Here is a 57671-nt window from a genome sequence, read left to right on the forward strand (position 1 = left end):
TCGGATCAGGGCTGGGACGGAACCTTTAACGGCAAGGCTATGCCTGCTACGGATTACTGGTTTATGGTAGAGTATATACAGGAGAGTGTGGATGGAAAACTCCTGCCTAGGAAAGTAGAGTATAAAGGACACTTCTCATTAAAAAGATAATTAAGTTATGAAGTTGATAAAAAAAGGTTGTATAGCATTGATATGTTTGACATCCCAAATGGGGATGTCTCAGGAAGGTTTGTCTGTGTATTCTGAATATCTGACAGACAACTATTACCTTCTTCACCCGGCTATGGCCGGGTTGAAGAACAGCACTCAGGTCCGGATCACAGCTCGTCAGCAGTGGAGTGACGTGGACGACGCTCCTCAGCTTCAGACTTTCAGCGGAAATGTTCGTTTAGGGGAGCAGTCCGGCATAGGTATAATCGCCTATAACGACAAAAACGGCTACCACTCTCAGGCAGGGGCCAAGCTTACTTATGCTCATCACATTACTTTTAGTGAATCCCGCTATGAGCTTAATCTGTTATCCTTTGGTATGAGTGCCGGTTTTTCTCGTACGGTTTTAGACGAGACAAAATTCGGGGGCTACGATCCTATTGTTCACGGAGGCATGGAGATGAAAGACACCTATTTTGGAGTTGATTTCGGAGCAGCCTATCACCGGGGAAATCTCTTTACCATGTTTACGGTTAAGAATGCTGTAACCAGCAAAAGAGATTTGTACAGTGATGTGGAGAGCAATAACCTTCGCAAGTACCTCTTGGGCGGTGGATATGCCTTTGGCGATAACCAATACGGCGGAGGCTGGGTGTATGAGCCTTCTGTGCTGCTTCAGTACACGGAAGAGACCCAGGAGAAGATTGTGGATGTGAATATGAAGGTTTACAAATACATGGATTTTGGCAAGGTTTGGGCAGGTGTGTCCTACCGTCGCAGTCTGGATGGCGTATCCTATATCAAAGGCGGCAAGAGCAAATCGCAGTACATGCAGTATTTCAGTCCTTTTATCGGAGTTAATTACAAAAGCGTAATGATCAGTTATACGTATTCGCACGTGATGGGAGACATCGTTTTTGAGAAAGGCGGCTACCATCAGTTTGGGATAGGGTTTAATCTCTTTGGCAAAAAATCTCCACTGGATTGTAATTGTCCGACGGTGAAGGATTAAATTCTAAATTAATAACAAAAACAGACCGGATTTACTACAGTAAATCCGGTCTGTTTTTGTTATGTGAGTATTGTGACTTAAAAAATCAGAAAGAAATTTGTCTTCTTTGTCCTAAAATAAATATTTTTTACTGTTAAGTATATATCTGTAGATAAAATATATATAGTGGATTTTCTATAAATACTTTAATTTTTTTAACTTTAGTGATGAACATAACAAATCCTACAAAGAAAAGAATTAAAAAATTGTTTCATATTCTATAATTACTACTGCTTTTTAAATCTAAAAATTAATTTGTATTATAAATGCTCCGGATAAAATAAGCTTATATTGAGCGATTCAATAGTTATTCCCCGGCAAGCAATAAATCATGAAATACTTATCTGGGGGAAAATAATTCTAACCAAAAAACTATTTATTGATCTGCACCCATCCAGTGTGAATTTTTCCATGTGCGTGAATGACGTAATAATACGTGCCATCCGGCAATTGTTTACCGCTTTTGCTTTGTCCATGCCATTGGGTAGTGTAACCTTCTCCATACGTGTAAACCTCCGTTCCCCAGCGGTTGTAAATCTTGATACTCTCTACTCCGTGTGGAGTTAAATCAAACGAATCGTTCAGATTGTCTCCGTTTGGTGATATTCCTCTTGAAATAGGGCAATCCTCATAATCGATAGTGAAGCTACTTTCATCTATACACAATTTATCTTTTGAACTTGCATAAACATAAACCGTCTGTCCCATAGAAAGCTGTATCCCCACAGATAACTTCTCTTCCTTCTCCATTTGGTTCGGTATAATAGCTATTGAACTCTGATAGCGGCTGAAGTGTATACAGCTCGCATTTCAAAGTAGTATCTTCGAATACATCTGCTGCAACAGAACATAATGTATTATTAAAGATCATTAATGTATTCATCCAAATCTTCATTTCTCGATAATCGAAATTTTTTCCTCATTTTATAACGGGCCGTTATCAGGCTTGTTTGATTTATATTGAGGAGTTCTGATATTTCGGTGTTTGACATCCACATTTTAATAAAAGCACATATTCTTATTTCCGTTTTAGATAAATCAGGAAACTTATCTCTTAATGTTTTAAAAAAGTTGGGATGTATTTTTTGAAATATTTCTTCAAATATCTGCCAATCCTGTTTTGAGTTTCTATTTTGTCGGATAATTTTTAAAATTTGGTTAAATGTTATTTTAGGATTATTTGTTGCGTTTACTATTTGTTTTTCTATTTCATTAAATAATTTGTTTTTTGATAATAACTGCATACTTAGTAAATTGAGTTCTCTGTTTTTAGATTCTATATCTAATAAATATTGTTTTTTTTGTAACAGTTCAAATTCATTTTTTGAATTCATTTCAAGCTCATGTTGCTTGTTTTTTAATAGCTCTAATTCCATGTTTGCTTTTAGTTTTTCTAAAAGCCTCATATTTTCAAGCTTACTTATTTGAAGTGATTTGTTTTTGTTTTTATATAATATCCATATAATTATGACAGATGATAATACAGAAAGTATTATAATAATATATGTTTTATTTAAATTTTTCTGTTTTTGGACGTCAATCTTAAAGTCATATTCTTGCTTCTCTAATAAGGTGTTCCATTCTATTGCCTCTACATTTTGTCTAATATTAGGCCCGTTAATTCGGTCTTTTTCTTCGTAATACTTATTCATGAATAATAAAGCATCTTCAAATCTTTCTTTCTTCTTTAATATGTCTGATAATCTCTTTAAAGCATCTAATGCTTCAATAGGAAAAAAATCTTGATTAGATATATCTTCATATGTTCTTTCATAACACTCTATGGCTTTATCTAAATTTCCTTCAAGTTCATACGCATACCCATAATTAAAAGCAATAGAACTGTTAAACAGCTTATTATTAATAGAGTGATTTAGAACTTGGGTCTTATCTAAAATCTCTTTAGATTCTCTTATATTCCCTTCACTAGTTGCTATTTTGCTTATTAACAGTAGGATTCTAATAGAACTAACAGTATCTTTTAAATTTTCAAAAGTTTTTAAGGAAGAATAAAGATTTACTTTTGCTTCTTTATAGTCTTTTAAGGCTACTCTTACCAATCCAAAATTGGCTTTTATTACAGCTTTCCCTCTAGTATTCTTATTCTTATTAAAAAGGTCATAAGCACTTTGATAATAATTCTCAGATTTATCCATTTCATTAAGACCATAATAAAGTCCTCCAAGTCCATTATAAACTTCTCCTAATTCATTATAATAATTAGTTTGTTCGAAATAAGATTTAGATTTTAAAAAAAACTCTAAACAATTAGGATAATTATCTCTATATAAAAAATACAGTCCTTTGATATAATTAATTTTTGCTTTAGTGTATTCACTTTCTGATTCATTAGCATAAATAGTCGCTTTTTCTGCATAAAATAGTATACTATCATGAGTGTTTTTTCTGATACTTGATAAAATTTTATAGTAATAAAGATATGCTTTATCAGTAGGTTTGTTAATTTTGTTTATAGAACTATATGAGTTATTAATTATTCTATCTGCATTTTTAAAATCATAATCGACTAAAGAATCCATCTTTTTATATTTAAGATAAACATCATCAAGCACATCCTTATTATAATTGATTTTATTAGTATATATTTTATAAATACCTGTCGTAATTCCTGTTAGTAGAATAAAAATTAGTATATATTTACTTTTGTTTTTAATCATTATACTTATTTATTTGGAATTACGTTTATCTATGGTAAGATAAGAAATAATTGCAGTTTGTAATATAAGAAGATATTTTGATTTTTAAAAGATGGGTTATTTGACTAATAGATATAAATCTATTAATAAAGTGCTATTTTATGCTTTATGAAAGAAAAATTAACTTGATATCTATCTTACTACATCAATTAAGAGTTGTTTCTACTTTATCTAGTCTAAAATCTCCATAAATTCCAAAGCTTGTTTTATTGATTTTACACGATCAAAGCTAAGCAATAGTCTTAATCCATTCTTTGTCTCTTTTTCTTTTATTTTACACAAGTTGGCGTGTTGCTGTACAAAGACGAGAATTTTTCTGAATTTAGAAGACTGATAGAAATCTGAGTTTTGATCTCCGACAAAATAGCAAATCATTTTTCCTTGTTTTAAAACAATTTTTTCGATTCCCATATTGGAAGCATGCCATTTGATTCTCAAACTGTTTAAGAGTGCTATAGCTTGTTTTGGAAGTGTTCCAAAACGATCTGTTAAGCGTTGTTCATATTCTTTGAGTTTGTCTTCGGATGAAATGGCACTCAATTCATTGTAAAGATTTAGTCTTTCTGTTATATTATTAACATATTCATCTGGAAATAGGATTTCAAAATCAGTATCAATCTGTGTGTCTTTCACAAATATTTTTTCACTGTTTGTATCTTTCTCTTCATAAAGGCTCTTAAACTCATTTTCTTTTAATTCCTCAATGGCTTCTTGCATAATTTTTTGATAGGTTTCAAAGCCGATTTCATTGATAAAACCACTTTGCTCGCCACCTAAGATATCTCCTGCGCCCCGAATTTCTAAATCTTTCATTGCAATATTAAAGCCACTTCCTAAATCACTAAATTGCTCTAAAGCCTGAATGCGTTTTCGAGCTTCTTCAGTCATAGCAGAATAAGGCGGACAGATAAAATAGCAGAAGGCCTTTTTGTTGCTTCTGCCTACGCGCCCTCTCATTTGATGGAGATCAGATAATCCAAAATTATTAGCGTTATTAATTAAAATTGTATTAGCATTCGGCACATCTAATCCGCTTTCTACAATAGTAGTAGCTACTAAAACGTCAAATTCTCCATTCATAAAAGCCAGCATTAGTTCTTCCAATTTTTTGCCATCCATTTGCCCGTGACCGATACCTACCTTTGCATCGGGAACAAGACGCTGGATCATACCTGCTACTTCGCGAATGTTTTCGATTCTGTTATTGATAAAATAAACTTGTCCACCGCGTTCTATTTCATAAGAAATAGCATCTCGTATGATTTCTTCATTAAAACCAATAACATTGCTTTCGATGGGATACCTGTTTGGCGGAGGAGTATTAATTACAGATAAATCTCTGGCTGCCATCAGCGAAAATTGAAGCGTTCTCGGAATAGGAGTTGCTGTTAAAGTAAGTGTATCAACGTTTTCAGAAATCGTTTTGAGTTTATCTTTTACCGAAACACCAAATTTTTGTTCTTCGTCAATAATCAAAAGACCTAAATCTTTAAAAACTACATTCTTATTGACTAACTGATGTGTCCCAATAATAATGTCAATTTTTCCTTCTGATAGTTCTTTTAAAATTTCCTGTTTTTGTTTTGCTGTTCTAAATCGGTTGATATAACTGATTTTGACAGGCATGTCTTTTAATCGTTCACTAAAAGTTTTGAAATGTTGAAAGGCTAAAATAGTTGTCGGAACCAGTATAGCTACTTGTTTTCCATTATCAACCATTTTAAAAGCAGCGCGGATAGCAACTTCTGTTTTTCCAAAGCCTACGTCTCCACAAACCAAACGATCCATCGGACGATCGCTTTCCATATCGGCTTTTACATCCTGTGTAGCCGTTAACTGGTCAGGAGTATCTTCATAAATAAAAGAACTTTCCAATTCGTGTTGAAGATAGCTGTCCGGAGCGCATTTAAATCCTTTTTGTGTTCTGCGTTTAGCGTAAAGCTGGATCAGATTAAAAGCAATGTGCTTAACTCTCGCTTTGGTTTTGTTTTTCAGATTTTTCCAAGCGCTAGAGCCAAGTTTGTATATTTTTGGAGGGGTTCCGTCTTTACCGTTATATTTTGAGATCTTGTGCAGAGAGTGAATGCTTACATAAACAATATCATTGTCTGCATATACCAATTTAATGGCTTCTTGCGTTTTTCCTTCAACCTGAATTTTTTGTAATCCGCCAAATTTTCCTATTCCGTGATCAATATGCGTTACATAATCACCTACAGAAAGTGAACTCAGTTCTTTGAGGGTGATGGTTTGTTTTTTTGAATACCCATTTTTGAGAGAGAATTTGTGGTATCGCTCAAAGATTTGATGGTCAGTATAGCAAGCGATCTGTTGCTCTTCATCAATAAAACCTTGAAAAAGTGGAAACACAATCGTCTTAAAGGATTTTACGGTAATTTGTTCATTATTTCTTAAAGATTCAAAAATTTCCTTAAACCTTCGGGCTTGGTTTTCATTGGCACAAAAGAGGTAGTTTTCAATACCGTTTTCTGTGTTTTCATTTAGGTTTTGAACCAGTAAATTAAATTGTTTGTTGAAAGATGGTTGGGGTTTTGTATAAAAGTCAAAAACAGTCTGTGCGTCAATCAATTTAGAATCGTTCATCTCTGCCAGTGTAAATGGATCGAGTGATTTTAGAAACTCGCTTCCATTCATAAACATATCTGCAGGAGATTTGTATTTTATTTCTTTATTTAGTGACAGAAAAACATCATTTGCTTTTTCAAAGAGTCGATTGAGTTGATCTGTAACAAATGCAGCGTTTTGTATAAACAATATTGTTTTTTCCGGAATATAGTTCAAAAAACTTTCACGCATTTCTTGTGAAAATTTGTTTTCTACGTTTGGAATGATTGTTATTTTTTTTTGTCTGTCAACAGAAAGTTGTGTTTCTACATCAAAGGTGCGGATGCTGTCTATTTCATCACCAAAAAATTCAATTCGGTATGGATTGTCGTTAGAAAATGAAAATACATCAATGATTCCTCCTCTTACAGAAAATTCTCCGGGTTCTGCAACAAAATCAACTCTTTTGAAATTGTATTCAAAAAGAATTTCGTTGACAAAATCAATGGATATTTTATCGCCAATGCTAACTTTTAGAGTGTTTTTTTCGAGTACTTTTTTGGTGACTACTTTTTCAAAAATAGCTTCGGCATAGGCGACAATAATGCAGGCTTTTTTGCGAGAACTGATCCGGTTAAGTACTTCCGCTCGCAGCAAAACGTTTGCATTATCAGTTTCTTCAATTTGGTAAGGGCGGCGATAGGAGCCGGGATAGAACAAAACGTCTTGTTTATTGATCAGATTTTCAAGATCGTTTAAATAATAAGCAGCTTCCTCCTTATCGTTGAAAATTAATAAGAAAGGGGATTCAGTTTGCGTAAAGATACTTTCGATAAGGAAAGATACGGAGGAACCAACTAATCCGTTGAAACGGGTTTTTTTGCCTCGTTGTCCGAGTTCTTTTAAAATTTGCTGTGTTTTTATAGATTGTTGAAAACGCTGTTTTATTTCCATTTTGTGATTATTCTTCGGGGTTTGCTCTTCGGGTTTCATCCATTGCTTCAAGCATTTCTTGTTCTCCTATTTCTTTTGGAATTTTAGTTTTAGCGAGATTTTCTTCCATCTGCATAATTAAAACCTTAAGATTGGTTTGAACTTCTTTCAGATAAATATCCACTTTGTCCATCGGAATAGGATCGAGTTTAATAAACATTTCCAAATTATTGAGAGAAGTTAGCAAAACGGTAACTCTTGCTTTGATATCAGGTTGATTTAACTTATTAGGATACGACTGAAAAGTTAAGGATAAAACACTGGAGCTTAATTTTTCTGCTTTTTTCTGGAATGCCCCTAGGGTAGATACCGGTTTTAGCTCTATTTCCTGTTTAAACTCCTGCCACATTTTCCAGTTTTCCAGTTCTTGAGCGAGTTCGGGAGAGGTACGGGGAATTTTAAAATTCCAATTTTTTTGAACAAAAGCGAATATGCTGTCGTTGTATTCTTTTATCTTGATTTGCCTTTCCTGTTCAACTTTAGAATTGTCTTTGCACGAGTAGGTTGTGATAGACAGTGCGATGAGGCTGAGTATAAAAAACAGATAATTCTTCATGGTGTTGAATTAAACTCCAAATTTACAAATGTTATCGGATATTGCTTGGATAATTCTGTTAGTTTGTTGCATTTCGTTGATTAATTGTTGAAGTTAATCTATATTTGTATCACTTAAATAGACAAATAATGGGAACCAAAATTCTTATAATAGGAGCCTGTGGACAAATTGGCTCAGAGTTGACGTTAAAGCTCAGAGAAATTTATGGAAATAATAATGTAATTGCTTCTGATATTCGGGAAGGAAATGAAAATCTGATGAAATCAGGTTCTTTTGAGATTTTAAATGCAATGGATGCAGAGGCAATTGCAAAAATTGTTGAAAAAGAGCAAATTAATGAAGTGTATTTAATGGCAGCAATGTTGTCTGCCACTGCAGAAAAGAACCCTTCTCTTGCTTGGGATTTGAATATGAATTCTCTTTTTCACGTTTTAAATCTGGCAAAAGAAGGAAAAATACAAAAGATTTTTTGGCCATCGTCTATTGCTGTTTTTGGTCCGACAACTCCTCGAGAAAACACGCCGCAATTTACTGTGATGGAACCTGCTACCGTTTATGGGATTTCAAAACAGACAGGAGAGCGTTGGTGTGAATACTATTTCAATAAATATGGAGTAGATGTTCGTAGTATCAGATATCCGGGATTAATTTCTTGGACTACGCTACCTGGTGGAGGAACAACAGATTATGCTGTTGATATTTTTTATAAAGCAATTGAAAATAAACATTATGACTGTTTTTTGTCTGAAAAGTCTGCCCTGCCAATGATGTATATGGAAGATGCACTTAATGCTACAATATCCATTATGCAGTCTCCAAAGGAAAATATAAAGATAAGATCTTCATATAACCTGGGAGGCATTTCTTTTACTCCGGAAGAAATAGCTGCAGAAATAAAAAAGCATATTCCTGATTTTTCAATTGAATACAATCCTGATTTCAGACAGGCAATTGCAGACAGCTGGCCGGCGAGTATTGACGATAGCAGAGCTCAGGCAGATTGGGGATGGAATCACAAATATGACTTGGCTTCAATGACAAAAGTTATGCTTGAAAATTTAAGTAAGGTTTTGATAGTTAAGTAAATGTATAAAGTAAATATCTTAAAATTCAGTTTATCTAATAAACTGAATTTTAAGATATTCATTTAAAAGTAAAAGTTAGTAATATTGACATCTCAAGTTAAAAATGTATAACTTTTATAAAGACGTTTTATTTTTCTTTTATATATAGATAAGTAAAGCAGTCGTAACACTGGTCTGAAATAATCAGCGTGTCTCCTTTTTGTTCAATAGACTGTTTGCTAATACCGTTGTTTACAATAATATCTTTTAGCTCGTCGCTTTGGATTGTACTTCCTTTAATGGTTTTAAAATCTTCTTCAGAGAGAAGTTGTTCGTCTTCGTAACGGCTTATTTTCTTATTTGCAATAATCAATTTTATCTCTTTATTAGGTACGATGGTCTTACCGGCAAAACCACCACTTTGGTACTTTAAAATCCATGTTCCTTCATACGGGGTTAAAGATTGCTTCATTGAAGCGCAACCTACAATTCCTAAAACTATTAAAAGAGATAATATTATATTTTTCATTGTTTGATGTTTTTCAGTTATAATCTAGTAAAAGCGGAGACAGTAATTCTCCTAAAATAAAAATCATACTGATCTAAAGAATAGAATGTGCGGTGTTTTATTTCCGTTTTTTAAAAACCATTCGGGATAAGGGAATAACAACAATGATAAGCGATATAACTATCAAAATATTGCTGAGTGTTTCAGATATTATATTTTGCATTCTCAAAATAAAAGAAAGTAAAAATATCACTAACCCTAAAAATAATAATTTTAGATTTTTGTCCATAAAGCATTTTTTGTGAGTGAATTACTAGAGTATTAATTCGATTTGTTGAATACATAAATGACTATCGGAGCAATAATCATTACTAGCGCTATTCCTATTATAAAATAAGCGGTTTGAGCATTAAATATTTCTATATAATACAACCAAAAAGACAAGGCAAACAACAAAATACCGAGCAGTAATATAACTGTGTTTTTTTTCATGATTTTGTCAAATTAGTTACTAAGGTATATGTTTATGGATTATTGACCAAATTTTTGTAGAATATCAACAAGAATGTTTTAATTTTAGTAGGCAAAATAAATATGATATGAAAGTAGATGTAAGACAAACCTTAGAAAATGCAAATCAAGCATTTAAAAACTGGAAAAAAACTTCGGTTGATTTAAGAATAACTTATTTAGAAAAAGTCAGAGAAAAACTCTTGTCTAATAAAGAGGATTATGCAAAACGAATGACAGAAGACATGCATAAACCGATTAAACAGGCAGTAGCGGAGGTTGAAAAATGTAGTAAATTATTGACTTATTATATTGAAAACGGGAAAAATATATTAGAAGGAAGAACAATAAAGACGGATTGGTCTGAAACTTACACTGTTCATGATCCACTGGGAGTGATTTTAGGAGTTATGCCATGGAATTTTCCTTTTTGGCAGGTTTTTCGGTTTGCCGTTCCTACTATTTTAGCAGGTAATACAATTGTATTAAAACATGCCAGTAATGTTCCTAAATCAGCAACAGCTTTGGAAGAGTGTTTTGCAATAGAAGGGTATAAGCAGGTTTATTATAAAATAGAAATACCAGGAAAAGATGTGGAAAAAGTAATCGAAAGCCCTATTATCAAGGGGGTTTCTCTTACAGGGAGTGAGCCTGCGGGGAGCGCAGTTGCCAAAAAGGCAGGAGAATTAATCAAGCCAGTTGTGCTTGAACTGGGAGGAAACAATGCTTTTATAATATTAGAAGATGCGGATTTAGAGAAAATTATTCCAGTGGCTGTTAATGCGCGTTTCCAAAATACAGGGCAAAGTTGTATTGCCGCAAAACGATTTTTGGTTCACAATACAATTAAAGATACTTTTGTGGAAAAATTCGTTACAGAAGTTACAAAGCTGAAAAAGGGAGATTTGTTGGATTATGACACTGAGATAGGCTTAATGGCAAGAGAAGATTTGGCAATTGAACTTGAAAAAATGATGAAGGAGTCAATCAAAATGGGTGCTAAAATAGTATGTGGAGGAGAAAGAGAAGGAAGTTTTTTTGAACCTACTGTTTTAACGAATGTAAATACAGCTATGTCTGTATTTAAAGAAGAAACATTTGGTCCGTTGGCAGCAGTAGTGGGATTTGATTCTTTTGAAGAAGCAGTTGAGTTAAGTAATAATTCGCATTTTGGACTGGGCGTAGCTATTTTTGGTAAAAATACTGAATATATAAAGTCTAAAGTGCATGAGTTTGATGAAGGTGCGGTTTATATTAATGAAATGGTTATTTCTGATCCACGCGTGCCTTTTGGAGGAAATAAATTTTCAGGTATAGGTCGGGAGATGGCAGAGGAGGGATTGTTGTCTTTTGTTAATAAAAAATCTGTAGTAGTTAAATAAGTAATTCTAATACTTGTTTTTGAATATAAAAATGATAAATGTATTTATAGCTTTTTGGAAGTCGATTACTTTTGTTGATATTATTGAATTTCTTGGCACTTTTGCTTTTGCTGTGTCGGGTATTCGCATGGCTTCTGCCAAAAGTTTAGATTGGTTTGGAGCAGTAGTTGTCGGTTTTGTTACTGCTACAGGAGGTGGAACATTACGCGATCTTTTATTAGGACTAACTCCTTTTTGGATGCTCTCAAGCGTATATATATGGTGCACTATTTTTGCTTTATTTTTTGTTATACTATTTCGTAAAATATTAGTTCGGTTAAATAATACATTTTTGTGGTTTGATAGTATTGGTCTAGGACTTTTTGTTGTGGTGGGAACAGAAAAAGCACTGCATTTAGATTATCCTTTTTGGGTTGTTGTTTTTATGGCAACGATTACGGGAGTTGTAGGGGGAATTATAAGAGATACATTGATTAATGAAATCCCTGCTATATTTAAGCAAGAATTGTATGCGCTGGCGTGTATTTTTGGGGTTATTATTTACTATTTTCTGCTTCAATTAAACGTAGGTATAGTATTAGTGCAAATAGTAACAGCTGTATCTGTTTTTGTAATTCGCCTGATAGCAACGCATTATAAATTAGGACTGCCGACTCTGAAGAATGAAGATTAAAAAAAATACTTTTTTAATCAATAATTTTGGCAAAATGAAAAATCATAATATATTTGCACCGCAATAAAGGTAACATATCTTCCTCCTTAGCTCAGTTGGTTAGAGCATCTGACTGTTAATCAGAGGGTCCTTGGTTCGAGCCCAAGAGGGGGAGCAAAATCAGAGCACTTACAGCAATGTAGGTGCTTTTTTCGTTATTTAAAAACGGATTTATTGGGCGTGTCGACTTTTATTTCAAAAATAAATATGGTGTTTTTGAGGTAAAAGGTGGAGAATTCGGGGGACATTTTTAAAATTTAGGTGTCCCATTTTGAACTTAATGATGTTTGTAAATCAGAATGTTATGTCAATTTTTTAACACTTTAAAAATATTGACTATGAACGTTAATCAAGTAAAAATCTTATTTGTTGTAAGAAGAGCTAAGACAAATAAAAACGGGTTAAGTCCTTTGGTTTGTAGGATAACCTTCAATAACAAGAGAAAAGAGTTCCCGACAGGCTTCTATATTCCAGAGAAAGAATGGAATGCAAAATTTCAAATTATTACCTCGAAAACAGCATATGCAAAGAATATTAATACACATCTAGACAAGATATATCGAGGAATATTGAATACTTATTCTGAAATGATTGATTCTGTCAAATCTACAAGATGATTAAAGCTAATTATCCAAAAATAATTTTAAAGCATCCTTAAGTACAAACGTTTTAATAAAAAACAAGGATATAGCTAATAGGAAAATACGAAAACTGGGAGCTTATATTGCTCCAATAGATACTTTTTTCCTTTCTGTTTTTCCGCAGGGCTTAGAGCCTTTTCGAAAGGACACTTTTAGGTATTTTTGTCTAAACTAACATCAGCATAAATCTAGTTAAGCTTGCTGTTTTCGTCTTTAAGCTCTTGTATGTGTTTCAATTATTGTTTTTTTAACTCTTAGCTCTAAAGATATTTCATTTGCGGATCTTTCTTATTTATCTTCTTCACCAATAATGATTATTTGGTTTTTTACTAATATTAATTGTCGGATTAATGATTTTCTGATTTAGGAGGAGATCTACAATTGTTTTGAAATACTCATTTTATTGGAAACGAGATTTATTAAATAACGGCATTTAGGTTTTTACTATATAACCAAGAATCTTGAATAAGTGTTTAATTGATTCTTTAGGAATATCGATTGGTTCATGAATTAATTTTCCATCTGCATATTGTTCAGGATTCGAACTATATGCAGTAATGAAGTTTTTATTATTAGATTTTTGTAATTTTTTTATGAGCCTATATTCAGCTGTTTCAACGCAATAATTTTGCCCCCAAACAATAAGATCTTTATCTCCAATTTCTTTAAGTGTTAAGATACAGCCTGGAGGGAATTCTAGCATATCACTTCCATGATATCGTATTGTGGCTGTGGCTTCTGGAAACCATTTATCAGTATCTGTTTCTTCAGGAGAGTAAAGCTCTAAGTTGTCGTTTATTGCCGATTGGGTATTATCAAGACAGGGAGGCAGATGTGTAGCTCTTGTAGTCTTCTCCTGGTATTTGTAAGGAGAGCTTTCTTTTTTATAATCTTTAAGCATCAAGCCATTACCTGTAAGTAACCATTCGGGATTTAAATCCTTATATTGTGATAAAATTTTAGCAATAGCTTCTCCGCCAACCTCGCTATATAGCCCTTTTCCTCTAAAGTTAGATGCTGAAATATCTAAGTTTTCAAAAAATTTCATTTTCTCAAATCCTTTGTTTTGAATGTATAATAATATTCTTTCTTTAATAGGTGCTAAAATTTTTTTCATAATTTTTGAAAAAGATAAAATTTTATCACTATGTTTGTTCTATAGATAGGAACAACAAAAGCAATGAACAAACCTACAAAAAAGCGAATGAACTACAATACAGTAGTGGTAAATAGATTAACAGAAAAATATGGGGTCACTCGTAGGTTCGTAATTATGAGCTTGTCGGGAGACAGAGAATCGGAGGTGTCTGATGCTATTGCAAAAGATTACCGATTGATGAGTAAAACAATTGATAATCTTTTGAAAACTATGTGAATGAAATCAAAAAAATAATTATACATTATGAACAAAAAATTAAACACTTTTACGTTGTGGATTTCTTGTTTACTCTTATTGAGTGAATCATCGCTACTTTATAGTGCTGAATTTTCAGTATGGCGACAAAGAAGTTATGTGTCTGGATTGTATTTTGTATTATACAATGAAGTATTTCAGAACAATCCATGTGAAGGGCTGTCTGTGCCTTTTTTAGAAACTTTCAATACAGACTCTCCTACAAGAGGATGTTGGCAAACTGTGGATGTAGATAATAGCGGAACTACTTGGTCACTGAATACATCTACTCCGTATGAAGGAACACATGCTATGCGGTATTTTGAAAATAAAAATTTGGGAGGAGGGGGGTTAAATCCTAGCCCTATAGACATAGGTTCTATACTTCCGGGATTACTTAAGACCGGTGTCAGCACAAGTAAAGTAGGTATAGGAATAGGTGATGATGTTGGTGGTGGTAATACAGGTGGCGGTAATAATGGTAATGCGGCAAGGAGTGATTTTCTGATTTCTCCAAAGCTTCAGGTAGATTCTACAAAGATATATGAACTCAGATATTTTTATAAGACAAATGCTTCTTATAATAATGAATTTGAGGTGTTATTATCAGAAAATGGAGATTCAATAAGTAGCTTTACAGAGACAGTAGTTCCAAGAAAAACCTATTACAATGGAACTTACAAAGAGGAAATAGCATATATTTCAGGAGTACATAATACGATTCATCTTGCATGGAATGTAGTAAGTACTGATGCCATTACGTATGTGTTTATCGATAAGGTCTCTTTAAAAGAGGTGGATTGTCCTTTGCCTTTGGAATTGGAAGTTAAAGATATTCAAGACAATGAAGTAACCATTCGTTGGGACGGAAAATATAGTACAGAATGGGAATATAGGCTTCAAGAAGATCAAGGAGGAGGGACTCCACTTTCTTCCGGTGGTGTTTTGACAAGTTCAAATGAAGTGAAACTATCTAAAGATTTTTCTGGAGATGCTTTGAAAGCAGATACTGAATATGAGCTTTATGTGCGTTCTAAGTGTGCAAGTGGGAAGTTTAGTGATTGGGTGCTTCTAACAATTAAGACAAGTTGTAAATCAGTAGGTTTACCGTTTACAGAGAGTTTTGAAACCAACTCTCTTTCGAAAGATTGTTGGGTGATTCTGGATATAAATGACGATTCTGCAAATACTACGGCAACCACAAATCAATGGCATTTTATAAGTGGAACTGCTAATGCTTATGAAGGCAGTTACAGTATGCGTTTTTACGGAGCGGGTACTGAAAAAATCCATGACGATTGGTTGATTTCTCCTTCATTCGAAGTAGATAGTACTAAAATTTATCAAGTATCTTACTACTATAAAACGCATTGGACATCAGGTAGTAATGAGTTCGAAGTGTTGCTGTCTAATAAAGGTGTTAACCCGGATAGTTTCACCACTGTTTTATTGCCCGAGCAAACTTATTCAGGATTGGGTGAGTATCGCAAACAATCTTTGTATATTCAAAATACTCACGGAAAAGTAAATGTGGCTTGGCATGTAATTGCAAAAGGGGCTGCTTATGTGTTTATAGATATGGTTGCTATTAAAGAGGTGGACTGTATAGGACCTGAAGAAGAGGTTGAGATAAGTGGACTAGGCACAAAAGAGGCTACTTTTAGTTGGGAGGATAATCTGAATTCACAGTGGGAATATTTTGTACAAGAGGCAATAGGCGGAGGAGCTCCGGTGGGGAGCGGTGTACTAGCTAATGGAAAAAGTGCGAAAGTAACTCGGACAAGTGGAGCCGGAGGTGTAAATTTGGAGCCAGATACTGACTATGTGTTTTATGTGCGTTCGAATTGTGGTCCTGGAAAGAATAGTAGCTGGGTCGGTCCAATCTACTTTAGAACACTTTGTGATAGTCAACCATTGCCTTTTTGGGAAGGGTTTAATACAGGTTCACAAACAACAGATTGTTGGATGATTATTGACAATAACAAAGATTCTACAAATCCTAGTGGTAATGATATTTGGAATCTTAAGACAACTCGTTATGAAGGTACTCATGCGATGGCTTTTGTAAGTACACATACAGATGAGTCAAAGTTTCCTCATGATGATTGGTTAATTTCTCCTTCGTTTAAGTTTGATGCAACTAAATATTATAAAGTGACCTATCGCTATAGAACTAATACTAATTATCCTACTGACTTTAGAGTGGTTCTCTCCGATAAAGGTTTGGGTGTAAATAGCTTTGACAAGGTTTTGGATGTCAAGAAAAAGATAGCCAGTAACGATTGGGAGGAAGCAACGTTAATTATTGGAAAGACAGGAGGAGAAATATACATAGCCTGGCATGTCGACGCTTCTGCAAGAGCTTATCTGTATTTAGATGACATATCCATAGAAGAATTAGACACTTGCCCTCAGCCGGTGTTTTTGGGGATCAAAGAGGAAAAAGAAGATCGTGTGACTATTTTTTGGACCGATGATTATAGTACTGATTGGGAATATGTAGTTCAGGAACCAAGAGGAGGGATGCCTACGGGCTCGGGTACGATTTCAACTACTAAGGAAATAGTGATATCTCAGGACAAAGAAGGAAGTGCTTTAGAACCAAATACGGAATATGAGTTTTATGTACGAACGGATTGTGCGAATGGAAAATATAGTGATTGGTCAGGTCCCTTTGTTTTTAGAACGGCTTGTCAAGTGTTTACTACGCCATTTTGGGAAGGATTTAATGCGAATTCAAACAATATTGAATGCTGGACAATTATAGATAATAATGAAGACACTTCCGCATCAACAAACGCTTGGAAGCAGCTTACAACACAAATTTATGAAGGTACGCACGCAATGGCTTTTCAAGGAACACAATCAAATGCCTCTAAATTGCCTCATGATGATTGGTTGGTGTCTCCTAAGGTTAAATTTGAAGCTGGTAAGGTATATCGCTTAAAATATCATTATAGGACACATACGGGTACTACAGACTTGTACAAATATGAATTCGAAGTTTTAGCTTCTAATTCAGGTACAGATGTAAAGAATTTTACCAAGGTAGTAGTACCCAAGCAAGAATATAGTGCGGGTGCAGCATGGAAAGAAGAATATGTATTTATTTCGGGGATAAGCGGAGAGGTGAACATAGCGTGGCATGTCACAGGAGATTTACGCTATTCATATTTATTTATAGATAATATTTTTATTGAGGAAGTGAATAATTGTCCGGAGCCCTTAAATTTAGATGCTAAGGATTTGGAAACGAATAAAGCAACACTGGCTTGGACAGACAATATGGGAGGAACTAATTATGAATACTATGTGCAAAAAGAAGGATTGGGATTGCCTTTTGGAAAAGGGATGACAGCTTCTGTTAAAGAGATAATTGTAACGCAGGATGCAAACGGAAATTCTTTAGATCATAATACAGACTATGAGTTTTATGTGCGTACGGATTGTGGAGATGGAACCTATAGTATATGGAATGGACCTTACTATTTTACTACTTTGTGTGATGAATTTAAAACTCCTTTCTGGGAAGGATTTAATTCGGATTCAAAAACAGCGAGATGTTGGACTATATTGGATGAGGATGAAGATGACCGCTCATGGAGCGTAACAATTAGGAATGGGCAGTTTTATGAAGGAGATGGAGGAGCTATGATAACCACAGCAGGAGCTACAGGAGGAGGATTAATAGGTACTCCGATAGATATAATAGGTGGAGGTGGAGGTAGTGATGTTGCTGCTTCATCAGACGATTGGTTGATCTCTCCGAACCTACAAGTAGATAGTGCAATGTATGTGTTGAAATTTCATTATCGAACTGTTTCAAGTAATGAAGAGAACAAAGTACTCTTTAGTTTAAAAGCCTCTCAGAAAGGTGTAGATATAGCTGATTTTGATCGAACACTGATAGGAAAAAAGGAGTATGACAACTCGCTTTGGAAAGAAGAAATAGTGTATTTTAACGCTTCAAAAGGAATAATAAACATAGCATGGCATTGTGAAAGTGATGTTAAGGGACAAAGTGCTAGTTTGTATATAGATAATTTCTCATTAAAGAAGATGGGAGCTTGTGCAGAGCCTTATTCTGTCATCGTGGTCGATCAGACAGATACTACTTTAGATATAGAATGGGAGGAAGACGGAGACAATACAGAGTGGGAAGTGATTGTAGTAGAGTATGAGGAGGATGAAACAGCTACTCCTATTCAGACCATAATTGTTACAGGAAATCCGGAAGTTAAGATTACTGGTTTGGATTCTGGAAAAGTATATAAGTTATATGTTCGCTCTAAATGTAAAGGCGGCAACTCTTATAGTAATTGGAGTACAGCAGTGATTGGGGCTACTAATCTGGGAGCGAATGATAACTGTAGTGGTGCATTGCCTATTCCTGTGAATTCGACTTTGGAATGCGTAGAAACCATTAAAGGAAGTTTGCAAGGAGCTACGCAGTCCTCAGCTCCTACCCCGAGTTGTAGTACTAACTTAAAAAACGATTTGTGGTTTGAGTTTACAGCTACCGCTACAGCTCATATGTTTAGCATTGATCAAGTCATGGCTTTGCCTTCTACAAGTCTTGCTCCGATATTATATGTAGCACTTTATGCACGAGATTGTAATTCAATTTCCGCAACTCCTGTAGTTTGTTTCGCAGCGTCAACGGGTGGTGTTTCCAGAATGTTAACAGATCTGATTCCAGGTAATACCTATTATGTCAGAATAGGAAATTATGAACGGAGAGATGATAAAACCAATGAATTAGTCCAAGGAGAACAACCCGACTTTGTTTTTACCTTGTGTATAACCACATCTGAATATACACCAATAGAAGTCAGTCCTAGCGGGCAGCGATATTCTGTAGAAGAGCTGGTGAAAGATGTGTTGATTCGGTCCAATTGTGATTTGGTGTCTAATGTACGTTATCAGGTGGGTAACGGAAGTCCTGCTACGAAATCAGTGAATACGCTGGGATATTTCAATAAAGGTAAAGGTAAGTCGATTTTTCCGTTTGAGGAAGGTATTGTGTTGTCTACAAGTCAGGTGCAGTATGTTCCAGGACCGTACACTACAAGTAATAAAGGGACTAACCCACATCGTTGGACAGGAGATAAAGATATTAATGATGCTATTGCTGATGCTGGTGGAGGTCCTAGATCGGATAAACGAGTTACGCAGTTGGAATTTGACTTTATTCCAATATTAGATTCGATCCACTTTGATTATCTTTTTGCTTCGAATAGTTATATGAACGGTTGTACATATACATGTCAAAATGGAGCGTTGTTTGCCGCTTGGTTAATCGATACTACTACTGGTGAGGGGCAAAATTTGGCGAAGATTAAAGGAACTAATACCCCTATAGCTTTGCATACAATTTGGGATAGTGAGAAAATATTGGGGACAAACTGTTCAAGTAACCCGGAACTGTTTTGGAATAATTATTCATCCGGAAGCTCAAATCCTATAGATGCGCCCTTTAACTTTTCAGGATCTACTATTGGAATGAGCTCAGAAACAGTACATGTAGTTCCCGGACGTCAGTATCATATCAAATTAGCAGTGATGGACTTTTGCCCTACAGCTTCACATTCTTCAGCAGTGTTTTTTAATGCAGGTAGTTTTAATTTAGGGAATTTAGACCTTGGAGCTGACTTGCTTGTAGAAACTAATAATGCGTTATGTGGTGGGGAGTGTGCGACTATTACCTCTGGATTAAGCACAGAAGGGATAGCTATAAAATGGTTTAAAGATGGAGTTCTTATTACTGGCGAAGAAGATTCTGAACTAGAGGTGTGTGAAAGTGGTTTGTATAGAGTAGAAGGATACCAAGCTGAAATTGATTGTACTGTAATTGGAGAAATTAAAGTTGAAATATATCCTTCTATATCCGAAGTGGTGAATGCGCCTAAATCTATAGAAGCATGCAGGTATTCTTTATCTGGTCAAGTTCTTGATTTATCGGTTGTAGAAGAGGAAATGTTTTTAGGGATTGAAAATACAGAGGGCTATACAACGAAGTATTACCTGACGGAAAAAGGAGCTGTAGAAGCTTTAGCTGAGGATGAAATGGATTTAGAATATCAGATAGATGGAGAGGAGATAAGAACGGTCTATCTTCGAGTAGAAGACCTGCATACAGGATGTTATGAAATATTCTCTTTTTCGATTAATGTGAGTAGAGGAGAAGTTCCGGCTCAGCCTGAAAACGCTTCAGTCTGCGCAGAATATGTATTTCCACAAGTCAATGGTGATCAGTATTACTATACCGAACCGGGGGGTCAGGGTAAAGAATACAAGGTTGGAGATCTTTTAGCAGAATCGGGTGAACATACGATTTATCTGTTGCAGGCAAACAACGATGAAGGATGTTATGAAGAAACCGCTTATCAGGTGAAAATTACAGCTGCGGTAACGGCAGATATTTTTGAAAGCGAAACGCTGAGTTGCGAATATTATGAACTAAAGCCTCTGTCTGAATACAGTCAGTATTTTACCGGACCGGAAGGACAGGGAATAGAATTGTACGAAGGCATGCAGGTTCTTCAAGGACAAACCATTTACGTTTACGCAAGTTCAGACGATAAAGAGTGTACGGATGAGAGTAGTTTTACGATAGATTACGAAGACTGCCCTATTCCAAGAGGAATTTCACCAAACGGCGACAATCTGAATGATGTCTTTGATTTAACTCCTCACGGAGTAGAAGATATTAAGATTTACAACCGTTGGGGTACAGAGGTTTATTCGCATGGAGCAGGCTATACTACCCAGTGGCATGGGCAGGGTAAAAATGGCAAACAGTTACCTGACGGAACGTATTACTATGTAATTATCGCTCATGGTAAAACCCGAACAGGTTGGGTGCAGATTAATAAGTAACTTAGTAGTTTTTTGGTTAGATTTGGTTATCCCCGGACAAGTATTTTGTAATTTTCTTGCCGGGGATTAACTTATAAATTATTATATGAGGCACACGCATGAGGGAGTTTCATCGGTTAGCTGTATATTTAGTAAAAATAATTTATAACCCTTTACATAAGAAACGCCTCTTATGTATGAGCTATTTCATAACGAGATAAATTAATATAAAAAGGAGCTGTCTTTTTAGATAGCTCCTTTTTAATGTTTGATTTTTTAGATAATTAATGATATACTGAGGCTTTTGGTGTTGAAGAAGATTAATATTTGATTCACAAATTCAAAATTAATGCTATATTGTGAGCAATAAAGATTTATGAAAAGTTTATTTAAAATTACTAATATGAAAATAAAATTATTCTATAGAATTTTAATCGTATTTTTTATGATAATTACTTTGAGTTTTTCAAAGAAGTTGACATATGAAAATATATATTTAAATGAGGAGGGAGAAACTGTTAGTATAAATGCCCTTGATTGTAATGAGCCTAAAGAAATAAAAATATTAAATGTTTTACCAAATAGTGCTGATTTTAGCTGGGAAGATGAGGAGAATACTGAATGGGAATATTATGTACAAGATGCTTGGGAAGTAGCACCTGTTGGGAGTGGTGTGCTTTCAAAGTCTAAGAGTGTAACAGTGACTCGTACAAGTGGTCTTGGGGGAGTGAATTTTCAGCCCGGTACAGAATATGACTTTTATGTGCGAGCTTCTTGTGGAGGGGGAAAGTTTAGCGCTTGGGTTGGACCTTTACGTTTTAAAACCCCTTGTAATGCTATAGCTTTACCTTTTTGGGAAGGGTTTAATTCAGATTCTACGACTATAGACTGCTGGGAGATTGTAGATAATAATAAAGATTCAACTTCTTCGACAGATAGTAATATATGGAAAATAACTACTACAAGTTATGAGGGAACACATGCCATGTATTTTATAGGGAATCAATCTGATAATTCGAAGAGACCTCATGATGATTGGTTGATTTCACCAACATTTACTTTAGATGCTACCAAAGTGTATAGACTAAAATATTATTATAGGTTAGATTCTAATTCTTTAACCTCATATGAGTATGAATATGAGGTATTATTATCTAATTCTGGCATAAGTGTAGATGATTTCACTACAATAGTAGTGCCAAGCAAAAAATACAATCCAGATACCGTATGGACAGAACAAACAGCATTTATTACAGGTATAAATGGAAACATTAATTTAGCGTGGCATGTAACATCATCCACTCAGTATACTTATATTTACATTGATGCTGTTTCTTTGGAAGAGATAGAATGCCCTGAACCGATTAATTTAGGAAGTAAATATGAGGAAAAGTCTACATCAACAATCTTTTGGGAAGATGAATTTGGTTCGGATTGGGAATATGTGGTTCAAGAATCTGGTAAAGGAGCGCCTGCTGTTTCAGGAACACTTACGACAAATAAGGAAGTAATTGTAACGAAAGATATAAAAGGTAAAAATCTGGAGGAGAATACAGAATACGAACTTTATGTTCGTACAGATTGTGGAGCTGGAAAATATAGTGAATGGTCTGGTCCTTATGTTTTTAGAACGGGATGTGGAGTTTTTGGAACTCCTTTTTGGGAGGGCTTTAATGTGGGGCATGATTCTAAGTACTGTTGGACAATTATTGATAGTAATGGAGACTCAACTTCCAAAACAGCGGATATTTGGCATTTCGATACGACGAGCTATGAAGGAACGCATTCAGCACGTTTTAATGGAACTTCTTCTGCGGATGTTCCTCATGATGATTGGCTTATTTCTCCAACAATTGAGTTTGAAAAAGGAAAAACTTATCGTTTGAAGTATCATTATAGAACATCCTCTATAACTACGTATGAGTACGAATTCGAAGTTTTGTTATCCGATTCAGGAGTGGATGAAGATAGCTTTAAAACTACTATTATTCCTAAGAAGAATTATGAGCCAGAAAGTGTTTGGATAGAACAAACAACTTTTATTGAAGGGGTTGAGGGTCATATTAACTTGGCGTGGCATGTAACTTCAAATACACAGTATACAACGATATATATAGACAATATCTTTGTAGAAGAAGTAGAGAATTGTCCGGAACCTTATAACTTGGGGGTAAAAGATATAGAAACTGATAGTGTCACCATATATTGGACTGATGATATGGGTGGAAGTAACTATGAATATTACATACAAGGGACAGGTGGCTCCGAACCATTAGGAAATGGTATATCTACTACTCAAAAAGAGGTAGTGGCTACTAAGGATGGTAAAGGAACGGTTTTGAATCATAATACAAATTATGAGTTATATGTACGTACGGATTGTGGTGACGGTACATTTAGTTCTTGGAGCGGCCCTGTTAAATTTACTACGCCTTGTGGAGTGTTTGAAACAACATTTTTAGAAAATTTTAATCTAGATTCTCCTACTATGCGCTGTTGGACTGAAGATGATTTGATGGTCTCCAAAGAAATAATAAACACGTATAAAAATGTGTTCTTTTCATATGATAATTATGAAGGTGATGACAGCCCATTATTAACTAATTTTATTGATAACTTTCTTTTTGCTCAGTCAAGAATAGAATCAAATCTAATATCTCCTCAATTGAAATTAGAAGGAGGTACTTATATGTTAAAATACAACTACATTTCTCCTGTTTCAGTAAAAGCTTTCGGAGTACCATTGAATACTATGATGGAGTTAAAATTGTCAGGTACAGATAATACAGGTAAAGCAATTGAAGAAAATATTGTAACAAGGAAATTATATTCAGCTGATTCATGGGAAGAAGAAATACTATTTATTACCGGAGTCTCGGGAGAGGTAAATCTGCAATGGCGGGTAACTTCTGATGGGACATATTATGCGATGGGAATAGATAATCTTTCTTTGAAAGAAGTGAAAACATGTCCGGAACCCTATTTTATTGAACTTACAAACGCTAGTTCTTCTAGTGTTACTGTTCAATGGGAACAGTTTGGAGACATCAAGGAATGGGAAGTAATTATTGTAAATTATGGGGAGGATGAAACAGCCTCGCCAATTAAAACTCTAAATGTAACAGGAACACCGCAAACAACTATATCCGGATTAGATGCTGGAAAAGCTTATACAATTTATGTTCGTGCTAAATGCAAAGATAATGTCTCGGCTAGTGAGTGGTCATCGTCAATAAATGCGGCTACAGAAGTGAGTGCTAATAACAATTGTACTGGAGCGTTGAATATTCCTGTGAATTTGGGACCAGATTGTGAAGAGTTTCTTTCTATATCTACATTAGGATCTTTTATGTCTTCTTCTGTTCTTCCTGCGTGTTATTCAGATGATGTAGAGGCAGATGTCTGGCTTGAATTCACTGCAAATTCTACGGCTCACCTATTAACTTTTAAAAATATTAAAGAACAATCTGAAGGCTCTCTTCCTAGTTTTGATATTGCTGTTTATGGAGTGAATTGTTCAGCCATTAGTACAAGTACTCCGCTTTTCTGCGATTCAGTTTACCCGTATTCATCAACGGAAAGAATGTTAACAGGATTAATTCCGGGACAAAAATATTTTGTTCGCATTGCATTTCCTAAAGGAAATTATTTGCTTACTGTCTGTCTGACCCAATCTGAGTGGGGATATATGGAAGTGAGCGCCAGTGGCGAAAAATATTCGGTAGATGAATTGATTAAAGATGTTTTAATTCAGTCTAATTGTAATTTGGTGTCTAATGTACGTTATCAAGTCGGAGATGGAAGTCCAGCTACAGCATCGGTAAATACTTTGGGGTATTTCAAAAAAGGAAATACAGAGTTTCCGTTTACAGATGGAATTGTACTATCTACAAGTGAAGTAGATTATGTACCTGGTCCATATACACCTAGTGGTAGTTTTAAAGGCGATAATCCTCATCGTTGGACAGGAGATAAAGATATCAATGACGCAATTAAAAATGCGGGAGGTGGACCAAGAGAAGATAAAAGAGTGACTCAAGTAGAATTCGATTTTATACCAATTAAAGATTCTTTAGATTTTGAATACTTGTTTGTTAGTAATAGCTATATTGAAGGTTGTACCTATACCTGTGAGAATGGAGCTTTATTTGCTGCATGGTTGATAGATGAAACTACAGGAGAGGGAGTAAATTTGGCAAAGATTAAAGGTACAAATACTCCGATTTCTTTATATACAATTTGGGACTCTAATAAAATAATAGGAACAAGTTGTTCTAGTTATCCAGAGTTGTTTTGGAAAAACTATTCTTCAGGAATCTCTCATCCCCTGGATGCGCCATTTAATTTCGCAGGAGCAACCAAAGCTATGAGCTCAGAAACTGTTTATGTGGTACCGGGACGCAAATATCATATTAAATTAGCAGTGATGGATTTTTGCCCAACTTCATCTCATTCTTCTGCGGTATTTTTCAACGCAGGAAGTTTTGATTTGGGAACGTTGGATTTAGGAGAAGATTTGTTGATAGAAACTAATACAGCTTTATGTGAAGATGAAAGTGTTCTGATCCGATCCGGAGTTACTATTTCCGAAGAATTGAATACAAAGATAGAATGGAAAAAAGATGGAGTTATAATTCCAGGTGCAACCGAAGTGGATTTAGAGGTAAGAGAAAGTGGCGTATATACTGTTCAGGTTGATTTTGTTGATATAAATTGTCAAAGAGAAGACAGTATTACAATAGAAATGTATCCTCCTATTTCCGAAAGCGTAAATCAGGCAAAAGATATTATAGTTTGCAGACAAGCTTTGGAAGAAGTTTCTGTTAATCTGATCTCTGTAGAAACGGAAATGTTTAAAGATGTTGAAAGAAGTGATTATAATACAGAATACTATAAGACAATCGAAGAAGCTGAAGCATCGGAGAATGCAATATCTAATGTAGAAAATTATGCATTGGGCAAAGAACCGCAAGCTCAAACACTATATATCCGTGTTGAGAGTATGATAACGGGATGCCATGAGATATTTGAGTTGCATATTCAGCCGGAACAAGGTGCTATTCCGGATAAACCATCTGATGTTTTAGTTTGTGCAGAATATGTATTCCCTCAAGTAAATGGAACACAATATTATTATATGCAGCCGGGAGGAGAAGGAAAAGCTTATAAAACGGGAGACGTTTTAGCTGAACCGGGAGAACATACCATTTATCTGTTACAGATAAACAATGAGGAAGGCTGTTATGAAGAAATTGCTTATAAAGTAAAAATAACAGCACCTGTAGTGGCAGATGTATTTGAAGATAAAACACTAAGCTGTGAGTACTACGAGCTAAAACCACTTTCTGAGTACAATCATTATTTTACAGAACCGGGAGGAAATGGCGACGAACTATACCCAGGCAGACAGATTCTCGAAAAACAGACCATTTATGTGTATGCCAGTTCAGAAGGCGGTTTATGTACGGATGAAAGCAGTTTTACTATCGATTATGAAGATTGTCCGATACCAAGGGGAATCTCTCCCAATAACGATGGTTTAAATGATGTTTTTGATCTGACACCTCACGGCGTGGAAAACATAAAAATTTATAATCGATGGGGTACAGAAGTTTATTCGCATGGAGCAGGCTATACTACCCAATGGCACGGACAAAATAAAAACGGCAAACAACTTCCGGACGGAACGTATTACTACGTAATTCAGGCGCATGGCAAAACGCGTACCGGATGGGTACAGATCAATAAGTAAATTAGTAGTTTTTTGGTTAGATTTGGTTATCCCCGGACAGAGTACGCTCTGTCGGGGATTAACTTTTAAGGAGTATACATATAAAATATAAGTTTGATTTACCTACAGTATGTTTAACCTGCCGGATTTTAAGGATTGGTTTAAAATTAATGAGGCTACAAAGTTTTTTTGTATATTTTAGTATACTTTCCATGAACTAACGTCTCTTTTGCAAGTTTAAATTAGATGTATGTCAGTAAACTTAAACTCAAAAGATATATTGAACTAGGAATTCAAAGGCTCTTAGGATTAATTGTCATAAACTAGACTATTTTGGAGATTTATAAGTAATCAAGAGTTTGTACAAGCTCATCTTACGATATGATTTACTTTTATTTCAGATATTTTTGAATTTCTTTCTGTATTTATAATATATCTCTTACTCACTAGTTTTATTATTTTCTTCCTGAATTTTCCGTTCCAGTTCAGCGGCAAACTCTTCCATTACAGGTTTTACCGTACTTTCAGGTAAATCGGCTATTTTTATATACATGAGTCCGTCAATAGCATTGTTGAATAACGGATCTACATTAAAAGCAATAACCTTAGCATTTTGCTTGATATATTTTTTAATTAATACAGGCAAGCGCAGTTTACCGGGTTCTACATCTTCTATGATTTTATCAAACTTATTGAGGTCAGACTCGGTTTCATTAAAAATTAAATCTTTATCGCTCCCTTTTAAATTAACCTTGTACTCCATTTTTGGAGTTACATATTGAGCAATGTAAGGATCAAAATAGTGCGAACGCATAAACTCAATCATCAGTGATTTTGAAAAATCAGAAAACTGATTACTGATGCTCACACCGCCAATAAGGTATTTGTGCTCCGGATGACGAAGCGTAGTATGAACAATTCCTTTCCACAGTAAAAACAGCGGCATAGGCTTTTGCTGATAACTACTGATAATAAAAGCTCTTCCCATTTCAATAGACTGCGCCATCATGGGATATAATTCGGATTCGAAACGAAACAGTTCGTTTAGATAAAACCCGTTAATACCGTGCTTTTTGTAAATTTCAGCTCCTAGTCCCATTCGGTAAGCACCTACTATCAGCTGTGCATCATTGTCCCACAAAAACATGTGGTGATAATATTTATCGTAGATATCTAAATCCAAAGAGTTGTTTGTACCTTCTCCTACCTCACGAAAAGTAATCTCGCGCAAACGACCTAGTTCCCGCAAAATCGTATGAATATGTTCTGCTTTACATAAAAATACTTCATAGTTTTTACTTTGAAGTAATCGATAATCCTTTTCTCTTAATTCTTTAATTTCTTCTAAAATCTTGTCTTTGGAAGATTCCGGAGCTATTTCTTTTACAGCCTTTGGAAATTTAAAATTAAAAGACGGAACTTTTATCCTCTTGTGTGCCTCCCCTTCTTTATACGCATTGGACAGAAGATAGGTTTTAAACCTTAAAAAATTTCCATAATCCATTAAATCATAATGTTCATTTTGTTCTTCAATAGATATGGGTCTTCCTATCCGAATCTTAATTACTCTGTTTTTTTGAGTCAGTAATTCGGATGGTAATTTTGCAGTTCGCAAAGTAGGATTTATCTGAGATAAAAAATAAAACAACTTGCTGTTTTGTGCGTGAAAATAAATAGGAACTACCGGAACATTGGCTTTTTTTATCAGTTTTATTGCTCCTTCTTCCCAAGGTTTATCTACCACCAATTGATCATCCTTATAAGTGGAGACTTCTCCGGCGGGAAATATTCCCAAAGGTTTTCCTTCATGCAGATGTCTTAAAGTATCTTTAATGCCTATCACGCTGGACTTTACATCCTTATTGTTTTCGAAAGGATTTACCGGCATAATATAGGGTTTCAAGGGCTCTATTCTATGCAACAAAAAATTGGCAATAATTTTAAAATCAGGATCGTGTTCAAGCATTAGCTTTAAAAGCAAAATACCATCTATACCTCCTAACGGGTGATTAGAAATCGTAATATAAGGTCCGTTTTTAGGAATTCTCTTTAATTCTTCCGGATCAATTTCAAACTCAATTTGAAATTCTTCTAAAATAGCATTTAGAAAATCTAAATCTTTTAAGTGCTTATTGCGATCGTAAATTTTATTTAGCGTAGTAATTTTCAATGTTTTCATTAACAACCAACCCGACAATGTACCTAATACGCCGTACTTATTTACATTAATCGCTTTCGCTACTTCCTTAGCTGTTACTAACCCCATCAATAGTCTATTATATAAATACAAATATACTAAAATCTTTAGGCAAACTATTTTATTTTACTATTACCTGTTTATTAATAAGGAAAATATTGCTGTAAAACTTTTAAATATCTGATTAAAAATGAAATAATGTTACCTTATTCAATATATATTTTTTCCTATTTTTGGCTTATTTAAAATATACTTTCAAAACCATGAAAATTATTTCTTACAACGTAAACGGTATAAGAGCGGCAATAAACAAAAGATTTTTAGATTGGATACAGGAAGAAAATCCCGATATAATCTGTTTACAGGAAATTAAAGCCAAAAAAGAACAAATTCCGGTAGAAGATATAACTGCAGCAGGATATCCGTATCAATATTATTTTCCGGCACAAAAAAACGGTTATAGCGGGGTAGCTATTCTTTGCAAAGAAGAACCTAACAAAATAACTTATGGGACAGGAATAGAATACATGGATGCTGAAGGAAGAAACTTAAGGGTTGATTACGACACCTTTTCCGTCATGTCTCTGTACTTGCCATCGGGAACCAACATTGACCGGTTGGGCTTTAAGTTTCAGTTTATGGATGATTTTCAGACTTATATTTCAAACTTGGTTAAACAACTTCCAAATTTGATTATCTGTGGAGATTTTAATATCTGCCATCAGGCAATTGATATTCACGATCCGATTAGAAATGCAAAAGTATCTGGTTTTTTACCGGAGGAACGCGCATGGATAGATCAGTTTATAAAAAACGGCTTTATTGATAGTTTCAGGATGTTTAACAAAGAGCCTCACAATTATAGCTGGTGGACCTACAGAGCCAATGCGCGCAACAACAACAAAGGGTGGAGAATTGATTACAGTATGATCTCTGAAGCTATGTCTGACAGAGTATTATCTGCATCGATATTGCCCGATGTCAAACATTCTGACCACTGCCCGATTGTAGTTGAAATTGCAAAATAATTATAAAAAAAACTAATGGTCATGATTTTCAAAAAACTTCCTTTGTTTCTCTTAACTGGAATAACTTTATCTTCTTGTGTAACAAGAAAACTATATAATGATCTGGATCAGCAATATCAGAATGTGCTAAAAGAAAACGAACGCTTAAACAGCGACTTAGAGCTATTGAACACTTCAAACAAGGATTTAGAGCAGATAAAAAAACAACTGGCAGATCAATTAAAAGATCTACAGCAAGAGCGTAGCAATTTAAATGCCGAAATAATCGCTGCTCAAAATAAGCTGAAAGATTTAAAAGATTCTTATACCAATTTGGAAAAACACTCCGAAGAGACTTTAAGAGCCGAAGCAGCCCGATTAGCTAAAGCAAAATCCGAGTTGGAAGAAAAAGCCAATCGCGTTTTAGAACTTGAAAATATTTTGGCAGAAAATGACCGACAAATGAAGACGCTTAAAGATAATCTTGCTCAAGCTTTAAATGATTTTGAAGGTAGAGGACTGTCGATTGAACAAAAAAATGGGCGGGTTTACGTATCTATGGAAAACAAACTTTTGTTCAACTCCGGGAGCTGGACCATCAATAACGAAGGGAAAAAAGCAGTTGTAGAATTGGGAAAAGTTTTGGCAGATAACAATGATATTTCCGTTTTAATCGAGGGGCACACAGACAATGACAAAGTGTTGGGGAATTTAGGAGAAGGAGTACAAAATAACTGGGATTTGTCTACAAAAAGAGCACTTACAATTGTAGCTGTATTGGTTGAAAACCCTTCTATAAACAAAAAAAATCTGACCGCTGCCGGACGAAGCGAATATGCCCCTGTGGCAGATAGCAATACTCCAGAAGGAAAATCCAAGAACAGGAGAATAGAAATTATCTTAACACCCAATCTGGATAAAATCAATCAGATGTTAAATCAAATTTAAACAGAGCTTTTAATTTGTTTTTCTCCATTAATTTATTAGAATGTAGTTGCTTAATTCATAATTTTAATAATAAATGATAAACGTCATTACTACTTTAAATAATTTCATCGAGACTTCTGATCTAAATCAGCTATATAATTGGTTTCATAAATTGTTGTCTAATTTACACCTCAATAGCGAACAAACACATACTGCTACAGCAATATCATTGGTGATTTCGTTTACTGCCTGTATGGTTCTTTTGGATTATATACTTAAAAAAATTTTACTAGTTGTAATAAAAACACTTATTATAAAAAGTAAAACAAAATTAGATGACATCTTATTGAACAATAAAGTATATCACAATATTGTTCACCTTATTCCTATTGTATTATCTAAAATATTTTTTCCTATATTCTTTACAGGGTTTCCAAAACTGATTCAATTTACAATCGTTTTGACAGATGTAGTACTGGTCATTGCATTTACCCTGCTTATTAATTCAATAATCAGGAGCATAAGAGATTACATCAAAACAAAACCCAGGCTTGCTGATAAACCTTTGGACAGTTATTCTCAGGTTGCATCAATAGGAGTATATTTCATAGCTTTTATTTTCATTTTCTCCTCTATTTCGGGTAAATCTCCTGTAAATTTTTTGGTTTCATTAGGTGCAGCTTCCGCTATTTTGCTGTTGGTTTTCAAAGATATTATAATGGGATTTGTAGCAAGTATCCAGGTTTCTGCCAATGACATGGTAAGAGTTGGCGACTGGATAGAAATGTCAAAGTTCGGAGCTGATGGATCGGTTTTAGAAATAAACCTCAGTACTGTTAAAGTTCAGAATTTTGATAAAACTATTACAACCATCCCTACTCATCTGCTGATTAGCGATTCGTTTAAAAATTATAGAGGAATGCAAAGTTCCGGTGGAAGAAGGATAAAAAGAAGTATCAATATCAAAATGTCATCTATCCGGTTTTTGGAACTAAATGAAATTGAAGAGCTCAAAAAGATTCAGTTGTTAAAACCTTATATTGAACAACGACAGAAAGAGATAGACGAGCACAATCAGCTCTATCAAATGGATCAGACAATGCCTGTCAATGGCAGAAAAATGACTAATATAGGATTGTTTCGTGCTTATATTTTGAGATATGCCGAGCAAAATCCTCATATTCATAAAGATCTCGCTTTAATGGTTAGGCATTTGCAACCCACTGAACACGGTCTGCCAGTTGAACTTTACATGTTTGTTAATAATACACTTTGGGCTTTTTATGAAAACGTTATGGCAGATATATTTGATCATTTATTTGCTTCGGTTTCCTATTTTAAATTAGAGGTTTACGAGCTTCCTTCTTCCGATGATGTTAGAATGTTTTTGAAAAAGTAGATAGTAGACATAGAGTTTTTTTGAAAAAATTAGAAGAGAATTTAAATAGATAAATTACTCTAAGTGATAAGTTTGTTTGGTTTTGTAAAAATATTGCATGAAACTGGTGTTAAATTTTTAAGTTTAACTGTTTTTGTTAATTTTCATATAATAAAATTTATATATTTACGCGACTAACCAAAACTAGTCATTGTAAGAGGTGAAACAAAATGGAAGTATTATCTCAGTTATTATCTTTCTCAATTAGTAGCATCTTGGTTTATGCTATAGTTAAGGGGTAGATAGTATGTATGTATTTGTGCTTATGAAGAAATTCCATAAGGATGGATACAGACGAATTAAAAAGATAATTCGTATTCGGAAGAGATTGTATCTGGATACGAATATTTATAATTAATCTAAAAAAATCTATAATATATGAATAGGATTTATTTATTGTTGGGATTGATGGTTTTAGGAGGGGTGCAATCTACCTTACAAGCACAACAGAACCCCCAATACACACAGTATATGTATAATATGAGTGTGATCAACCCAGCTTATGCAGGTAGTAAAGAGAGTTTGTCTATGGGTCTTTTGTACCGCAAGCAGTGGGTTGGCTTTGAAGGAGCACCTGCCACCGGTACTTTTTTCGGACATACCCGGGTTGGTAAAAACGTAGGATTGGGCTTATCCTTTATCAACGATAAACTGGGACCTATCACGGAGAACAACGTTTACGGAGACTTTTCCTATACGTTAGATTTAGGCAGAGAACACAAGCTTGCTTTGGGACTTAAGGCAGGAGCTACGTTTCACAATGCCAAATTGCTTTCAGAAGTAGGCGTTTACGATCAGATGGATCCGGATGACCCGGCTTTTGGAGAAGACAGTAATTCTACGCTTTTTAACTTTGGTTTAGGAGCTTATTATTACACAGATCGCTATTATGTAGGTTTGGGTATGCCCAATATGCTCAAAGGATACTATCTGAATTATGACGGACGTCAGTTCGGACAGGAGGAACTACACATGTTTTTAACCGGAGGATATGTTTTTGATCTGGACAGAGACTGGAAATTGAAGCCTTCGGCAATGGTTAAATATGGTTTTAATGCACCGATGTCATTTGATGTTAGTTTAAATGCGATGTATGCCAACAAATTAGAAGGAGGAATCACTTATCGCAAGGACGATGCTATAGGAGGTATGCTGAATTACAGGATCACCAAGAGCCTCAGAATCGGTTATGCCTATGATTACATCACTTCTGACATCCGAAGAGAAGCTAAGGGATCACATGAGTTTATTCTGCTTTACGATTTGTTTTTCTCGAAAAGAGTATCGAGTTCATCGAGATATTTTTAATAATATTCCAACTAATAAATAACTATGAGAATAAGAAAAATATATGTAGGCTTATTGTTGAGCAGTTTATTCATTTTACAAGTTTCAGCACAAGATGAGAAAAAAACTCCATTAGAAATTGCAGATGGCTTATATAGTCGTTATGAATTTGTAGATGCAGCTAAGGCATATCAAAAGTTGGTACGAGGTGTAAAGACAGATAATTATATTTACCTTCAGTTGGCAGATTGTTATTACAATATATTTAATACTGTAGAAGCTGCAAAATATTATGGAAAAGCACTAGAGAAAGAGCCTAACTTAGATTCGGAGCTCTATTATCGTTATGCACAGATGCTTAAAGCAAGTGGTCGTTATGAAACTGCTAACGCAGTAATGAAGAAATTTGCTGAGCGTGTTCCTGAAGATCAACGGGCAATTTCTTTTATGCGTGAACCGGACTACATTCCGAGACTTCGTGAACAGGAAGAGCTTTTTACCTATGAAGAATCGGGAATTAATGATATGAAAGGATCTGATTTTGGTGCTTTTTTAACTAGTGGAGACACGCTTTATTTTGCCTCTACACGTACCACTAAAAGAGATCCGAAGACGTATGGGTGGAATGATCAGCCTTATTTGGATATTTATCAGGCAAGATACAAATCAATAGAAGATCCTTTATATGATGTAGAAGAAGTATCTGAGTTGAATACAAAATATCATGATGGACCTGCCACGGTTACAGGAGATGGTAAAACGATGTATTTTGCCACTGAGAGTTTCCGAGAAGGCAAATTTACTAAGAATAAACAGAAACTGCTAAAGTTGGGTAAAGTTAGTTTATTTAGAGCTACCAAGAAGAAAGGTAAGTGGAGTAATATTGAGCCAGTTCCTTTCAATGGAAGCGATTATTCGGTTAGTAATCCAAGTGTAAGCAAAGACGGAAGTACTCTTTATTTTTCTTCAGATATGCCTGGTACGATGGGAGAAACTGATATTTGGAAAGTAGAAATTGATGATGAGGGCAACTACGGTACACCGGTGAATATGGGAAGTCAAGTAAATACGGAAGGAAGAGAGTCGTTTCCTTTTATTTCCGAAGAAGGAAAGCTTTACTTCGCTTCTGATTCTAGAAAAGGGTTTGGAGGATTGGATGTCTATGTTGTAGATTTAGCTATTCCTCAGGCAGAGCCTAAGAACTTAGGCGCTCCGATTAATACGGCTAAAGATGATTTTGCATTTTCTTTTTATCCTTCTAAAGATATTGGGTTCTTTTCGACGAATCGAGTGGGAAGAGATGATATTTATAAGGCTATTCCGATTTGTAACTCTGAGATGTACGTAACTGTTACAGATAAACAAAATGGACAGATACTAGCAAATTCTAAAGTTGATATTTTTGATGATCGGAAGAACTTGATAGAGACAAAATATTCGGATGAGCGTGGTATAGTGGAATATGTTGTAGATTGTGGCAAATTTTTTAATCTTCAGGTTTCTAAGGAGGATTATGAGAGTAAATCTATAGAGGTCCCTTTAAATCGAAAAGGAGGAAGACAGTTGATAAATGTTGCACTTAACCCTATAGAAGTTATTGTTTTGAAAGAAGAAATTCTTTTGGGAGACATTCACTTTGAATTTGATCGCTTTAATATTACTCAGCAGGGAGCTTTTGAGTTAGATAAACTGGTTCAGGTGATGAAGCGCAATCCTCAGATGCGAATTAAGGTAGGTTCGCATACCGATACACAGGGAAGTCCGACTTATAATCAGAAGCTATCTGAGAATCGGGCTAAAACTACGGTTCAGTACCTGCTTTCTAAAGGGATAGAGTCTTACCGTTTGGAGTCAGAAGGATTTGGTGCCAGTCGACCTAAGATTAATTGTGGTGGCGACTGTACAGAAGCTCAGCATGCTATCAACAGACGCAGCGAATTTGAGATTTTAAAGTAGGTATAAAGAGCTGATAATATAATATTTAAACTTTAATATACTTTAAGAAGTCCTTACAATTTCTGTAAGGACTTTTTTATTAATTTAGTCTAAGAAATAAAATGGTATTGTTATTGACAATATAATTTTAGTAATATTAATTAAAAAATGAAAATGATGAAGCTGTTTAGATATATTTTTTTAGTGAGTTCTTTGGTTTTATTCTGGAATGGATATGCACAGAGGGCAGTTGTAACGGCTAATAATTACGATATTAGTGACAATCTCGATTTGCAGGCGGTTGCTTCTATTTTTGGTGATTCTAAAGATTTGGCAGACTTTGAATACAGGCTGAATGATCCGGATTTAAGGATTTCAAACTTAGATTTAAATGGAGATGGTTATGTAGATTATCTACGAGTTGTAGAAACAATTGAGGGAAATACCCATTTAATTGTTGTACAGGCTGTATTGGGACAAGATATGTTTCAGGACGTTGCTACCATTGAAGTAGAAAAGAAAAAGAAAAACAAAGTGTACGTTCAGGTTGTAGGAAATCCTTATTTATATGGAGCCAGTTATATTTATGAGCCGGTATATGTAAGCACGCCTCCTGTGTTTAGTCTGTTCTGGGGAAATTCTTATTCACCCTATTATTCGAGTTGGTATTGGGGGTATTATCCGTCTTATTATTCATATTATAGACCTTATCCAACAGCAACTTATATTGTAAATGTTCATACACATATCAATTACAATAACAGATATGTATATACCAATAACAGATATAGTACAAGAACGCCATATATGTATGAAAATGTGAGACAAAATTATTACGAACGAAAAAATCCTAATAATTCTTTTACATCGAGAAATACAAATTATAACAATAGATATGATTTGGCAAGCAACAGAAGAACAACTTACAGCAGAAGCGAATATAGCGTAAATAGCAACTCCAGAAATAATAGATATGGCACCAATAACAACAGAACGGTAAATAAAGTCTCGGCTGAAGGAATTGGCAACAGATCTTCCTCGAGATCGAGTTATCAAACCGGAACTGCGGTGTCTTCTGACAGAAAAGTATCTGTGAAAAATAATAATAGCAGAGCGGTTAATACAACGCAGAGAACGTCAACCACTTCACGAGCTGCTGTAAACAGTCCGAAGACGAGTACTTCTACAAGTAATAATTATAACAGAGCTTCAAGGTCGTCTTATTCGACGAATAATTCATCCTCTTTCAGTAATAACAGAAGCTCTAACAACACTATGCGAACTTCAAGCTCGCCGTCAAGAAGTAATTATAGCAATTCTGCTTCTTCTGGTTCCAGAAGTTCTTCAGCAGCAAGTTATAGCAGTGGAAGATCTTCTTCGAATGCATCTGGAAGCCGATCTTCTTATAGTAGATAAATAAAGATATTAGTAAAAAATAAAAAACCAGAGTTGTCAAACTCTGGTTTTTTTTATTGAAAAATCTGATTTAAAATTTTTGCAAGCCTTAAGCCGCCTTTTAAAAGCTGGTTTTCAAGGTCATATTTGTAGTCAAAATGATATTTAAAACTAAGAGCATCTCCCTGTTCTGCTCCATCATATATTTTGTTAGAGAGCATATAGGAATCAAAAATCCAGTCAGCGAAAGAACCTTTCGTTAAATTTTGATTGTATTGTTTGTTGTGAATATCTAAAACTTCAGCATATTCGGTAAAGCTGTATTTGTCAAAGTCGATTAAGGATGAATCCCAAACACTGTGAAGATTAGTAGGTTTTCTGAACCACTCTACTTTTATTCTGTTTCCGCCTAAATCTTCTTCTCTGCCGATGTGCAACGGCTGATGTGCATCGCCGATAAGGTGAATAATAAAGTAAAGATATTGTTGTTTCTTTGCTAAAGGTAAATCTTTGGTTTTAAGCTCCTCAATCAAATACAAAGCTTTTTTATATAAGTTTTCATCAGTTGATTGTTCGAGAGCCATATCAAAGGAAACACGGTCTAAATCGCCTGCTAAATTGATATAATGCCAACTGTCTGCAAATTTCCATGAAGGATCTGATTTTATAAAATCTGGCCAATTAGCCCAATAGGCTAATTTTTGATTTCCAATAAGTTTTTTGATTTCTTTTTTTGCTTTTTTAGATAGATTTCTTTCCGCAATTTCCGCAACTACACGGTGTCCTGTTGTTCCCCAAGAGTACCCTGCTGTTAATTGGAATACAAAAAATAAAAGAACTAATAACCGAAATGATTTTTTCATATTGTGTTTATTCATTAAAAAGTGCTTTTAATTCTGTTGCATCAGAAGGTTTCATTTTCCCTGCTAAAACGAGACTCAGCTGTTTTCTTCTTAGTGCTGCTTCATAGCGTAGTTTTTCCAATTCTGTTTCAGGAATTACTTCCGGAACGCCTACCGGACTTCCCGTATCATCCACTGCAACAAAAGTATAGATGGCTTCATTTGCTTTTTGTTTTGAGCCGTTTTCCCTATCTTCAATCCAAACGTCGAGGTAAATTTCCATAGAAGATTTAAAGGCTCTTGAAACCTTTGCTTCGACTGTAACAACGCTTCCCAACGGAATTGGTCGGTTAAAAGCCACATGATTAACAGAAGCCGTAACACATATACGTCGAGAATGACGACGTGCAGCGATACCTGCGGTTCTATCCATACGAGCTAAAAGTTCTCCTCCAAACATATTATTTAAAGGATTGGTTTCTCCTGTTAAAACCAAATCAGTAGTTAAAGTAGCGGATTCGGATACTAATTTTGCTTTCATATCAAAAGTTTTGGCACAAATATACTTACATTAAAGAAAAAATCCCCAAACTTTAAGTTTAGGGACTTTTTCTTTAACTTTTTATTGAACCAAAATCCATGCATCCGGATTAATGGTTTTATGTATTTCTTTTAATCTTGTTTGAGCTTCTTCTTGATTGATATAACTGGAGTATAAAACAGGATACATACCATGTCGGTTTTTTTCCAGGAATACTGCTTGTTCAAAGCCTTTTGCCTTTAATTGCTCTACTGCTTTTTGTGCGTTGGCTTCGCTTCTAAAAGCAGAGGCTACGATATGATAAGGCATAGGAACTTCTGATTTATCCTTTACAGATAATGTGATAGCTTCTAAGTCAGGCTCGATAACAAAAGTTGCTTGCTGTAATTGCTGTTGAACTTTGGTCTGTACACTTTTTTCTATTGCCAGTGTTTGATCTGACAGGTAGGCATTGTAACCGTTATTAACCAGAATACCGCCAATACCAGCCATTAAAGTAAAAACAGAAGCATATCTTAAAAAGGTGTATCGGTTTGGTTTTTTATTGACTTGCGGAGCTGAATTAATATGAATTACAGGAGCTGGCGCTTCTTTTTCTCTTAATATTTCAGAAGATACAACACCAGATAGACCAAAAGAAGTGGCAAGGAAATTGCTGTTTACTGAAGGTTCAAAGACCAATCCGCCTTCATTATTTGAATTTAAAACACCAATAGGGGATAGTTTAAGCATTCCGAAAGAGTTGAGTTCTTCAGACCACTTGTTTATGGAATTTTTTATCAGTTCGGTGGCTTGATCGTAAGACATTTTTTCCTGATTAGCAATATGATTGGCTAGTAAGCCATCATTATGGGTTATATTTACATTAAATAAAACTCGTTTTTGAGGAGGAAAAAAGATTTGCTTTTTATCGTCGTAATAAGACGACTGAATTTCAGTTAAAAAAGCGCCAAACCCTGGTACAATAACGCATTGATACCGATATAATAAAGCTGATATGTGTTTTTCAATTCCCATAACACAAAAATACAGTAAACAATAGGCGGAACAAAAAAATATTCACAAATGTTATTAACAAAAGAACAATCATAGAGAGATTACATGTTGATAAATAAATTATAAATATCCCTATAAAAATAGTACCTTTTAGAGACTATATTAATGCTTTTAATTTTTGAAATGGATCAAGAACAATTGTTTTACAGTTTGGCTTTACAAAAAGTTACGGGAATCGGAGCAATAACCGCGAGGCGTCTAGTGGAATATTTTGGAACAGAAAAAGCTGTTTTTAAAGCTGCTAAAAAAGAACTAATCGAGGCGGGTAGGATTAGTGAAACGCTAATTAAAAATTTAAGTAATCGCACAGTTTTTGAATTGGCGGAAACAGAAATGAAGCATATTAAACAAAATAATATAACAGTTATACACTATAAAGATGAACGTTTTCCTGAATTATTGAATCACTGTCCGGATGCGCCAATTCTGCTTTTTAGCAATACTTTAAACTGCAATTGGAATACCGACAAAATAATAAGTATTGTGGGAACCAGACAGCCAACTACAAGAGGTTTGGATTTTTGTGCAGAATTACTGGAGGGACTTAAAGATTACAACCCGGTTGTTGTTAGCGGGTTGGCTTACGGCGTTGACATCAGTGCGCATTTGGCAGCGTTAAACAATAACGTGATAACTTATGCCGTTTTAGGACACGGATTGAATAAAATTTATCCGGACGAACATTTCCATTACGCAAAAAATATGGAAAAAGGAGGAGGAGGACTGTTGTCGGAGTTTTGGATAACAGATAAAATTGACAGGGAAAACTTTATTAAACGCAATCGGATTGTGGCGGGAATGACAAAGGCAACCATCGTAATTGAAAGTGCGTTAAAGGGCGGTTCTATGTCAACCATTTCTTTTGCCAACGATTATAACAGGGATGCATTTGCTGTACCGGGACGGGTACAAGATAGAATGAGTGCTGGTTGCAATGAACTTATCAGAACAAATAGAGCACAATTGCTAACATCGGCAAAGGAAATTATTGAAACTTTGAATTGGGATTGCGCTCCGGTTAAACAAAAGCAAATTCAACCGAAATTGTTTTTAGATCTCAATGAAGAGGAACAGAAAATATACGACTTTTTAAAAATCCGAAAAAAAGAACTATTGGATGTAATAGCTATAGATTGCGCCATGCCGATTTATAAAGTAAGTACGGCGTTGCTTAATTTGGAATTAAAAGGAGCAGTGGCTCCCCTGCCTGGAAAATATTTTGAAATTGTAGAATAAAAAATCCGGCTGTATTTTTACTACAGCCGGATTTTGTAAAAAATATTAATAACCTAACTTTTCTCTAACCCGTTGTAAAGTTTGGGTTGCTATTTGAGATGCTTTTTCAGCCCCGATAGCCAACAGCTTATCTACCTCGTCCGGATTATTGATGTAGAAATCATATTTTTCGCGAATGGTTTTAAACTGTTCAGTGATTAATTCAAACAAAGCTTGTTTAGCGTGTCCGTATCCATAATTTCCACCTTCGTAATTAGTCCGCATTTGAGCAATCTGTTCTGGAGATGCAAGCAGTTTATAAAGCGTAAATACATTACAGTTATCAGGGCTTTTAGGCTCTTCCAAAGAGGTGCTGTCCGTTTCAATACTCATTACTTCTTTTCGCAACGTTTTATCGTTCTGAAAGATGTTAATTGTATTTTTTCGGGATTTACTCATTTTGTTGCCGTCTGTTCCGGGAACAATCATTACATCTTCAGAAAGTTTGACCTCCGGTAAAACAAAAGTTTCTCCCATTTGATTGTTAAAACGCGAAGCAACATCTCTGGTTATTTCAATGTGCTGCTGCTGATCTTTGCCTACAGGGACAATTTCTGCGTCATACAACAAAATATCTGCTGCCATTAGCATCGGGTAAGTAAAAAGTCCGGTATTCACATCTGAAAGAACAGAAGCTTTGTCTTTGAACGAATGAGCCAATGTCAATCGCTGATATGGAAAAAAGCAACTTAAATACCACGTTAACTCAGTCGTTTGAGGTACGTCGGACTGGCGGTAAAAAGTTACGTGATTAACATCTAAACCACAAGCCAGCCAAGTTGCCGCAACACTATAGGTATTTTCCTTTAATGTTTTAGCGTCTTTAATTTGTGTTGCCGAATGTAAGTTGGCAATAAAAATAAAAGACTCGTTCTCTTTGCTGTTTGCCATTTCAATTGCAGGCAGAATAGCTCCCAAGAGATTCCCTAAATGTGGAGTTCCGGTACTTTGAACTCCAGTTAGAATTTTAGCCATTGTGTGAAATTTATTGAAATAAGAAACAAAGATAAAGTTTTTGAAACTTATTCATTCACTTTTTGAGTTACGATATTATTTTTAATGACTGAAATACTTAAATTTGATACTTAATATTTATACAGAACAGCTATAAAACATGGGATTTATCAAAACAATTTTGAGTGTGCTTTGGCGTATTTGGTTTTATTTGTGGATGCTTGTGGTGATTTTGTTGTTGTCTCCTGCTTTATTGCTGACGATTTGGACAGAAAAAACTTATCCGTATTTTTTTAAAGTAGCTCGCCTTTGGGCAAAAATGATTTTTTTTGGCATGGGAATGCGTTACGAAGTAACACGACTTCAGGCTTTGGAAAAAGGAAAGAGCTATATGCTTGTTGCCAATCACACCTCTATGATGGATATTATGCTGATGTATATTTTAGTCCAAGGCAATCCTTTTGTTTTTGTAGGAAAAAAAGAACTTGCTAAACTGCCACTGTTCGGTTTCTTTTATAAAAAAACTTGTATTTTGGTTGACAGAGGCAGCTCAAAAAGCAAATATGAAGTATTTAAGAGAGCACAGGCAAGATTAAACCAAGGTCTCAGTATTTGTATTTTTCCAGAGGGTGGTGTTCCTGACGATACCAGGGTTGTTCTTGATACCTTTAAAGATGGAGCTTTCAGATTGGCAATAGAGCATCAAATACCTATAGTACCTATATCTTTTGGATACCTGAAACATTATTTTCCTTTTGATTTTGGTAAAGGGTTTCCCGGAAAAGTTCCTGTTACAGTTCACCCTTTTGTAGAAACAAAAGGTCTCCATCAGGAGGATAAAAGAGCCCTCAAAGAAAAAACACGTCAGATTATACTGAATCAGTTAACTATATGGGAAATCCAAAAAAAAATCCAGACTTGATAAAAAGTCCGGATTTTTTATTATGATTCTCGGTTTTTGATTTCTTCCTTGATTTTCTGTTCAAGTTCTTCCATTAGCTCAGGGTTGTCTTTAATTAAGCCTTTTACAGCATCTCTTCCCTGTCCTAATTTTGTATCGCCATAGCTAAACCAGGATCCGCTTTTTTTAACAATGTCAAAATCTACAGCCATATCCAGCACTTCGCCTACTTTTGAAATTCCTTCACCATACATGATGTCAAATTCTGCCGTTCTGAATGGAGGTGCTACTTTATTTTTAACGATTTTGACTTTTGTTCTGTTTCCTGTAACGTTGTCGCCGTCTTTTATTTGAGTAGATTTTCGGATGTCTAAACGCACTGAGGCATAAAACTTAAGAGCGTTACCTCCGGTTGTAGTTTCAGGGTTTCCAAACATTACCCCGATTTTATCTCTTAACTGGTTGATGAAAAATACAGTACAGTTGGTTTTGCTGATAGTTGATGTTAGTTTTCTCAACGCTTGTGACATCAATCGGGCGTGCAGTCCCATTTTAGAGTCACCCATTTCACCTTCAATTTCGCTTTTTGGCGTAAGTGCAGCCACTGAGTCAATAACTACCAGATCAATTGCACCTGATCGGATTAAATTTTCTGCAATTTCCAGTGCTTGTTCACCATTATCTGGTTGAGAAATGATTAGATTATCAATATCAACGCCTAATTTTTGTGCATAAAAACGATCAAAAGCATGTTCTGCATCAATAAAGGCAGCTATGCCGCCTCCTTTTTGTGCTTCTGCAATGGCGTGTAGCGTTAAGGTAGTTTTTCCTGAAGACTCCGGGCCGTATATCTCTATCACTCTTCCTCTCGGATAACCTCCAACGCCTAAAGCTAAGTCAATGCCAAGCGAGCCCGAAGAAATTACTTCTACTTCTTCTACTGCAGTATCTCCAAGTTTCATTACCGTTCCCTTGCCGTAGGTTTTGTCTAGTTTGTCCAGCGTTAGCTGCAACGCTTTTAATTTGGCTTCTTTGTCTGCGCTCATTTTTTAAACTGTAAAATTATATTGTAAAAGTAATACAATTTATTCAGACTTCAAGAGGAAGGTGTAATTATGGAAAACAATAAACTGGTTTTGTGAGCTTTTTTTGCGATATATTTACAGACGATTTAATCGTTAACGTATGAAATACATTTTTTATATTATTGTTTGGGCAATGTCATCATTAGCTTTTTCTCAGGAAGCTATAGAGTGGACTAAGGATTATAAACTGCAATTAACCGATTTTAAATCGCCTGCAACCAAAATAGAAAAGAATACCAGACCTGCTTTAGCAATGCCTGTAGGGTTTGATTTTCAGTTTGGCATGAGCAGTTTGGCATTTATGGCAAAAAAGAATTTTAATGCAGATGTAGTATGCTTATTTAAAAAAGAAGCAGCCAGCTTATCGGCTTCTGATGAGGTTTCTGCTATGGAATTGTTACATTTAGCACAATATCAGTTTGATTTATCGGAATTATATGCAAGGAAAACGAGAAAAGAGCTTTACGAAAGTAAAAATGCTTTTTCTAATATAGATTTTTGTAAATCAATTGTTGAAAAATATAACAATGAAGTGCTGGTAAAAATCAGCAAAGTTTCTAATGAGGTTGAATGGGGTAAAAATAAAGAACTATTAGCTCAATTCCATCAAGAGGTTTTGGAAGAAATAGAAAACCTGAGCGATTTTTGCAAGAATTGTAAACCAACCAAAAAGAAAAAAGCAAGATAACTTCTTAATCCCCGATTTTGTAGTTTAATAATCAAAATATTATCTTTGTGCCGAAATTCTTCCATTTTAGAATTTCGAAAACGTTTTTTTAATATTCTACACTTAAAAAGTTTATAGCATGCAACTGTATAACACATTAAGCGCAGAAGAAAGAGCACAACTTATTGAACAAGCAGGTGAAAACCGTTTGACTTTGTCTTTCTATGCGTATGCCAACATTGAGAACCCTCAACAATTTAGAGATGAATTATTTTTAGCATGGAATGCTTTGGACGCTTTAGGGCGCATTTACGTTGCTCATGAAGGAATCAATGCACAAATGTCTGTTCCGGCATCTAAATTTGAAGCTTTCAGAGATACTTTGGAGGAGTATGACTTTATGAAAGGCATTCGTCTAAATGTAGCGATTGAGCAAGACGACCTTTCTTTTTTAAAGCTCACCATAAAAGTACGAAATAAAATTGTTGCTGATGGGTTAAATGACAATACTTTTGACGTTACCAATAAAGGAATACACCTAAAAGCAAAAGAGTTTAATCAGCTGTTAGAAGATCCGAATACAATTGTAGTGGATTTTAGAAATCACTACGAAAGTGAAGTTGGACATTTTATAGGAGCAATAACTCCGGATGTAGATACTTTCCGCGAGTCATTGCCTATTATAAAAAATCAGCTGAAGGATATCAAAGAAGAAAAAAACTTATTGATGTATTGCACAGGTGGTATTCGCTGTGAAAAAGCTTCCGCTTACTTTAAGCATCACGGCTTTAAAAATGTATATCAGCTTGAAGGAGGAATTATAGAATATACACGACAGGTAAAAGCTGAAGGACTGGAAAGTAAATTCATTGGGAAAAACTTTGTATTTGACCACCGTTTGGGAGAACGCATTACAGATGATGTTATTGCACATTGCCACCAATGCGGAAAACCTTGTGATACTCACGTAAACTGTGCTAATGAAGCTTGCCATTTACTTTTTATCCAGTGCGATGAATGTGCCGAAAAAATGCACGGTTGCTGTTCAGATGAATGTTTGGATATTATCCAATTGCCTGTTGAAGAACAAAAACGGTTGCGAAAAGGAATACAAAAAGGAAATCTGATCTTTAAAAAAGGACGCTCGGAAGCTTTAAAATTCAAAAAAGAGCGCAATGTTTTTGAAGAGATAAAGGCAGTGAAAGTTGCAGCGGTAACTCAGATCCGCAAAAAACAAGCCGAGCGAAAAATTCTTGTAGGAACTGTACAGCATTATTTTACAAAAGCAGGAGTAGGACAATTTCTGATAGAAAAAGAAATTAAATTGGGCGATAAAATTGCCATTGTTGGGCCAACGACAGGGGATGAAAGAGTAACGCTTGATCACATGATGGTAAACGGACAAGAAGTTGCAATTGCAAACGAAGGAGATAGAATGACAATGACGTTGAACTTTCGTGTGCGCAAAAACGATCAGCTATTTAAAATCACAGAATAATAAATAGACGTAATGACAGTTTCGGGAAGAATTGAACTGATGGCTCCTGCTGGCAATTTTGAATCGTTGCAGGCCGCTCTGGACAATGGGGCAGATTCCGTATATTTTGGTGTGGATCAGCTAAATATGAGAGCGCGTTCTACCGTAAATTTTTCGATTGATGATTTACAAGAAATAGCCAAGCGTTGTCAGACAAAAAATGTTCGAACTTATTTAACGGTGAATACAATAATTTATGATCACGATCTGTCCATTGTAAAAACCTTGTTGAACAAAGCAAAAGAAGCCGGACTGACAGCAGTAATTGCTTCAGATCAGGCGGTAATTGCCTCGGCAAGGGCTATTGGACTGGAAGTTCATATTTCAACACAGCTAAACATTACCAATATTGAAACAGTTAGGTTTTACAGTCTGTTTGCAGATACTATTGTTTTGTCGCGGGAGCTGAGTTTGCGTCAGGTAAAAAAGATTGCCGAAGCCATCGAACGAGAACAAATCAAAGGACCGTCTGGCAATTTGGTTGAAATTGAAATATTCGGGCATGGCGCATTGTGTATGGCGGTTTCCGGGAAGTGTTATTTGAGTCTGCATTCGCATAATTCTTCAGCTAATAGAGGCGCTTGCAAGCAAAATTGCCGAAAAAAATATACAGTAATTGATCAGGAAAGCGGTTTTGAAATCGAATTGGATAACGAGTATATGATGTCGCCAAAAGATTTATGTACAGTTGACTTCTTGGATCAGGTAATTGCTGCCGGGGCTAAAGTCTTAAAGATAGAAGGAAGAGGACGAGCTCCTGAATATGTTGCTACTGTTATACGGACATATCGGGCTGCGATTGACTCTGTGGCGGAAGGAAATTATACTAAAGACAAAGTGAAAGAGTGGATGAAAGCTCTTGAAACAGTTTATAATCGCGGATTTTGGAGCGGCTATTATTTAGGGCAGAAATTGGGCGAATGGAGTGATAATCCGGGCAGTAATGCAACACAAAAAAAGGTATATGTGGGTAAGGCGATACATTATTTTCAAAAAGCTGCCGTGGGAGAGTTTAAGATAGAGGCCTATGACATTAGAGTAGGTGATAAGATACTGGTTACCGGATCAAGTACAGGAGCTAAAGAAGTGATTGTTGACGAAATGCTGGTAAATGAACAGGCTGCCGAACGCGCTACTAAAGGAGATGATTGTACTATAAAACTGCCGTTTAGAGTAAGGATGTCTGATAAATTGTATAAAATTGTAGAAGCGCAATGATAGTTGTAACTTTACAGCGAGATAAATGTATTGGTTGCAATTATTGCGTTGAGGTAGCTCCCCGGCAATTTCAGATGTCGAAAAAAGACGGAAAAACCGTTTTGCTCAGATCTGTTAACAATAAGGGCTTTTATACATTAAAATCTTCTGATTACAGTATATTGGAGGGATGTGAACAAGCAGAAAAAGTTTGTCCGGTACACATCATAAAGGTTAAAGATATTTAAGATGAGAAAGATATATTATTTAAGCAGCTGTACAACCTGTAAACGAATTTTAGGTGAGATGTCTGAAATTGATAGTTTTGAATTGCAGGAAATAAAACAAAACCCTGTAACGGAACAACAGTTGGCAGAAATGTTTGCAAAAACAGGCAGTTATGAAAAGTTGTTTAACAAACGCGCACAGTTGTACAAAAGCAGAGGGTTGAAAGACCAAAATCTTGGAGAAGAGGATTTTAAAGATCTGATTTTAGAGCATTATACCTTTTTGAGCCGTCCGGTTATGTTTATAGATGGCAATATTTATGTAGGTAACAGTAAAAAAGTAGTTGAAGAAGCCATTCAACAAGCAAATAAGTTGTAGGTTTTATTGTTGTAAGTTGTATGTTAAATGGTGAAAATACTACCGTTTACTCAATAGCTTCCCACCAATTTTCAAACGCTTGATTTTCGTTGTTTAAATAAACGATTTCGCCAATTTTGGGAGTCATTATTTTTGTTTCAGAAATTTTGCCGGCATTTTCGGTTATTTTTTGCAGAGGTTCTTTCCACGGATGGTTTGCCAGTTTGAATTTAGAATTATGGACAGGCAGCAGTCGTTTAGTGTTTAGATCGGAACAAGCTTTAGGCAAATCTTCTGGCAATAAGTGGATATACTTCCATTTTTTGTCATATTGTCCATTTTCGAGAATAGCTATATCAAAGGGTCCAAACTGTTTTCCAATAGCTTTAAAGTGCGTATCGTATCCGCTATCGCCGCCCAAAAACAAATTCAATTTTTCCGATTTTAATACATAAGACGCCCATAGAGTATTGTTTCGCTTAAATCCTCGCCCCGAAAAATGTCGTGAAGGAGTTGCGGTAAGCTGTATTGATTTATTAAGAATAATATTTTCATACCAATCTAGTTCAATAATGTGTTCCGCTGGAAATCCCCAATATTCTAAATGCGCTCCGACTCCTAACGGGCAAATAATCTTAGAAATTCTATTTTTAATTTCTTTAAAAGTAGTATAGTCTAAATGGTCGTAATGGTCGTGTGTTAAAATAAGGAAATCAATCGCGGGCAATATAGCTGTATTAAAAAAATCTGCTCCTTTAAAAGCTACATTAGTATTGTATAGAGGCGAGGCATTTTTTGTTAAAACAGGATCTACTACTATTTTTTGTTGATCTACCTGTAAAAAATAAGACGAATGCCCGAACCACACCAGATAATCTTCAGTAAGTTTTAATTGATTAATATCTGTTTTTATATGTGGAATGCTCTTTGTTGGTTTAGTCGCTTTTACCTTTGAAAACAAAATGTCCTTTAAGGCATCGTAATAGAAAACTCCTTCTGCTAAAGCAGGGGTTTTGGATAAGTTTTGAAACTGATTTCCTCTAAAGTTTTTAGATTGCTTAATTTTCTCTAAACGAATGTCTTTCGCCTTTTTGCCAAATAAGGGGTGCTGAAGGAAAGCGGTGATGCCTATTGCAGCAATAAAAATGATTCCTAAAAGAATAAACATATCTTCAATATAATAATTTATAGTGCGAAATATCGCGATTTAATCCTAATCTGCCCTTTAACATGTTCTTAATCTATTTTTTTGTCTTTAAAAACTGCATAACAAAATATAAATATAGGGCTGAATATTAATTTGTTGTATATATGGGTTCGTTTTTTTAAATAAAGTAGATGTTAAAATTTTATTTTTCTGCATAATATTTGTGACTAAATAATAAACGTGTTGTCTTAATAATAACAAAGAGGGAATAATTGCTATGAAAGCCTTTTTTATTTATCTGAAAATTTCAGATGAAATCTGTCAAAAGTAAAATTTTGGCAAATGTATTTATAAGAAGAGTTATGGTTGTTTTGGTTATCTCCTATGAAGTGGAATAATTGTGCATAAAAGGTGAAAAGGAAAAGGAGTAACACTAAAAAGGCTGTTAGACATTTGTTTAGCAGCCTTTTGTTTTTATATATAGGTACCTTAAAATTATTATAAAAATAAGCCAGATAAAACAAGGGTAATAAAAAAGAAAATAAGATTAATGCTAAAAGTAAATGAAAACGAGTATAAAGGCTGTTTAAAAACCTGATTTATATAGAAATTACTCCTTTCATTTTGTGAGTTTTGCTTAACTTTGCAGTTATTATTTTAAGTATATGATACATTCCATGACGGGATTTGGTAAAGCATGTATGCAGTTGCCAACCAAAAAAATTACAGTTGAGGTAAAGTCTTTGAACAGTAAAAACTTAGATTTAAATGTTCGTTTACCGTTGACTTACAGAGAAAAAGAGCTCCCGCTTAGAAACCTGATTGCGCAGGAACTAGAAAGAGGAAAAGTCGATTTTTCGGTTTATAGTGAAGTTACGGCAGAAGAAACCTCAAGTAAGATTAATGGTCCTATAGTCCTATCATACATTCAGCAAATGCGTCAGATTATTCCAAATGCCGACGAAACGGAATTAATGAAAATGGCAGTCCGAATGCCAGATTCTTTAAAAGTGGAGCGTGTAGAGTTGGATGAAAATGAATGGGCGCAGATTGAAACAGTTATCAAAGAAGCACTTAAAAATATTAATGAATTTCGTACCAGTGAAGGATCGTCTTTAGAAAAAGACTTTAGAATAAGGGTGGAAAATATTCGGCAATACATGGAGCAGATAATTGAATTGGATGCAGAAAGAATTGTGGGAGTGAAAGAACGTCTGCGCAATAATCTGAACGAACTGAAATTGACGGTTGATGAAAACAGATATGAGCAAGAGGTGATCTATTACCTTGAAAAAATGGATATTACTGAAGAAAAAGTCCGCTTGGGCAAGCATCTCGATTATTTTGAAGAAACTTTAGAAAGAGGAGAGGCAAATGGCAGAAAATTAGGATTTATTGCTCAGGAAATGGGAAGAGAAATTAACACGATGGGTTCTAAATCAAACCATGCCGAAATGCAAAAGGTAGTGGTAATGATGAAAGACGAATTAGAAAAAATAAAAGAACAGGTACTCAACGTTCTTTAAAAAATAGATCGATTTTATGACGAAAAAAGGAAAATTGATTGTGTTTTCAGCTCCATCCGGTTCTGGAAAAACAACAATTGTCAGACATTTGTTAGCTCAAAAAGATTTGAATTTGGAGTTTTCTATTTCTTGTACTTCTCGTGCTTCACGCGGCGAAGAAATAAACGGAAAGGATTATTATTTTATTTCGCTGGACGATTTTAAGCAGCATATTAAAAACGAAGATTTTTTGGAATGGGAAGAGGTTTATAGGGACAATTTTTATGGAACTTTAAAATCTGAAGTTGAACGAATCTGGAGTGAAGGCAAAAATGTTATTTTTGATATAGACGTTGCGGGAGGGTTACGCATTAAGCGAAAGTTTCCGGACGAAACGCTGGCTGTTTTTGTAAAGCCGCCCAGTATTGATGAACTAAAAATTCGTTTGAAAAAGCGCTGTACCGAAAGTGAAGATAAAATAAATATGCGCATTGCCAAAGCATCTGTTGAGCTGGCTACAGCGCCTCAATTTGATCTGATTATAAAAAATTATGATTTAGAGGTAGCTAAGGAAGAGTCTTATCAATTGGTAAAAGAGTTTTTAAAATAATCAAAAGATGAAAATAGGGCTGTATTTTGGTACTTTTAATCCCATTCACATCGGGCACTTGGTAATTGCCAATCACATGGTTCAATATACTGAGCTAGATGAGGTATGGATGGTTGTAACACCACATAGTCCACATAAAAAGAAAAGAGGATTGTTGGAAGATTATCATCGTTTACACATGGTAAATCTGGCGGTTGAAGATTACGATTATCTCCGTTCATCCGATATTGAATTTCATCTGCCTCAGCCTAACTATACCGTAAATACGATGGAGCACTTGCACGAGCGCTTTCCAAAACATGAATTTGCCTTATTAATGGGAGAAGATAATTTGAATACGTTCACAAAGTGGAAAAACTATGAAACTCTATTGGACAGGTATGATATTTTTGTGTATCCGCGGATTTTTGAAGACAAAATGAAAGATAATCCGCTTCTTAAACATTCACGAATAAAATTAGTTGAAAACGCTCCTGTTATGGAAATATCTGCCACGTTTATCCGAAATGCCATCAAAGAAGGAAAGAATATTAAACCCTTGTTAGATAAACAAGTATGGGAGTATATAGATCACAATTTATTTTATAAAAAATAGAAATATACTTTTTTTATAAATATAGCTTCATGTTATTTTGATTTATTATGTGTTAATATCTTCTAAAATAGATAAATAAAGGAAAGGTTTGTCTATTTGTTTTTAATTAATTTATTGGGTTCAAAAAAATATTTTACATATTATTTTAGGTTCTTTAATTGGTTTTTTGGGGTTTTTTTGTATTTTTGTTAAGGTATTTTTATTTTATTGCATTAAAAACCAATAGGTGTTCAATTGCTTGAAAAAGGTTTTTTATTTACTTTTGGCGCAATAATAGTGTAACAATCATGAATGACAATCCGAAATTTGCGGTAATTGGAGGGGGGAGCTGGGCAACCGCTATCGTAAAAATGCTAAGTGAAAATTTAACTGATATAGCTTGGTATATGCGCAATGAAAACGCTATTGAAGAAATAAAGCTGAATTACCACAATCCAAATTATTTAAGTTCTGTAGAACTCGATGTTGAAAAGCTTTCTATAACTAATAATGTAAATGAGGCGATCACCAATGCGGATTATATTGTTTTTGCCATTCCATCAGCATTTTTAAGTCAGGAACTGGAAAGCCTGACAGAAAGTTTGGAAAACAAAGTGATTATTTCTGCAATAAAAGGAATTATTCCCGAAACAAGTTTGATTGTCGGGGAACACTTTCATCAAACCTATAATGTACCGTATGATAATATTGCGGTGCTTACAGGACCCTGCCATGCAGAAGAGGTTGCTTTGGAACGTTTGTCGTACCTGACGATTGCTTGTAAAAATAAAGAATACGCAGAGGTTATAGAAAATTGCTTAGGCAGTCACTATATCAGAGTAAAGCTGACGGATGATATTGTTGGAGCAGAATATGCTGCCATGCTGAAAAATATTTATGCTATTGCTTGCGGAATAGCACATGGCTTGGGATATGGCGATAATTTTCAGGCTCTTTTAATGAGCAATGCCATCCGAGAGATGAAAAAGTTTATTAAAAAGGTTCATAAAATGAAGAGGAATATTAATAATTCTGCTTACCTAGGCGATTTGCTGGTAACAGGATATTCATTGTTTTCCAGAAACAGAATGTTTGGAAATATGATAGGAAAAGGATATACTGTAAAATCTGCTCAAATGGAAATGAATATGATTGCAGAGGGATATTACGCTACAAAAAGCGCCTATGAACTCAATAAAAAATACGGCGCTAAAACACCCATTATCAATGCTGTGTATGACATTTTGTATAATGGAGGAAATCCTAAGAAAGCTTTTAGAAAACTAACAGAAAAATTAGATTGATTTTTTTATTCTTGTCACGTGTAAACTAATTTCGTTACATTTATATAAGCAACTTATTGGTATTCATTAAGTTGCTTTCTTGTTTTTATTTTTTTAAAGCAAGCAATATATGTATTAACTTTATGGTTTACAGTGTTTTACTTTAAATTTCCTTGGAGGAATATTAATACCGTAGTTTTGGAGACTTAAATAAATAAAATATGGATCATTTAATTAACCATCCCGGGTTATTATTCGTTTTCGGCATTGTAATCTTTGTTATGCTTTTGTTGGATTTAGGCGTTTTTAATAAAAACAGCCATGTAGTGTCTACAAAAGAAGCTTTGATTTGGACTGTGGTTTGGATTGGATTGGCAATGTGTTTTAGCGGAGTTATTTATTACTACATGGATTTTGAAAATTTTGCCAGATTTCAATCTGCCTACTGGATAGAAAAAGCTCTTTCAATAGACAATTTATTTGTTTTTATTTTAGTATTTACCTTTTTTAAGGTTCCTAAAGAACTACATCATCGAGTGTTGTTTTGGGGGATTATAGGAGCTTTGATTTTTAGAGCTATATTTATATTTGCCGGAGTAGAATTGATTAATCACACCTATTTGCCTGCAATGACGATTTGGGGAAAAGAAATCCAGATTAATGTGGTGTTAACCATCTTTGGTGTATTTCTTCTCGTTTCTGGTATTAAATCTTGGTTTGCCAGTGATGACCACAGCAATGAAGAAGACCTAAGTAAAAACTTTGCAGTGCGTATGGTGCACCGGTTCTTTAAAGTGAGTAAAGAGTATGACGGAGATAAGTTTTTTACGGTTCAAAACGGAATAAAAATGGTAACCCCGCTTTTTGTAGCGCTGATGGTGATAGAATTTACAGATTTGGTTTTTGCAGTAGACAGCATACCGGCAATATTTGCTATTGCCCCTGACGATCCGTTTATCCTTTATACGTCAAATATTTTTGCTATTTTAGGATTGCGTTCGCTTTATTTCTTGCTTGCAAACTTTATGGATAGATTCTCAAAACTCAAGTATGGACTGGCAATTATTTTGTCATTTATCGGAATAAAAATGATTATTTCTCCCTTTGTACATATTGAATCTACCGTTTCTCTTTCTGTAATTATAGGAGTTTTAGTCCTTTCGGTAGTTGCTTCCTTTCTGTTTCCTCCTAAAACGAAAGAAATTTAAAAATAGATAAATTGCTGAATATCTAACCCCTGATAGTTTTTGCTAAACAAAAAAACTGTCAGGGGTTTATTGCATAATAGTTTTATTATTTCAAACTTTCGGAGGGCTTTGCTGTTCCTCTGTGACACATTGTACAGGAAACTACATCTATTTTTTCTGGTTCAGGACTGTTTTGCCAATTAAAGTTTTCGGCATTAATCTTTTGCGTCATTAAAATCATGTGTCGGGCAAATTCTTTTTCTTTTTTGGAGTCGCTGGCAAAATCCAACTCTCCTTTTTTTCCGCTCGGGTCTTCGCTGTGACAGTAATTGCATTTTACCCCTAAAGCCTTATTGTATCCTTTCATCAAAGTTTTTAGGCTGTCATTTGAAATAGTGGAAGGCAGTACTTTTAGGTTTTTCCATTCGCTCTCATTCATTACCTTATCCGTAATGGTCGCCTTAGAAGTAAAGGCATATAGAATAGTCAAAATAGCAATAAAGCCACTAATTAATAATAGGTGCTTGATTTTCATAGTTTAAACGTTTTTAATAGAATTAGAGAAACTAATTTACGTAAACAATCAATTGGATTGATTATAAATTAGTTACTGGTCAAACGACTAAAAACAAGTTGAAAACTATTGTGCAGTAATTCCTTTTTTATCAGTAAAGGACAGGTCTTTTAGTTTTTCATCTCCTATTGAGCCTGCCGAAAAAGAATACTTTTTATCAAATAATTTTCCGTTTTGAAAAAAGGAAAGCATAAAAGTATTGGTAAGTTGAAAAATATTTTCATCCAACAGCTCTATTTTTTGTGATTGGTTTTGTGATACCAGAGGAAAAGCATGTCGGAATAAACTCGATTTTCTTCGTTCTCCATCTATGATTCCTTCTGCTTCAGAAACAATCATCACGGCTTCAATCGGTAGATTAGAATTGTTAAACAAATAAGCATACCACGCATCTTGCTGAAAATCTGTATTGAATTCTTTGACTATCACTATTTCAATATCCTTCACTAGGGGTATTTCTATATCTTTTTTCATGGATTTTTTTTGCAAATATAAAATTTTTGTCCGCATTAAGAGGAGAGCATAACGGTTGCTTCCTTTCCAAGAAACCTTTTTAAAGAAAAAATATACAAAAACTGTAACAAAAAAATATAAATACAGTCTAATATACAAATAACATTACGAAACACTATGCATAAGGCGCTTGTTGCACTTGAAAAAAAGAGAGTTAAAAGAGGAACTAAAAAATTGGATGTATGGGTTACCATCTTTAAATGGCTGGGAATCGTATATTTTGGTTTTTTGTTTTTAGCGTTAGGATTTGGGGCTTATCCGCTTATTAATGAAAGTTTTCCAGATGAAAATCCGGTTAATTTTATAAGCAGATATTTAACATATTATTTCGTTGTTGAGCTTGTTATGAGATTTTTGATGCAAAAATTGCCAACAGCAAATATCAAACCACTATTGACGCTTAATATTCCCCGAAAAAAGATAGTAAGCTTTTTTGTGGGAAAGACATTCTTTTCCCCTTTTAACTTTATACAGTTATTATTTTTGGTTCCTTTTGCAATTGCCTGCATCATGAATGAAGAAAACAGTGCGCAGATTATTCTTTGGATAACGGGTACTTATCTGTATATATGCTGTATGCATTTTGTCAATATTTTATCAGAATCATATAAAAAAGTATTTTATTCTATTGTTGTATTCTTTATTCTGGGAGGCTTTTTGCAGTATTACAATCTGTTTGATGTAACTATATACACACAATATGTGTTTTTGAGCGTTTATCATTATCCATTTTTGATCATTATACCCCTTTTATTATTGGGGATACTAAGTTATGCAACGCATCGGTATTACTTGTCTAATTTGTATTTAGACAATCTGATGACTGCCAAAGTAGAAGAAGCCAAAACACAGGAAATGTCGTGGCTGGATCGGTTTGGCACACATGCTTTGTTTTTAAAGAATGATATTCGTTTAATTATACGCAACAAACGTGCTAAAACAACGGTTTTATTAAGCGTACTGTTTTTGTTTTATGGTTTTTTGTTGTTGAGATTTGGTGAGGGAGAAACAAATTCTATTTACTCTTTAGTTTTTGTAGCCTTTTTTGTTTCTGGAGGTTTTTTGATGTTGTATGGTCAATACGTGCCCAGTTGGGATTCCTCTTATTACCCGTTAATGATGACGCAAAATATTACCTATAAAAATTACTTGAAGTCAAAGTGGCTGATCATTGCGTTAGGAACATTGTTGTCTACTCTTTTTTGTTTTTTCTATGCTTTTTTTGATATGAACCTCTTTTATCTGATCATTGCCATGGGTATTTTTAATGTGGGAATTAATGGGTACGTCGTTTTATGGGGAGGAGCATATATGAAATCGCCAATGGATCTGACGGCAAATAAAAATGTATTTGGCGATAAAAATGCCTTTAACTTAAAAGTGATGCTGATATCGCTTCCTAAAGTAATTTTACCCATTATTTTATTTGTTATAGGAAATTTAATTTATGCTTTTTGGGGTGGAATTGCAGTTTTAGTACTTGTTGGAATTGCCGGAATGTTTTTCCAAAAACAAGCATTCGGTTACATTGAAAAAATATATAAGAAAGAAAAATACGATACTTTAAAGTCATTTAAAGAAAACAATTAATTCAGAAAAGCCATGATTACAGTTGAAAAGTTGACTAAGGTTTACAATCAAAAACAGGTTCTTAATATAGACAGTCTCGTAATACCTAAAGGACAGAGTATTGGTTTGGTTGGAAATAACGGAGCAGGAAAAACAACTTTTTTTAGTTTGTTACTGGATTTGATTAAACCGACATCCGGACAGATTTTATCTAAGGGTATAGCTGTTAATGAAAGTGAGGAATGGAAGAACTATACCGGTTCGTTTTTTGACGATTCTTTTCTGATAGGTTATCTCACGCCGGAAGAATACTTTTTGTTTGTAGGAGAACTGAGAGGAATGAATAAACAGCAGATTTTTGATTATATCAAAGAACACGAGTACCTTTTTAACGGTGAAGTTTTAAATCAGAAAAAATTTATCCGTGATTTTTCAAAAGGTAATCAGAAAAAAGTGGGAATTGCAGCTGCTTTTATGGGAGATCCGGAGTTGGTGATTTTGGATGAGCCGTTTGCTAATTTAGACCCTACCACTCAAATAAGGTTAAAAGAACTGGTTAAACAAAAGATGAAAAGCAGTGAGATTACAATAGTGATTTCAAGTCATGATTTGCAACATACTTTTGAAGTATCCGATCGAATAATCGCTTTAGATAAAGGGCTGTTAGTTAAGGATGTATTAACAAGGGAAAGTACTTTTCAGGAACTGGAAAGTTTTTTCGCAACAGAATCCGTGTAGAGCACATTATATTAGTTGAGTTAGTTAGTAAAGAAGTCTGTTTAAGTTTTTTATTTAAGCAGGCTTTCTTTATTTTGGTCTAAGATAATGATTGGTAGAAAAAAGTAACGTATTTTTACAACGCACTTATATACTAAAATAAAGATTTAAAAGTTTTTAAGTAAAGTTTGATAGATTTGAAAGTGAAGAATATTTTAAAATATATTTATATTCCTGTCGTGTTGTTCTTTGTGGTAGCTTGTTCTGTAAAAAAGGATAAAATGCTCAACAGAGGATATCATGCATTGACTACCAAATACAATATTTTATTCCAC

At 34.7% G+C, this 57671-nt stretch carries 46 protein-coding genes and 1 tRNA gene (1 of these 47 running past the window's edge); 31 read left to right on the forward strand and 16 right to left on the reverse strand.

Going from position 1 to position 57671, the window contains the following annotated elements; genetic code table 11:
• Nucleotides 1-150: T9SS type B sorting domain-containing protein (locus C8P70_RS06970; protein WP_133712624.1), on the forward strand; the 150-nt coding region annotated here is incomplete at its 5' end.
• A 7-nt stretch (nt 151-157) separates the two neighbouring features.
• Entirely contained in the window at nt 158-1162 is a 1005-nt protein-coding gene (locus C8P70_RS06975; protein ID WP_133712625.1) for a PorP/SprF family type IX secretion system membrane protein, read from the forward strand.
• Between the two features lie 411 nt (nt 1163-1573).
• Here the strand turns inward: C8P70_RS06975 and C8P70_RS06980 are convergent, their stop codons facing one another.
• The 4 genes from C8P70_RS06980 to C8P70_RS06995 form a co-directional block, all read right to left on the reverse strand.
• Nucleotides 1574-1951, reverse strand: coding sequence for a gliding motility-associated C-terminal domain-containing protein (locus C8P70_RS06980; protein WP_133712626.1), 378 nt, complete (start codon nt 1949-1951; stop codon nt 1574-1576).
• Nucleotides 1952-2061: 110 nt separating this feature from the next.
• Nucleotides 2062-3879 carry a tetratricopeptide repeat protein gene (locus C8P70_RS06985; protein WP_133712627.1) on the reverse strand — a complete coding sequence of 606 codons (1818 nt, stop codon included), beginning with the start codon at nt 3877-3879 and terminating at the stop codon, nt 2062-2064.
• Between the two features lie 210 nt (nt 3880-4089).
• Nucleotides 4090-7437 (reverse strand): transcription-repair coupling factor, encoded by a 3348-nt coding sequence (gene mfd / locus C8P70_RS06990; RefSeq protein ID WP_133712628.1) that lies wholly within the window; start codon nt 7435-7437, stop codon nt 4090-4092.
• Nucleotides 7438-7444: 7 nt separating this feature from the next.
• Nucleotides 7445-8032 (reverse strand): hypothetical protein, encoded by a 588-nt coding sequence (locus C8P70_RS06995; protein WP_133712629.1) that lies wholly within the window; start codon nt 8030-8032, stop codon nt 7445-7447.
• Between the two features lie 128 nt (nt 8033-8160).
• Between C8P70_RS06995 and C8P70_RS07000 the strand changes: the two genes are divergently transcribed.
• A complete protein-coding gene (locus tag C8P70_RS07000; RefSeq protein WP_133712630.1) occupies nt 8161-9117 on the forward strand; it encodes an NAD-dependent epimerase/dehydratase family protein in 957 nt (318 codons plus the stop codon).
• A 127-nt stretch (nt 9118-9244) separates the two neighbouring features.
• Here the strand turns inward: C8P70_RS07000 and C8P70_RS07005 are convergent, their stop codons facing one another.
• Nucleotides 9245-9625, reverse strand: a complete 381-nt coding sequence (locus C8P70_RS07005; RefSeq protein WP_133712631.1) for a hypothetical protein — start codon at nt 9623-9625, stop codon at nt 9245-9247.
• Nucleotides 9626-9925: 300 nt separating this feature from the next.
• Nucleotides 9926-10096, reverse strand: coding sequence for a hypothetical protein (locus C8P70_RS13790; RefSeq protein WP_166666186.1), 171 nt, complete (start codon nt 10094-10096; stop codon nt 9926-9928).
• 107 nt (nt 10097-10203) lie between these two features.
• Between C8P70_RS13790 and C8P70_RS07010 the strand changes: the two genes are divergently transcribed.
• The 4 genes from C8P70_RS07010 (at nt 10204) to C8P70_RS14235 (ending at nt 12825) form a co-directional block, all read left to right on the forward strand.
• Complete coding sequence (locus tag C8P70_RS07010; protein WP_133712632.1) at nt 10204-11496, forward strand: aldehyde dehydrogenase family protein; 1293 nt, start codon at nt 10204-10206, stop codon at nt 11494-11496.
• A 31-nt stretch (nt 11497-11527) separates the two neighbouring features.
• Entirely contained in the window at nt 11528-12169 is a 642-nt protein-coding gene (locus tag C8P70_RS07015; protein WP_133712633.1) for a trimeric intracellular cation channel family protein, read from the forward strand.
• 80 nt (nt 12170-12249) lie between these two features.
• Nucleotides 12250-12323: transfer RNA gene (locus C8P70_RS07020), tRNA-Asn, on the forward strand.
• Nucleotides 12324-12546: 223 nt separating this feature from the next.
• Nucleotides 12547-12825, forward strand: a complete 279-nt coding sequence (locus tag C8P70_RS14235) for an Arm DNA-binding domain-containing protein (protein WP_166666187.1) — start codon at nt 12547-12549, stop codon at nt 12823-12825.
• Nucleotides 12826-13282: 457 nt separating this feature from the next.
• Here the strand turns inward: C8P70_RS14235 and C8P70_RS07030 are convergent, their stop codons facing one another.
• A complete protein-coding gene (locus C8P70_RS07030; protein WP_133712635.1) occupies nt 13283-13966 on the reverse strand; it encodes a hypothetical protein in 684 nt (227 codons plus the stop codon).
• 63 nt (nt 13967-14029) lie between these two features.
• Here C8P70_RS07030 and C8P70_RS07035 point away from each other — a divergent pair, with 63 nt between their 5' ends.
• From C8P70_RS07035 to C8P70_RS07045, 3 genes are all read left to right on the forward strand, one after another.
• Nucleotides 14030-14224 (forward strand): hypothetical protein, encoded by a 195-nt coding sequence (locus C8P70_RS07035; protein WP_133712636.1) that lies wholly within the window; start codon nt 14030-14032, stop codon nt 14222-14224.
• 27 nt (nt 14225-14251) lie between these two features.
• Nucleotides 14252-21121: a choice-of-anchor J domain-containing protein gene (locus tag C8P70_RS07040; RefSeq protein WP_133712637.1), complete on the forward strand. Its 6870-nt coding sequence runs from the start codon at nt 14252-14254 to the stop codon at nt 21119-21121.
• 382 nt (nt 21122-21503) lie between these two features.
• A complete protein-coding gene (locus C8P70_RS07045) occupies nt 21504-26852 on the forward strand; it encodes a choice-of-anchor J domain-containing protein (protein ID WP_166666188.1) in 5349 nt (1782 codons plus the stop codon).
• Between the two features lie 418 nt (nt 26853-27270).
• Here C8P70_RS07045 and C8P70_RS07050 read toward each other — a convergent pair whose 3' ends face one another.
• Nucleotides 27271-29097, reverse strand: coding sequence for a GNAT family N-acyltransferase (locus C8P70_RS07050; protein WP_133712639.1), 1827 nt, complete (start codon nt 29095-29097; stop codon nt 27271-27273).
• 194 nt (nt 29098-29291) lie between these two features.
• Here C8P70_RS07050 and C8P70_RS07055 point away from each other — a divergent pair, with 194 nt between their 5' ends.
• The 6 genes from C8P70_RS07055 (at nt 29292) to C8P70_RS07080 (ending at nt 37038) form a co-directional block, all read left to right on the forward strand.
• Nucleotides 29292-30056 carry an exodeoxyribonuclease III gene (locus C8P70_RS07055; protein ID WP_133712640.1) on the forward strand — a complete coding sequence of 255 codons (765 nt, stop codon included), beginning with the start codon at nt 29292-29294 and terminating at the stop codon, nt 30054-30056.
• Nucleotides 30057-30077: 21 nt separating this feature from the next.
• Entirely contained in the window at nt 30078-30983 is a 906-nt protein-coding gene (locus tag C8P70_RS07060; protein WP_133712641.1) for an OmpA/MotB family protein, read from the forward strand.
• A gap of 73 nt (nt 30984-31056) precedes the next feature.
• Complete coding sequence (locus C8P70_RS07065; RefSeq protein WP_133712642.1) at nt 31057-32361, forward strand: mechanosensitive ion channel family protein; 1305 nt, start codon at nt 31057-31059, stop codon at nt 32359-32361.
• Nucleotides 32362-32778: 417 nt separating this feature from the next.
• Nucleotides 32779-33708, forward strand: coding sequence for a PorP/SprF family type IX secretion system membrane protein (locus C8P70_RS07070; protein ID WP_133712643.1), 930 nt, complete (start codon nt 32779-32781; stop codon nt 33706-33708).
• 24 nt (nt 33709-33732) lie between these two features.
• Complete coding sequence (locus C8P70_RS07075) at nt 33733-35643, forward strand: OmpA family protein (protein ID WP_133712644.1); 1911 nt, start codon at nt 33733-33735, stop codon at nt 35641-35643.
• Between the two features lie 153 nt (nt 35644-35796).
• Complete coding sequence (locus C8P70_RS07080) at nt 35797-37038, forward strand: hypothetical protein (RefSeq protein ID WP_243832681.1); 1242 nt, start codon at nt 35797-35799, stop codon at nt 37036-37038.
• A 53-nt stretch (nt 37039-37091) separates the two neighbouring features.
• On the opposite strand, the gene C8P70_RS07085 is transcribed toward C8P70_RS07080, so the two are convergent.
• The 3 genes from C8P70_RS07085 to C8P70_RS07095 all read right to left on the reverse strand — a co-directional run bounded on the left by C8P70_RS07085 (nt 37092) and on the right by C8P70_RS07095 (nt 39417).
• A complete protein-coding gene (locus tag C8P70_RS07085; protein ID WP_133712679.1) occupies nt 37092-37880 on the reverse strand; it encodes a S1/P1 nuclease in 789 nt (262 codons plus the stop codon).
• 7 nt (nt 37881-37887) lie between these two features.
• Nucleotides 37888-38400: an acyl-CoA thioesterase gene (locus C8P70_RS07090; RefSeq protein WP_133712645.1), complete on the reverse strand. Its 513-nt coding sequence runs from the start codon at nt 38398-38400 to the stop codon at nt 37888-37890.
• 81 nt (nt 38401-38481) lie between these two features.
• On the reverse strand, nt 38482-39417 hold the full coding sequence (locus C8P70_RS07095; RefSeq protein ID WP_133712646.1) for an HU domain-containing protein: 936 nt from the start codon (nt 39415-39417) through the stop codon (nt 38482-38484).
• 144 nt (nt 39418-39561) lie between these two features.
• On the opposite strand from C8P70_RS07095, the gene dprA reads away from it, so the two are divergent.
• Nucleotides 39562-40692, forward strand: a complete 1131-nt coding sequence (gene dprA / locus C8P70_RS07100) for a DNA-processing protein DprA (RefSeq protein ID WP_243832682.1) — start codon at nt 39562-39564, stop codon at nt 40690-40692.
• Between the two features lie 45 nt (nt 40693-40737).
• On the opposite strand, the gene trpS is transcribed toward dprA, so the two are convergent.
• Nucleotides 40738-41706, reverse strand: a complete 969-nt coding sequence (trpS, locus tag C8P70_RS07105; RefSeq protein WP_133712647.1) for a tryptophan--tRNA ligase — start codon at nt 41704-41706, stop codon at nt 40738-40740.
• A 139-nt stretch (nt 41707-41845) separates the two neighbouring features.
• Here trpS and C8P70_RS07110 point away from each other — a divergent pair, with 139 nt between their 5' ends.
• The gene (locus tag C8P70_RS07110) at nt 41846-42607 is read left to right on the forward strand and encodes a lysophospholipid acyltransferase family protein (protein WP_133712648.1); all 762 of its coding nucleotides are present in this window, start codon (nt 41846-41848) and stop codon (nt 42605-42607) included.
• Between the two features lie 20 nt (nt 42608-42627).
• Here the strand turns inward: C8P70_RS07110 and recA are convergent, their stop codons facing one another.
• On the reverse strand, nt 42628-43632 hold the full coding sequence (gene recA, locus C8P70_RS07115) for a recombinase RecA (RefSeq protein ID WP_133712649.1): 1005 nt from the start codon (nt 43630-43632) through the stop codon (nt 42628-42630).
• 139 nt (nt 43633-43771) lie between these two features.
• On the opposite strand from recA, the gene C8P70_RS07120 reads away from it, so the two are divergent.
• The 5 genes from C8P70_RS07120 (at nt 43772) to C8P70_RS07140 (ending at nt 47678) form a co-directional block, all read left to right on the forward strand.
• On the forward strand, nt 43772-44359 hold the full coding sequence (locus C8P70_RS07120) for a hypothetical protein (RefSeq protein ID WP_133712650.1): 588 nt from the start codon (nt 43772-43774) through the stop codon (nt 44357-44359).
• 118 nt (nt 44360-44477) lie between these two features.
• Nucleotides 44478-45836: an oxygen-dependent tRNA uridine(34) hydroxylase TrhO gene (gene trhO, locus C8P70_RS07125; protein WP_133712651.1), complete on the forward strand. Its 1359-nt coding sequence runs from the start codon at nt 44478-44480 to the stop codon at nt 45834-45836.
• 12 nt (nt 45837-45848) lie between these two features.
• A complete protein-coding gene (locus C8P70_RS07130) occupies nt 45849-47093 on the forward strand; it encodes a peptidase U32 family protein (protein ID WP_133712652.1) in 1245 nt (414 codons plus the stop codon).
• Nucleotides 47090-47320, forward strand: a complete 231-nt coding sequence (locus C8P70_RS07135) for a ferredoxin (protein WP_133712653.1) — start codon at nt 47090-47092, stop codon at nt 47318-47320. Before C8P70_RS07130 ends, C8P70_RS07135 begins: the two co-directional genes overlap by 4 nt.
• Before the next feature lies 1 nt (nt 47321).
• Nucleotides 47322-47678 carry an arsenate reductase family protein gene (locus C8P70_RS07140; protein WP_133712654.1) on the forward strand — a complete coding sequence of 119 codons (357 nt, stop codon included), beginning with the start codon at nt 47322-47324 and terminating at the stop codon, nt 47676-47678.
• A gap of 46 nt (nt 47679-47724) precedes the next feature.
• Here the strand turns inward: C8P70_RS07140 and C8P70_RS07145 are convergent, their stop codons facing one another.
• Nucleotides 47725-48825: an MBL fold metallo-hydrolase gene (locus C8P70_RS07145; protein ID WP_133712655.1), complete on the reverse strand. Its 1101-nt coding sequence runs from the start codon at nt 48823-48825 to the stop codon at nt 47725-47727.
• Nucleotides 48826-49481: 656 nt separating this feature from the next.
• Here C8P70_RS07145 and C8P70_RS07150 point away from each other — a divergent pair.
• The 5 genes from C8P70_RS07150 (at nt 49482) to C8P70_RS07170 (ending at nt 53984) form a co-directional block, all read left to right on the forward strand.
• A complete protein-coding gene (locus C8P70_RS07150) occupies nt 49482-50330 on the forward strand; it encodes a YicC/YloC family endoribonuclease (protein ID WP_133712681.1) in 849 nt (282 codons plus the stop codon).
• Between the two features lie 16 nt (nt 50331-50346).
• Nucleotides 50347-50919 carry a guanylate kinase gene (gmk, locus tag C8P70_RS07155; RefSeq protein ID WP_133712656.1) on the forward strand — a complete coding sequence of 191 codons (573 nt, stop codon included), beginning with the start codon at nt 50347-50349 and terminating at the stop codon, nt 50917-50919.
• A gap of 7 nt (nt 50920-50926) precedes the next feature.
• A complete protein-coding gene (gene nadD, locus C8P70_RS07160) occupies nt 50927-51514 on the forward strand; it encodes a nicotinate (nicotinamide) nucleotide adenylyltransferase (RefSeq protein ID WP_133712657.1) in 588 nt (195 codons plus the stop codon).
• 287 nt (nt 51515-51801) lie between these two features.
• Nucleotides 51802-52797: an NAD(P)H-dependent glycerol-3-phosphate dehydrogenase gene (locus C8P70_RS07165; RefSeq protein WP_133712658.1), complete on the forward strand. Its 996-nt coding sequence runs from the start codon at nt 51802-51804 to the stop codon at nt 52795-52797.
• 200 nt (nt 52798-52997) lie between these two features.
• On the forward strand, nt 52998-53984 hold the full coding sequence (locus C8P70_RS07170) for a TerC family protein (protein WP_133712659.1): 987 nt from the start codon (nt 52998-53000) through the stop codon (nt 53982-53984).
• Between the two features lie 85 nt (nt 53985-54069).
• Here C8P70_RS07170 and C8P70_RS07175 read toward each other — a convergent pair whose 3' ends face one another.
• Together C8P70_RS07175 and C8P70_RS07180 are read right to left on the reverse strand one after the other, a co-directional pair.
• Nucleotides 54070-54498 (reverse strand): c-type cytochrome, encoded by a 429-nt coding sequence (locus C8P70_RS07175; RefSeq protein ID WP_133712660.1) that lies wholly within the window; start codon nt 54496-54498, stop codon nt 54070-54072.
• A gap of 105 nt (nt 54499-54603) precedes the next feature.
• Nucleotides 54604-55011 carry a hypothetical protein gene (locus C8P70_RS07180; RefSeq protein ID WP_133712661.1) on the reverse strand — a complete coding sequence of 136 codons (408 nt, stop codon included), beginning with the start codon at nt 55009-55011 and terminating at the stop codon, nt 54604-54606.
• Between the two features lie 156 nt (nt 55012-55167).
• On the opposite strand from C8P70_RS07180, the gene C8P70_RS07185 reads away from it, so the two are divergent.
• The 3 genes from C8P70_RS07185 to porW form a co-directional block, all read left to right on the forward strand.
• Nucleotides 55168-56640, forward strand: coding sequence for a DUF5687 family protein (locus tag C8P70_RS07185; RefSeq protein WP_133712662.1), 1473 nt, complete (start codon nt 55168-55170; stop codon nt 56638-56640).
• A 12-nt stretch (nt 56641-56652) separates the two neighbouring features.
• A complete protein-coding gene (locus tag C8P70_RS07190) occupies nt 56653-57357 on the forward strand; it encodes an ABC transporter ATP-binding protein (RefSeq protein ID WP_133712663.1) in 705 nt (234 codons plus the stop codon).
• Between the two features lie 182 nt (nt 57358-57539).
• Nucleotides 57540-57671, forward strand: partial view of a type IX secretion system periplasmic lipoprotein PorW/SprE gene (porW, locus tag C8P70_RS07195; RefSeq protein WP_243832684.1) — the 5' end (the start) only. The gene runs 2553 nt beyond the window's last position; the window shows 132 of its 2685 coding nt (coding positions 1-132); the start codon lies at nt 57540-57542; the stop codon falls past the right edge of the window.

Source organism: Myroides indicus, assembly GCF_004364575.1.
In the GTDB taxonomy this organism is placed as follows: domain Bacteria; phylum Bacteroidota; class Bacteroidia; order Flavobacteriales; family Flavobacteriaceae; genus Flavobacterium; species Flavobacterium indicum_A.

Coding starts and splice junctions, on each gene's coding strand:
- C8P70_RS06975 (WP_133712625.1), top strand. CDS start 158: ATGAAGTTGATAAAAAAAGGTTGTATAGCATTGATATGTTTGACATCC.
- C8P70_RS06980 (WP_133712626.1), bottom strand. CDS start 1,951: ATGGAGAAGGAAGAGAAGTTATCTGTGGGGATACAGCTTTCTATGGGA.
- C8P70_RS06985 (WP_133712627.1), bottom strand. CDS start 3,879: ATGATTAAAAACAAAAGTAAATATATACTAATTTTTATTCTACTAACA.
- mfd (WP_133712628.1), bottom strand. CDS start 7,437: ATGGAAATAAAACAGCGTTTTCAACAATCTATAAAAACACAGCAAATT.
- C8P70_RS06995 (WP_133712629.1), bottom strand. CDS start 8,032: ATGAAGAATTATCTGTTTTTTATACTCAGCCTCATCGCACTGTCTATC.
- C8P70_RS07000 (WP_133712630.1), top strand. CDS start 8,161: ATGGGAACCAAAATTCTTATAATAGGAGCCTGTGGACAAATTGGCTCA.
- C8P70_RS07005 (WP_133712631.1), bottom strand. CDS start 9,625: ATGAAAAATATAATATTATCTCTTTTAATAGTTTTAGGAATTGTAGGT.
- C8P70_RS13790 (WP_166666186.1), bottom strand. CDS start 10,096: ATGAAAAAAAACACAGTTATATTACTGCTCGGTATTTTGTTGTTTGCC.
- C8P70_RS07010 (WP_133712632.1), top strand. CDS start 10,204: ATGAAAGTAGATGTAAGACAAACCTTAGAAAATGCAAATCAAGCATTT.
- C8P70_RS07015 (WP_133712633.1), top strand. CDS start 11,528: ATGATAAATGTATTTATAGCTTTTTGGAAGTCGATTACTTTTGTTGAT.
- C8P70_RS14235 (WP_166666187.1), top strand. CDS start 12,547: ATGAACGTTAATCAAGTAAAAATCTTATTTGTTGTAAGAAGAGCTAAG.
- C8P70_RS07030 (WP_133712635.1), bottom strand. CDS start 13,966: ATGAAAAAAATTTTAGCACCTATTAAAGAAAGAATATTATTATACATT.
- C8P70_RS07035 (WP_133712636.1), top strand. CDS start 14,030: ATGAACAAACCTACAAAAAAGCGAATGAACTACAATACAGTAGTGGTA.
- C8P70_RS07040 (WP_133712637.1), top strand. CDS start 14,252: ATGAACAAAAAATTAAACACTTTTACGTTGTGGATTTCTTGTTTACTC.
- C8P70_RS07045 (WP_166666188.1), top strand. CDS start 21,504: ATGAAAATAAAATTATTCTATAGAATTTTAATCGTATTTTTTATGATA.
- C8P70_RS07050 (WP_133712639.1), bottom strand. CDS start 29,097: ATGGGGTTAGTAACAGCTAAGGAAGTAGCGAAAGCGATTAATGTAAAT.
- C8P70_RS07055 (WP_133712640.1), top strand. CDS start 29,292: ATGAAAATTATTTCTTACAACGTAAACGGTATAAGAGCGGCAATAAAC.
- C8P70_RS07060 (WP_133712641.1), top strand. CDS start 30,078: ATGATTTTCAAAAAACTTCCTTTGTTTCTCTTAACTGGAATAACTTTA.
- C8P70_RS07065 (WP_133712642.1), top strand. CDS start 31,057: ATGATAAACGTCATTACTACTTTAAATAATTTCATCGAGACTTCTGAT.
- C8P70_RS07070 (WP_133712643.1), top strand. CDS start 32,779: ATGAATAGGATTTATTTATTGTTGGGATTGATGGTTTTAGGAGGGGTG.
- C8P70_RS07075 (WP_133712644.1), top strand. CDS start 33,733: ATGAGAATAAGAAAAATATATGTAGGCTTATTGTTGAGCAGTTTATTC.
- C8P70_RS07080 (WP_243832681.1), top strand. CDS start 35,797: ATGATGAAGCTGTTTAGATATATTTTTTTAGTGAGTTCTTTGGTTTTA.
- C8P70_RS07085 (WP_133712679.1), bottom strand. CDS start 37,880: ATGAAAAAATCATTTCGGTTATTAGTTCTTTTATTTTTTGTATTCCAA.
- C8P70_RS07090 (WP_133712645.1), bottom strand. CDS start 38,400: ATGAAAGCAAAATTAGTATCCGAATCCGCTACTTTAACTACTGATTTG.
- C8P70_RS07095 (WP_133712646.1), bottom strand. CDS start 39,417: ATGGGAATTGAAAAACACATATCAGCTTTATTATATCGGTATCAATGC.
- dprA (WP_243832682.1), top strand. CDS start 39,562: ATGCTTTTAATTTTTGAAATGGATCAAGAACAATTGTTTTACAGTTTG.
- trpS (WP_133712647.1), bottom strand. CDS start 41,706: ATGGCTAAAATTCTAACTGGAGTTCAAAGTACCGGAACTCCACATTTA.
- C8P70_RS07110 (WP_133712648.1), top strand. CDS start 41,846: ATGGGATTTATCAAAACAATTTTGAGTGTGCTTTGGCGTATTTGGTTT.
- recA (WP_133712649.1), bottom strand. CDS start 43,632: ATGAGCGCAGACAAAGAAGCCAAATTAAAAGCGTTGCAGCTAACGCTG.
- C8P70_RS07120 (WP_133712650.1), top strand. CDS start 43,772: ATGAAATACATTTTTTATATTATTGTTTGGGCAATGTCATCATTAGCT.
- trhO (WP_133712651.1), top strand. CDS start 44,478: ATGCAACTGTATAACACATTAAGCGCAGAAGAAAGAGCACAACTTATT.
- C8P70_RS07130 (WP_133712652.1), top strand. CDS start 45,849: ATGACAGTTTCGGGAAGAATTGAACTGATGGCTCCTGCTGGCAATTTT.
- C8P70_RS07135 (WP_133712653.1), top strand. CDS start 47,090: ATGATAGTTGTAACTTTACAGCGAGATAAATGTATTGGTTGCAATTAT.
- C8P70_RS07140 (WP_133712654.1), top strand. CDS start 47,322: ATGAGAAAGATATATTATTTAAGCAGCTGTACAACCTGTAAACGAATT.
- C8P70_RS07145 (WP_133712655.1), bottom strand. CDS start 48,825: ATGTTTATTCTTTTAGGAATCATTTTTATTGCTGCAATAGGCATCACC.
- C8P70_RS07150 (WP_133712681.1), top strand. CDS start 49,482: ATGACGGGATTTGGTAAAGCATGTATGCAGTTGCCAACCAAAAAAATT.
- gmk (WP_133712656.1), top strand. CDS start 50,347: ATGACGAAAAAAGGAAAATTGATTGTGTTTTCAGCTCCATCCGGTTCT.
- nadD (WP_133712657.1), top strand. CDS start 50,927: ATGAAAATAGGGCTGTATTTTGGTACTTTTAATCCCATTCACATCGGG.
- C8P70_RS07165 (WP_133712658.1), top strand. CDS start 51,802: ATGAATGACAATCCGAAATTTGCGGTAATTGGAGGGGGGAGCTGGGCA.
- C8P70_RS07170 (WP_133712659.1), top strand. CDS start 52,998: ATGGATCATTTAATTAACCATCCCGGGTTATTATTCGTTTTCGGCATT.
- C8P70_RS07175 (WP_133712660.1), bottom strand. CDS start 54,498: ATGAAAATCAAGCACCTATTATTAATTAGTGGCTTTATTGCTATTTTG.
- C8P70_RS07180 (WP_133712661.1), bottom strand. CDS start 55,011: ATGAAAAAAGATATAGAAATACCCCTAGTGAAGGATATTGAAATAGTG.
- C8P70_RS07185 (WP_133712662.1), top strand. CDS start 55,168: ATGCATAAGGCGCTTGTTGCACTTGAAAAAAAGAGAGTTAAAAGAGGA.
- C8P70_RS07190 (WP_133712663.1), top strand. CDS start 56,653: ATGATTACAGTTGAAAAGTTGACTAAGGTTTACAATCAAAAACAGGTT.